A 51,645-nucleotide genomic window follows, 5' to 3' on the forward strand; every position below is an offset into this window, starting at 1 on the left:
GGCCCCTTGAACCTGAGAACCCTTAAACCTATAATAGTCCCTTTTCAAGAATACAAATGATCGAAGCGATTCAACTAACGAAGTTTTACGACAACACACCTGCATTGACGGATGTCAGTTTTCAGGTGGAGAAAGGTGAAATCCTGGGGTTTCTTGGACCGAACGGCGCCGGCAAGACAACCACGATGCGAATCTTGACCGGCTTCATTCCGCCAACATCAGGAACAGCCAAAGTCGCCGGTTTTGACGTCCTTTCGCAATCGATGGAAGTCAGAAAAAGGATCGGTTACATGCCGGAGAATCCACCTTTATATAATGAAATGACCGTAACCTCTTTTCTCAAATTCCTCGCCAGATTGAAACGGGTGCCAAAAGCTAAAGAGAAACAACGAATCGATTCGGTGGTTCAAAAGTGCAGTCTGGAATCGGTGACCGGACGGTTGATTGGTCACCTATCGCGTGGTTTCAGACAGCGAGTGGGATTGGCGCAGGCGCTCATTCAGGATCCCGAAGTGCTGATTCTGGATGAACCGACGATTGGTCTGGATCCTTCTCAAATCATTGAGATTCGTCAATTGATTCGCGGTCTGGCCGGTGAACATACCGTGATTCTCAGCAGTCACATTCTGCCGGAAGTTGAACAAACTTGCGGGAAAGTCGTCATCATCAACAAAGGCAAAATCATCGCGGTGGACACACCGGAAAAATTGTCGGTCTCTTTGAGAGGCGCAAACGTTTACCATTTGATTGTTCGAAAGCCTTCGGAAGAGCTGAAAAGCAAAATCACTTCGATCGCCGGCGTAAACAATGTACGGGAAGAATCGAATGGTACTTATGTCATAGAAGGTGAGAAAGAGAAGGATATCCGCGAAGAGGTTGCGGAGCTTGTAGTAAACGAGAAGGCCGGTTTACTAGAATTCAAATCGATAGCGTTTACGCTTGAAGATGTATTTGTCCAATTAACCACTGCAGAACAAGTGCCTGCAACCCAACCGGTCTCATAGTATGCGCACAGTACTGGCAATTACAAAGAAAGAACTGGAATCTTATTTCGCTTCACCCATTGCTTATGTGGTGGGCACTCTCTTCCTTGTCCTTTCCGGTGTTTTCTTTTACATTTATTTGATTTTTTATTTACAAAACGCGCAGATGTCGGGGGCATACGGCGGGGGAGAAGGAATGGACGTCACGCAAACAATCATGCGTCCGCTCTTTTCGAACGTAGGTTTTTTTGGATTGATTATCTTTCCGCTGATCACAATGAAGCTACTCGCTGAAGAAAAGAAGCTGGGAACGTATGAACTGTTGATGACAAGTCCTGTAAGCATTCTACAGCTGGTGCTTGGAAAATTTCTGGGCGCTGCCTCTCTCGTGCTGTTGATTCTGTTGCTGACCGGAATCTACCCGCTTGTCCTTTCGATTTACGGCAATCCGGATCTGGGACCGATTTTGACCGGGTACCTCGGCTTATTTTTACTCGCCTGTTCTTTTCTGGCAGTGGGACTTCTTTGTTCGTCATTGACTGAGAATCAGATTGTCGCGGCAGTGCTCGGGTTTGTGTTTCTTGTAATTTTCTGGATCTTAAATTTTGTGACACGCAGCGAAGCATGGTATGGCAAGCTTGCTCAATATGCGTCGATTTATCAGCGATTCGATGATTTCACTCAGGGCGTGATTAATGCAAACGATGTCTTCTATTACGTTAGCTTTGCTTTTTTCGCGCTTTTCGTTACGGGAGTCATCCTTCAATCTCAGCGGTGGAAGTAGTTCGGCCAATGGAAAAATTGAAAAAAATAAGCTTTTTGCTAGCGAGCATTTTCATTCTGGGAGCGCTTGCCACAAAAATGGCAAAACCGGAATGGCAGCTGTATTCCAACATTGCGACCGGAATCGGCGTTTTTTTCTTCCTGCTATCCCTTTACAATGAACGCGCTTCACTGAAGAATTTCTTCTCTGCCCGCTCAACGAAATATGGATTCAATTCCGTGGTCATGGTGATTCTCACACTGGCCCTTGTCGGCCTGGCCAACTGGGTCGTCTCAAGACATTCGTGGAAATACGATGCAACGAAGAATAAATCGTTCAGTCTTTCCTCGTTAACGGTCAACGCGGTCAAGAATTTGAAGCAGCCGGTAAAGATTACCGCGTTTTATACGTATGGTGACGATGATGCCGGGCGCAACAAAATGAAGACGTTGTTCGAAGATTACAAAAAGCATTCGGGCAAGCTGGATGCAAAGATAGTCGATCCCATGCGGAATCTGCCCATGGTCCGCCAGTACGGCGTGGAAAGAAATGGAACAACAATCGTTGAATCGGGCGGTCAAAAAGTTACCGTAACCACAACCAACGAAGAAGACATCACCAACGCAATTTTAAAGGTCAGCAGCGCAAAACAGGTTACGATCTATTTTCTTCAGGGACACAAAGAGCCTTCCATCAGCGATATGGAGGGTGGTGGATTCTCAGCGGTCGTCGAACAGTTGAAAAAAAGCAATTATGAGGTAAAGGAGCTCGGAGATCTGGCGGCGAAAAACAAAATTCCCGACGATTGCGGGGTTCTGATCATCGGCGGCCCTTCGGTAGCTCTTCTCGATCATGAAATAACAGCGATTCTGAATTACCTGGCCGCCGGCGGGCGGGCTTTGATTCTGGATGATCCCAGAACGGATGCTTCGCTTTCCAAAGTCCTGGGCGCTTATCACGTGCAAACCGGCAACGACATCATCGTGGATAACGATTGCAATTTCCCGCTGGCCGGGCCTGTTGTGCCCTGCGTTGTGCCGAAACAGGGAACTGCTGTAGCGCGCGAATTTGACAACCGCGCAGTCTTATTCTTTCCGGAAGTAAAGAGCCTGACCTACTCCAGTGATAAGGATGCGAAAGCTACGTATACTGTAGTAGCAGAGAGTTCCGGGAATAGCTGGGGTGAAACGGACAAAGAACGGGCGGCTTTCGATGAAGGCAAAGACAAAAAGGGTCCGCTCACTGTCGGTTTGCTGATCACGAAGCCGGTCGAAGGAACTAATCAAAAGGATAACGAGACCCGCGTTGCAATCTTCAGCGATCTGAGTTTTTCACAAAATCAGTTTGTTAACTGGTCTCCCTGGAACTACCGGTTATTTTCAAATTCCATCGCCTGGCTTACAGAACAGGAAAATTTGATTCATCTTCCACCCAAAAGCACACAAAGTGACGTGATGATGCTCAGCAGTACTCAGATGAACTACATTCTGCTTCTCATCGTCATCGGCTTGCCGCTGGCCGTGCTCGCCTCCGGGATCTTCGTGTGGGCTCGACGCAAAAAACTATGAACAAATTCCGGAGGGCGGGCCTCCGTGCCGGCCGTTTTTGGATTCAATGTTCCGGCGGGCAGGGACGCCCGCCCTCCAAATCGTTGATATGAGTTATAAAACAACAATCATCATCGCGGTCCTGCTCCTGCTGCTGGGGGGTTATGCCTACTGGTTTGAATACAAAGGCGGCCAGAAAAAGGAAGAGCAAAAAGAAAAAGAGAAAACTCTTTTTGAAGTAAAGAAGGAAGACGTCACTCAAATCCAAATAGAAGGAATCGAACCAAAACCGGTGATCCTGGCTCCTTCCGGGAAAGATGCGTGGACGCTGGCCCAACCGCTTCAAGCCAGAGCAGACCAGGGTACGGTCGATCGTATAATAGCCGCCTTCGAAAAACTCAAGTACAAGGAAATCATCGAAGAACAGCCCAAAGATCTCAGCTCTTACGAATTGGACAAGCCAAAGATGACGATAAAGTTGAATCTGAAAGGCAACGTTCAGAGAGCGGTTTCGATTGGAGCGAAAAATCCGATCGACAACGTTTACTACATAAAGGTTAACAACGATCCGCGTGTGTACCTTGCCGAAGGAACGGTGGGAGACCTCTCCAGCACGACCTTGCTTGATCTCCGGGACAAAAAACTTACCGATTTTTTGCCGGAAAAAGTCGAATCTGTTTCAACGAAAACGGAGCAACAGGATCTGCAGTTCAAGAAAGAGAACGGTGTATGGAAAATAGTGAAGCCGGTTCAATCTCCAGCTTCCGATTCTGAAGTCACTTCCTTGCTCTCCTCCCTGGAAAGCTTGCGCGCAACGCGTTTTGTGGATGAACCGTCCAGCAACCTTGCCGAATACGGTCTCGATAAACCGTTTGCATCGGTAGAACTGGCTCTGGAAAAAGGATTGCGACAAAAATTGGATTTCGGAAAAGCCGCAGAAGAGACGTATTGCCGGATTGAAGGAAACACCAGTATCGCTGCCGTAGGAGACACGTTGAATGCCACGTTTGATAAGAAATTGGAAGATTGGAGAGAAAAGAAAGTTCTAGCCTTCAATCGATTCGATGTCGAAGAGTTTCGCGTCAAAACCGGAGGAAAAGAATACTCCTTTAAGAAGGGGGAAAGCGACAAATGGAATCAGCTGAACCCTACTAAACAAGAAGTCGCATACGATCAAATTCAGGGCGTGCTGGAAAAGATTGAATCGGCCGAGATCTCGAAATACGGAGATCAAACCGGACTCACCGCCGCTCCTTCAGCAGAGATCTTTCTCACGATGAAAGACTGGCAGGAAAAAATGACCAAAAAGCATCTGTCTTTTGGGCTGGTTGAACAGAATCTTCAACAAATCAAAAACGATGATTATGGCACAGTCGTTTATGCGCCCGACTCCTTCCTGAAAGACCTCGAAAAAGCGCTCAAGGAACTGAAGCCACAACCGCCCGCCCCCGTCGAAAAGAAGAAGTAACGCCCCAGGCTCCGTTTCGCCTACACATTCTCCCTTTGATAAGTCGTGGTAGGATAATTTTAGGATACAGTCATGTTTCTTAACTGTATCTTCATGACATGCATGAGGAGGAGAAACGAAATGTTAAGAATAAAAGGTTCTAACGGCGGAACCAGTTTCATATGGATGTTCTGCATGATTTTTTTTGCAGCAGCGATTCTGTGTCTGCCCCTCAGTTTTGCAGCGGCACAGAGTGGCGATACACAATCCGGTGAAACTGAGCAGGAAGAAGAACAGGCAGAAGGTCAGGAAGAAGCACAGGAAGAGGCTGAAGAAGAGGAAGAAGAAGCGATCGGATTAACAGAGGAACAGGAAATCACGGTTACTGGAACGCGCGTGCAAGGACGCACGGTCACGGACACGCCGGCCCCTGTGGATTTCATCAATAACGAAATGCTGAAGAGCACTGGCGCAACAGAAACGGGGAAGATTCTTCAGATGCTTGCTCCATCCTTTAACTTTTCAACCACGTACATCAGTGACGGCACGGATATCATTCGCCCGGCAACTTTACGTTCGCTCGGAGCGGATCAAGTCCTGGTGTTGGTCAACGGAAAACGTCGTCACCAGCAATCTCTTTTGAACGTCCAGCAAACCATAGCAAGAGGTCAAGCTGGAACCGACATCAATGCGATTCCCGTGTCAGCGATCGACCACATTGAAGTGCTTCGGGATGGGGCTGCAGCGCAATACGGTTCGGATGCGATCGCTGGTGTAATCAACATCATCCTGAAAGATGGTTACGAAGGAGAAGTGCTTTTTCAGGCGGGCCAAACTTATGAAGGGGATGGCGGAAACGGAACCATCAGTATTAACAAAGGATTTAAGGTCGGCGAAAAAGGTGTGATCAACGTAACCGGAGAATATCGTGATCGCAACGAAACGAATCGCGCCGGCGCGGATTCTCTCCGCGTTAGTCCTCCGCGCGTAGTGCAACGCATCGGTGATCCGGACGCCAAAGATGGATTGATATGGGCAAATGTAGCGATTCCGGCCGGCGATGGAAACTTTTATGCATTCGGTGGTTGGTCCCAGCGACAGGGCAATTCATCGGGATTCTTCCGAAGCGCCGGTGATGGCCGCACAATCCCGGCTATTTATCCGAATGGATTTCTGCCCACGATTATCACTGAACCGACAGACACCTCCATAGTTGCCGGCTACAGACATGCTTTGAGTACATCGTGGAACTACGATGTCAGCTTCAACTTCGGTCAAAGCGAATTCCAGTTCCGCGAAGAGAACACAGCAAATGTCAGCTGGTTCTTCGAACCGCTGGATCGTAACAATCCAACAGGTCCACGCTTCGAAGATACACCCACGGAGGCGGATACTGGAAATCTCCGGTCGCGAATGACGAGTCTCACTTTCGATGTGACCGGAACCTACGACTGGGGAGTTGGATCGAGCCCACTCTTTATCGCTGTGGGAGCTGAGTGGAGGCGCGATGGCTACAAAATCACTGCGGGCGACCTGGCTTCGTTTTCCTACGGACGCACAAATGATCGCACTATTGAGATTTTCGATCAAACTGGCGCCATCGCGCAGCCGGGTGCGCAAGGATTTCCAGGATGGTCACCAACTGAAGAAGTAGATGATAGCCGGAGTAATACTGCGATTTATGTGGACACGGAAGCACAATTTACTGAAAAATTTCTTATGGGAGCTGCAGCGCGTTTCGAACACTACTCCGATTTCGGCAACACCGTAACCGGCAAACTTTCAGCCCGTTATGAATTCGTTCCGGAATTCTCATTGCGCGGAACAGTTTCCAACGGCTTCCGCGCTCCCGGAATCCAGCAAGCTCTTTACAGCCAGCGTTCCACAAACCTGAATGCTGCAGGTGTATTGACTGATACCCTTACGGCAAAGCAGGACAGCGCCGTTACACGCCAGTTTGGGATTCCTGCGCTAAAAGAGGAAACGTCCACGAATCTGTCAATCGGCATCATTGCAAAGCAGCACGGAAATTTCAGAGTCACGGTAGACTATTTCTACATCGACATCGATGACAGGATCATTTTTTCGAGCAACATTCAACCAGAAGATCCGGCCGCCTGTGGAACACCTGCCGGATGCCCGATTCGGAACATCCTGGATCCGCTAGCAGTAGGGCAGATCCTCTTCTTTACAAATGCAATTGACACAACGACCAAGGGGGTGGATATCGTGGCGATCTACGATATTCATTTCGCAAACAAATCGATGCTGTCCCTGGAAGGAGCTTTCAACTTCAACAAAACTGAAGTAACGAACCGACGTTCTTCTTCCGCAATTCTTCCAGTACCAGTGCTTTTCGATCAAGCACAAATCACGCTGATCGAAGAAGGGCAACCACGTCAACACCATACTCTGTCGGGAACGTATTATCGCGGTCCCTGGACCGGAAATGTACGCTTCAACTATTTTGGTGAAGTTGCAGGGGAAGGATTTACGCCCGGCTTTAAACAGGTCTGGAGCGGCAAGTGGCTGACCGATGCGTTTGTCAGTTACTCAATGAAGAATGGCGTCACTGTCGCATTTGGAGGAACCAACATCTTCGATGTGTATCCAGATGAATGGGATCCAGACAGAGCATTCCCCTTCCCGCAACTGGGATTCGTCTACGGTTGGGAAACCCTTCCGTTCGGAATCAATGGCGCATCCTATTACGTGCGCGCCAGCTATCAGTTTTAATCTGATCCACGGAGCGCGAGCAAAAGCTCGCGCTCCTTCTTGCCATCCACACGCTTTGTAAGAAGGTCGCACCTTGCGCGACGAACCATTGAAGGACAGAAACCAAAATGTCGCAACATCCTGCGCGTTATTATGTGGATGGCTTTCTGCTGAAGATCCTCGATTCCGCTTACCTTGTTCAAGTCGAACCCACAAACGGAAACACCGGACGCTACGTCACACCCGCCCATCTTCCCGAGTGGATCTTTCGTTCGTCGCACGCAATTTGGCTTGTGCAAGATGAGGGATCGCTGGCAGATCGCGCCACGAAAGGCGATGAAATAAAACAACGGATCATGAGCAAAGGAGCAGAAAAATGAAAAGAACCAAGCGTGCACTCACTTTAGGCAATCTGATCAGGGCTCTTTACGAAGAGGTCGCTAAGCTGACAACAAACAGAAAACTTCAGACGAAGCTTGTTTACCTGACTCTTATGGACATGCAAAATTCTCGACAGAGGAAAACATTGTAAGAAGGGAGTTTGTTCACTTTAGCTAGAAGTGGGGTACAGAAGACCCGAATGAACTTGTAGCTCCCACGAAATCTACTGCACACGCGCATTCGGTCTTGCAATCCCCAACTTTTTCATGCGCGCAATTAGAGTAGTTCGGTTGAGGCCAAGCATCCGCGCTGCTCCGAAAGCGCCACCAACGACCCATCTGGTTTTCTCCAGAGCCCTTAGAATATGTGAACGTTCGGTCTCTTCCAATGTTGAAAGCGACACGGCCTGCACGGAATGGGACGCAGCAATGGCGAGATGCTCCTGATCGAGCACTCCTCCCTCGCAAAGGATAACCGCCCGTTCGAGAACGTTTGCTAGTTCTCTCACGTTCCCCGGCCAGGAATAGGAGAGAAGGATATCATTTGCTTTCGGCGAAACGCGATCGATCTTCTTCCTCATTCTTCGTGAAAATTTGTTCACAAAATGACTCGTAAGCAGTCTGATATCTTCCTGGCGATCGCGCAATGCTGGAAGCTGAATCGGAAAAATATTCAACCGGTAAAAAAGGTCTGCGCGAAAAGCGCCGTTTTTTACCGTTTCCTGCAGGTCCTTGTTTGTTGCCGCAATGACCCTAACATCCACTTTCAATGGCTGAATTCCGCCCACTCGTTCAAATTCTTGTTCCTGTAGCACCCGAAGTAATTTCGTTTGCGTTTCGAACGGAAGCTCCCCTACTTCATCTAGAAATATCGATCCACCATCCGCCAGCTCGAACCTTCCCTTTTTCCGGGCTGAAGCCCCTGTAAATGCTCCCTTTTCATGACCAAACAATTCACTCTCAATCAACCCGGACGGTAGCGCAGCGCAATTTACGGTAATCAACGGACTATCCTTTCTTTTGCTTCGAGTATGAATGGCGCGGGCCACGAGCTCCTTTCCAGTCCCCGTTTCACCAATGACCAACACCGTTGCATCGGTGCGAGACACTTTTTCAATGTTTTGAAACAGTTTGCGCATTGGTTGGGATGTCCCCACAATCTGCTCAAAGTTATGTTCGCTCTTGATCTCTTCCTGCAAATAGATATTTTCTGCTTCCAGCTTGTTCTTAAGCTTTTCAACTTCCGATAGCGCTTTACGGAGCGCCTCTTCAGCCTGCTTTCTTTGTTCGATTTCTTGCTGCATCTCTTTATACAATCGAGCGATTTCAAGAGAAATGGCCGACTGAGAGGAAAGCGTTTGGACCAGCTGTATCCTGTCGAATGTAAAGGCCTCCGTCATTAAATTATTTTCTAAGTAAAGAATTCCAATGAAATTATTCTGATGAAGAATCGGCAAACACATGATCGACTTTGCGCTGTGCTCCTGGATGTACGGATCCTGCGCAAATGTGGGATCAGCCTCCGCGCTTGCAATGACAACACTTTGCCTCGTTCGTTTCACATAATTCACAACCGCATGAGAGAATTGTGTTGACGACTTGACGGGACTGAAAGGAGATACTTGAACACCTTCCAAGGATCCTTCCGCCTGTATCCAGAACTCTTCTTCTTTATTACGGATTAGCAAAGCCTTTTGCGCTCCGGCGTTTTCCAGGATGATGCGGATGAGCTTTTCCAATAATCTTTCCAGCACGATTTCGCTGGAGATGGCTTGCGCGGCTTTTGCAATCGCAAATGCATCCAGTGTGCCGGGCTGCACGTGACTTGTGAGCAACGGGCCGCTTAACCCGCTTGTTTTTTCATCGCGATCGATCCATTCGGGATATTTGCTCTGCAGACTTTTCGCTTTGGCAATGGCGCCCCATTGAGTGTAGGCTTGATAAGCATCGTTCATGTATGCCCTGGCTATTTTTTGATTGTTCCGCAACAACCAGAATTTTGCATACAATTCGCTAGCCAGAGCTCCTTCTCTCGGACAATCATGACCGCCAGACAGCTCAATGGCTGATTCAAACAAGTTCATTGCCTCTGTAAAATCGCCGCGTATCCTCGCAATCTCAGCAGAAACGATGAAGTATTGCAGACGGAAAGTATAAGGAGCATTCTCGGCCCACAATCGGAGGCGTGCATTTAGTTGCTCCAACTCATTTTCGATTGCAACCGGATCTACTGCTGTCGTGTGGAGAGCAGCAAGGGTAACTGCTTTGTAAAACACTGTCAGCTCATCCCAGATCGTTCCGTTGAAATCCTGTATCACTCTTTCGGCTTCTTCGGCAATCTGTAGAGCAGCTACAAATTCATCAAATGTATACAGAACTGCGAGCTTGCTGACAAAGTAAAACATTTCAAAAAGGCTGTGCCCTTCATAACTCTGCCGGAAAAGCGCTTCATCGAAATTTTGATCGCTAAAGGACGTTGGATTTTTCGTTAAACCTTCCAGCGCGCTTCCCCATTGAAGAATCACCTGTTGGCCATCGGCAAAGCGGTGCATCTTGACGCGCTTGTTGTAATCGACATTGGTTCGGTATGTCTCGCGAAACGTTGACAAATCGCGACCAGCAAGAAGATAGAACCAGCTCTCGTTGAACAATGCATAGGACGCTTCCACAAACAACCCGTTCTCGTGCGCCAGACGGAAGGCTTCCCGAGTAATCGGGAATGAATTCTCAATCGGCATTCGCCAGAGGCTGATTGCCCATGCAAAATTCATCAGAACTCTGGCTCGAATCGTTGGATTATGAAAGCGGTCATTTACCTGTTGCGCGAGCAAGCCAAATTCATATGCTGACTTGTAATCTTTTCGTTTAGGACCTAGAAGCATCGCCGCATAGAGCACATATCCATAAGCCGACTCCTCCCTATTTCCGTACAGCAGGGACAGCCGCACCATGGCTGTAGTGTTTAAAAGAGTCAGCGGTTCATCACCTGAAAGGTAACAGGATGTATGAAGATTGCTTAGAAGTTCCATGACCGTGCGAATTTGAGGATCAGTCATCTCCGGAAGATCGATCAGCGATTGGATGGCGCGATCTCCCACCAGAGCATCGATGGCAGAAATTTCTTTCTGCAATGCCGCGCGTTTTTCTAATCGATCCTTTGGAAACGAAAGCCCGAATAACTGGAGTGCTTCATGACCCACTCGAATGGCATCCTGGTAACGTGAGACGTTTTCGTATTGCAAAATGCGCAGAGTTTGCACCTTCGCTTTGCCGAGCGGCGACTCCACCTCTTTTAAAAGAAGATCAAAAGACTGTTCTGCCCGGTCGAATTGTCCGCACAAATATTCACACTCTGCCGACTGCAAATACAAATCGAAGGTGAGGTCATAGTGCAAACTCCAACTATCCTGATTCAGAAGGTTGATTCCCGCGCGAAAATATCCGAGCGCGGCTTCATATGCCGTTGAGGATTTCGCTTTCCGGCCCGCTTGTAGATTCAACCCTGCAAGATGGAATCGTTTTTGATCGGACTCAATCAGTGCGCTTCCGAGATTCATATGATTGACAATCTCGAAAATCTTTTCATCAAGCTCGGCCTCCTGATTCCCGGCCAGCATGAGCTCTCCCACTTTCAGATGCACCTCAGCTTTTTTGTCATGGGGAATCAGGTCGTAAGCTGCCTGCTGGATCCGATCATGCAAGAACTTGTATAGCCTGCTGAAGGATTCATTCTGATCCAGCGGAACGAGAAAACCGTTCAAAATTGCCTCCCACAATTGATTTCTTGTCTGTTCGATCGATTGTTCACTGACCACTGAAAGAGTATCAATATCGAAACGGTTTCCCATACAAGCGGCCAGGATCAGAGCATGCCGCGTTTCAGACGAGAATGTTTGTAGCTTGCGGGCCATTAAGTCCACTACATTATCCGTCATGTCAATGTTTCGAATCTGATCCAGCAGAAATTTCCATTGCCCGCTTGCATAATCAAAGTAAATGAGATCCTCTTGATGCAACGCCTTCAAGAACTGCGTTACAAAGAACGGATTCCCCAGTGTCTTGGACATTACAAGATGCGCCAAAGGCGCTGAAGCCCTCTTCTTGCACTTGATTGTATCCGCGATCAACTGGTTCAAATCAGGCATCGCAAGAGCTCTCATCAGGATTTGGTTCAGCTCTGCCCCGCCGTTTTGCATTTCAGCTAAAGTCCGGATTAATGGATGACTCGGACTCACTTCGTTGTCCCTGTAAGCTCCGATAACAAAAAGATGACTGATATCGGGATTGTTCACGAGAGATTGCAGAAGTTTTAGCGTGGCAGAATCGGCCCATTGAAGGTCATCGAGAAAAATCACCAGAGGATGTTCCGGTTTCGCGAAATTGCGGATGAAGTTCTGAAATACAAGATTGAACCTGTTTTGCGACTCCACCGGCCCAAGCTCTGCCACCGGAGGTTGTTTCCCCAGAATCAATTCCACTTCGGGAATCACATCGATGATGATCTGAGCGTTTGATCGCAAACTATTCAGCAGCCTGTTTTTCCAGATTTCAATCTGGTCGACGTTTTCTGTTAACAACTGCCGCACCAATTCTCGAAAAGCCTGTATGAGACCGCTATACGGCACCACACGGTTCAATTGATCAAACTTTCCACCCGTAAAATAAGCCTTGCGGGCAACGACAGGCTTATAAATTTCATGAATCAATGAGGTTTTACCGATTCCGGAATAACCGGAGACCATCAGCAATTCAACTGCCCCGTTGCTTACACGATCGAAGGATCTCAAAAGAGTTTCTAATTCCTTATCGCGTCCATAAAGCCTCTGAGGAATGTTGAACCGGTCGGACGCCTCCTGTTCACCGAGCGCAAACGGTTGAATCGTTCCCGTTTTTTGAAACTCTTCCCAAGAACGTTCCAGATCCTTTTTCAAACTAAAACCACTTAAATATCGTTCTTCTGCCGTTTTGGAAAGCAACTTCAATATGATGTTTGAAAGTGGCTGAGGGACGGCAGGGTTTAATTCGATGGGAGGCTTAGGCGGTTTTGCGATATGCCAGTGAACTAACTCGAGTGGGTCGCGTGATTCAAACGGCAAATGTCCGGTGAGCATCTCATAAAAAGTCACACCCAAGGAATAGAAATCGCTGAGATAGTCAATCAAGCGATTCATACGGCCAGTCTGCTCTGGCGATATGTAAGCGAGAGTCCCCTCCAGCAAGTCTGGATGTGTCAGTTTCTGGTCCAGACGAGGTAGTCGAGAGGCAATACTGAAGTCGATCAGCTCAGTTTTTCTGGTATTCGGGTTCACAATGATGTTTTTTGGATTTATATCCTTGTGGATGATCATGTTCTGATGAAGTTCGCCCAGGATTCTGCCTAATGGAATTGCTATTTCGAAAAAAAGCGGAAGATCCATCGGCCCATCCATCAGCTTTCTCAATGGAGTTCCTCCGGCGTCCTGTAGAATTAACGCCAGAGTTTTCTGGTCTTTTTTCAGATCCAGGGCTTTCGCAACGCCGTCAATTTGTAAACTCTTCAGAATTTCATATTCACGCCTTAAATCAGCGAGATCGGAAGCCGTCGGGAATTCTCCGGAAAGGATTTTAATGATGACAGGCAGCGAGTCCTCATTTCGAAACGCGCGGTAAACGACTCGCTTCTTACCGCGAAAGAGTTCTCCAACAATGCTGTAACCGGAAATCATGGTTCAGGGATACAACGATTGTAGCATTTGCTCCGTTACAAGCCTGTAAGTCCCCATAAAGCTATTGGCGCGTATCGAGTCCAATAAATCTCTACCAGAGTTTGCCTTGCCGGATTTCCCGCACAAGAAAATAGATGAGAAGAATCAGAAAGAACATGGATAGGCTCATCGAACCGAGTATCAAAACTCTTAAGAAGTCTTCTGATATTGTATAAACAGGAATCGCTTCTGACATTGCTAGACTTCTGCTGTTAGACGGAATTCTTCGTTCAGCCGGTTGTAGTCAAATTTTTCCGGGTTAAGACGCGCAAAAACAACAACGATGATCGCAGAAACTGCCGCACCGATCAGAGCAGCAGCGTATGGAGCGATTGCAAAATACGTCCATAAACCCGCAGCCGAACCGATCAACATGCCCCAGAAAGCTCCGTGCCGACTTGCGCTTTTCCAGTATAAGCCGGTGGCGATGGGCCAGATTGTTGAACCCACCATTGCGCCTGTAAAAAGAAGCAAAAGCGCCATAGTCGTGACATAATTCCACGCAAGAGCAATTGTTAAAAGTCCAAGGCCTACCACAATCCACCGTGACGCTTTTCGCATTTCTTCATCATTTGCGTTGCGATTGATCATTACGCGATAAACATCCTGCACCAGCAGATCAGCAGTCGCGCCAAGAAGTGAATCAATGGTAGATGCCAGCGCGCAAAAAATAATAATGAGCACCAATACTCCTCCAGCGACACCCAGAATCTTTCCCGCCACGATGGGGAAAATCATGTTGACGTGAGGAACTTCATAACCCTGCGCTAGGGCCACAAATCCAAGCGATCCCGTAACGAACGGAATGGTCATCCACGAAAGGCCACCAAGAACAAAAGCCTTTTTATTCACATCAGGCCGAAATGAATATGCCCGCGCCCACCATACGTTGGAATGGAAGATTTCGCCAATCGAGAATAGGCAGGTGTTCCAGGCATACAAGAGTCCGACCGGTAAAAGCAAGTTGAGCCTGTCAGGTGTGGAGGTTAGAAGCCCTTCATAAATCGATTCAAATCCAATCTTCGAATATACAAGAACAGCAAGCGTAAGGAGCAATGCGAGAATCAGAATTGCCTGAATGAAGTCCGTGCCGATAATCGCCTTCATTCCGCCGAATAGCACGTAGATGGTGCAGACAGAAACAATCACAATCATACCTGCTCTGTAATGGATTCCCGAGACTGCCTGCAAGACGAGACCTGCTCCCATGCCCTGAGTGATAAGCCAGCCGATGAAGTATACAGTCGAAATGACAAGAAAAAGTGCCCAGGTCTTGCGATCATAGCGCAGGCGGACAAAATCCCCACTCGTAAATCCACGCGGCATCAGCGTGCGGATTCTTTTTGATAGAGGGGCAAAAAAGAGCAGCCCAAACGAACCAAGCGCAAAGCCGAACATGCCCCATATTCCCACGTTATAGACCAGTTCCGGAGCGGCCATTGTGGTCTGCCCCGTACACCAGGTTGCTATGACGGTCGCTGTTCCAAATGCAAGTCCAACATTGCGTCCCGCGAATAGATAATCTTCAGTCGTCCGAATGCGTCGACTCCACCAGAGGCCAAGACCGATCCAGAGTGCCGAAAAAAATATGATGATCAGGTAGGACAGTTGGGGCGAGACGAAAGTCTCTTTCACGCTCCTCCTCTTTTTTTCCAGTAACGATCACCGCCCAGAATCATAAGGAGCGTTGCAAGGACAGTGATAAACCCCACAATGAATACAATGGCCGCTATTTGAAATTCGCTCACACCAAACATTCTATCTGGATGCAAGCTTATTTTATTTCGGTGTTGTGGAGTCCTGCAACCAAAGACGGCTCTAGCTGCGATATTCATTGTCTCGCGCGCATCTCAGGTGATTACACTACTTCCTACAGATGCTTCGGCCAATTGTTCTTCGTCTTTGTCATGCGACATAGAAGGGGAGCGCAAAGTCAGGAATTGAACAAGGTCTTTTGTGAATAGGAGATCGAGCGTCCAATCTAAAGCCACGCGAATCTTCTTTTCAAATCCAGGGAGCTTGCTCAGATAAATCGTTCGCCAGAGCCACCACGCAATGAATCCTGAAAAATTCATCCCCAGGATATTTGCCACACCTGTGCGTCTCCCGATTGATGCGAGTAAACCGATGGTAGAGAATACGAATGGTTTTTTCCTGTCATTTCGAATCGCTGCAAGAATATTCTCTGCCAGAACTTTTCCTTGCCGTAGCGCATGTTGGGCTGTGGGAGGATACGGTTTTCCCGTTTTCGGATCCGGAACTATGGCGCAGTCACCAAGAGCCCAAACTCCGGGCCACCCTTCAACTTCCATGAATTGGTTGACTCTTAGTTTTCCCCGATCCTTTTCACACGGGAGATGAGCCAGCAAAGGATTGGGTGAAACCCCCGCGGTCCAGACCAAAGTTCCACTGTCGATCAAAGTCCCGTCATTCAATTGCACGCCCGCTTCCGAGATTCCTGAGACTCTCGTATTCACGCGAATTTCAACACTTCTTTCAATCAGTTTGTTTTGAGTATAGGCTCCGAGTTTTTCTCCCAGCTCCGGTAAGATTACAGGACCGGGATGAACGAGGACTATGCGAAGCATGTCTTCTGTTAAATGGGGATAGAATCGGATTGCGCTGCGCAGGAAGTCATTCATGGATGCAATCGTTTCAACTCCTGCAAATCCGCCGCCCGCGACGACAAATGTCAGAAGGTTTTGACGTCTTTCCAGAAAGCATTCGAAATCAGCTTCTTCCAGATTGGCTACCATCCGGTTTCGTAGATAAATTGCATCGCCCAGGGATTTCATCGATAGCGCATGGTCTTCCAGTCCCGGTATGTTGAAGAAATTGGTAACTCCACCTAACGAAAGAACCAGGTGGTCATATTCCAGTTCATGATGATGCAGCTCGTCGCCATGGAAAACAATCACGCGTTTTGAATTCAGATCGATCCGCTCGACCTGGCCGTTAAAAAAATTTACGCGACGCAACATCTTTCGAAAAGGATTGACAATGTGGGCAAGATCCAGATCGGCCGCCGCCACCTCGTGCAGCATGGGAGTAAATAGAAAGAAGTTCTCGCGATTGACGAGTGTCACTTCAATATCACTCTGCTTCCCGAGGTCTTTTTCCAGTTGCAGTGCCGTGTACAAACCGCCGAATCCGCCGCCCAGAATCAGAATTTTTGTGGTCATACATTGATTTCGTCGCGATTCGATCGAGGGTTCTTACAGTTATTTGCCATGAACAAGCTCATGGGCTCGTTCGGCGGCCTTCACGACTGCTTTGATAAGAGTCACACGCAACTTTCCTTCTTCGAGCTCAAGAAGTCCGTCAATCGTGCAACCGGCGGGGGTTGTAACCATATCTTTCAACAGGGCGGGATGCGCTTTCGATTCCAGGACCATCTTTGCTGCGCCGAGCATCGTTTGTGCAGCAAGCAGAGTAGAAACTTCGCGCGGAATTCCCAATTTTACACCGGCCTCTGCAAGAGATTCGATCACAACGTAGAGATAAGCGGGACCGCTGGCGGATAGACCGGTCACGCCATCCATCAAGGATTCATCCAGAAATACGGTTTCTCCCACACATTTAAAAATGAGTTCTGCAGTGTGCAAACTTTCCTGCGTTGCGTGAGTGCCACCGGATAAAGCCGTCATACCCACGCCAAGAACACACGGCGTATTCGGCATTGCCCGAACAACCGGGATTTTTCCGGTCAGTCGCTCTTCAATGAACGAAGTTGTGATGGATGCGGCAACCGTGATGATCACTTGATTCGGGCGAACAACGGAAGAGATTTCACGCACCACTTTGTCCATGTTTTGAGGTTTAACGGCGAGTAAGATGATGTCGCTTCCTTGAACCACTGAAACATTTTCTGTCGTCGCTTTGATGCCAAGTTTTTCCCGCACACGCCGGATCGAATCTTCGTGACCTACAGTTGCGGCAATCGAATCCCGCTCCAGGTCCCCTTGTTTGAGAAGACCGGTAACGAGCGCCTCGCCCAGTTTTCCTGCTCCAATTAAAGCCAGCTTTTTCCCTTTTAACATGTTTTTTTCCTTGTGTTAATATCCTCTTATGTATTGCCCCCAATGTAAATCGGAATACAGAGAAGGATTTACAACGTGCGCAGAATGCCAGATTCCTCTTATAGAAGGCTTGCCCCCGGACGAAGAAGAAATTGAGGAAGAAGATTCCGGAGTAAAAATCCTATTGGAAACCACTCATCCGACTTCCTTGGATCCGCTTATTATTCAGCTGGAAGAGCGTGGAATACCCTACATAGTGCAGTCCGGAACCGCATTGTCGATGCTGGAAGGCCGCATGGTTGCGCCGCTCCCTGAAGATTGGAGAGCAGTCGTGCTTGTCCCTTCCGAGAACTTCGCCACAGCCCAATCCATTATGGCGGAGATCAAGACAGAGCCCACCGAAGAGAACGAGCCAGGGTAAGGTTACCAATATTGCAATATCCGCAACGGTGTGTGTATATTAAAATAGTATGAGTAAACTCATAGTTGAAATAGCCGAAAAGACGCATCAGGAACTTCGCGAAACAGCCGCAAGGAAAAGGCGAACCGTTCGGGAGGTAGTAACAGAATTGCTGGAAGAATACTTGACCAGGGAAAAGAACCCAAAAAGGATCAGGAGCACAGGATTGTGCGGAAAATGGGATGATTCTCGACCGACTGAGGAGATCATCGCAAGCATTAAATCAGGAAGAAATTGGTTTCGAAGATCAAGCAACTCAGATGTCTAAATACATTCTGGACACTGATACTTGCATTTACTGGTTGAATGGGAACCAGAGGATCGAGAACAAGATTCTCAAAGCAGGTCTCGAAAACGTTTTCATTACAATCATAACGGAGTGTGAACTCTATTACGGCGCTTATAAGTCGAAGAAGGTAAAGAAAAATCTTGCTGTGATTGACGAACTTCGCAGCAAAGTTAAAACTTTGCACAGTTCGGCAGAGGTTGCACCACATTATGGCAGCATCAAGGTCATGCTCGAACGCAAAGGAATGCCTCTTGATGACGCTGATCTACTCATCGCCTGCATTACTCTTTCAACCGAAGGAACGCTTGTGAGCAATAACAATTCTCATTTCACCAGAATTCCCGGCCTCGAATTGGAAAACTGGCTGACGACAATGTGATAGACATTCAGTCAATGGAACTTATTTGGATTTTGGGATTTTGGGATTTTGGAATTTCTGGAAAGAGGAGGGCGGCGGGATCAGCCGCCCGGATTAGACATTATTCTTCTTCATGCTTGCCGAAAATCATTTTCCCCACGGTTGTTTGCAATACACTCGTTACAGTAACATCGATATTGCGCCCGATCAGTTTGCGCGCGTTATCCACAACAACCATGGTTCCATCATCTAAGTAGGCAACACCTTGATTGTATTCTTTTCCTTCTTTGAGGATAAAGACCTTCATGGTCTCTCCCGGTAAAACGACCGGGCGAAGTGAACTGGCGAGCTCATTAATGTTCAGCACTTTCACCCCTCGCAGCTGAGCGATTTTATTGAGGTTATAGTCGTTCGTTACAATTTTCGCATCCAGCTGTTTGGCCAGCTCGATCAGCTTCATATCAACTTCAGGAACTTCAGGGAAATCAATTTCCGTAATCGTCACATTCAATTCCGGTTTCTTTTGCATCCTTTGCAGGATTTCAATTCCCCTTCGTCCGCGATTCCTTTTTAATGAATCGGGTGAGTCAGCAATATGCTGCAATTCCCTCAATACAAACTGAGGAACAACAATGGTGCCTTCGATAAACCCAGTTTCCGTCAAATCAGCAATACGACCATCGATGATCACACTTGTATCAAGGATTTTGTAACTCTTCTTCTCACCTTTTTCGCCGAATAAAGCCATCAAATTGGCCGGGTCGAACCAGTCCGCCTTCTTACTCCCCAAAAGCAAACCAATGTAAATGAAGAAGCAAAATGAAAATATTTGAAGTATCGAAGTGGTTTCTTTACTTCTATTGAAGTTACCTATCAAGAAACTTACCAGTATCGCCAGGATGATCCCCACAACTAAACCGATAACAGATCCGATCAGGGTTTTTGGCCCTACGCCCCTGATTCTGCTTTCTAGAAAAATGATGAGTATGCCTAGAATGCCACCAAGAGCCATTCCGTAAATCTCTGCGAATGGATTCGGAGCCTGAAACGGTTTCGTAATATATCCTGTGATGACCAGTAGCATCACAAGCACAAGTCTGCTTAAGAGCAAACTCAATGTATTTACCTCCTCGTGTCAGCAATGAGTCATGAGTCATGAGTAATGAGAATTTCAATGCATGTCTCATGCCTCGTTGCTCATTGCTTTGCACTGATTTCAAAAATCGTATTATTCTAATACAAAATCGCCGGAAACCATTGAATTATTTAAGGAAACGAGGATCAAGAGGTTCAGCTCTTGGAGCCCAGGAAAGAAAGCGCATCGCGGACCGTTTCGCAGCCTATGATTTCGATGTTTGCGCCATCGGCTTTACTGCTTAAGGGAGCTACGATTTTTTGAAAACCCAGATTCTGCGCTTCCGAAGCCCGCAGGGCAAAATGGTTGATGGAGCGGATCTCGCCGGTTAGGCCAACCTCGCCGCACAATACAGTATGTGGATCAACCGTTTTGTTCCTTAGACTGGAAACAATCGCGGCGCAAATCGCGAGATCGGCTGCCGGATCTTCAACCGAAAGGCCTCCCACTACGTTCAGGAAAATGTCCTGGCCGCCAAGGTAGTAGCCGATCCGCTTTTCCAAAACGGCAACGAGCATCGTGACGCGTGTATTATCCAAACCAATGGATGTGCGGCGGGCCACTCCGTATGTGCTATCCGTTACGAGGGCTTGCAGCTCCACAAGAAAAGGTCGCGTTCCCTCCATGCAGGACATCACGACGGACCCAGGGGAAGAAGCGGGCCGTTCGGAAAGAAACATCTGCGAAGGGTTTTTGACAGGAAGGAGTCCCTGGGCGCTCATTTCAAAAACGCCGATTTCGTTGATGGAACCGAAACGATTCTTCACAGCGCGCACGATGCGGAAAAACTGTTTGTTATCCCCTTCGAAATAGAGAACCGTATCAACGAGATGTTCCAGCATGCGAGGTCCGGCAATGAGTCCTTCCTTCGTTACATGTCCGGTCAAGAAAACAGGAACATTGTTTTGTTTTGCATAAGAGAGAAATTGCATCGCCGTTTCACGGATCTGCCCAACGCTTCCGGGAATTGCCGGGAGTTTCAGCGTGTAAGCGGTTTGAATGGAATCCACAATAATGGCGAAGGGAGAAATCTTTTCTGCTTCACTGAGGATTCGTTCCATGCATGTCTCGGTGTAGAGAAATATGTTTTCGCCATTCACGTTCAGTCTGTTTGCGCGGAGACGGATCTGGTTTTCCGACTCTTCACCCGATACGTAGAGGACTTTTTTCCCTTGCTCCGAAAGTTTGTGGGCCAGCTGAAGCATGATAGTAGATTTACCGATTCCAGGATCGCCTCCAATCAAAATGAGACTGCCATCAACGATCCCTCCACCCAAAACACGATCCAGCTCTGGAATACCGGTGGGTGTGCGTGGTTGCTCCGGAACCTCCTGATCGCTTGTTAACACAACTGCCTGATTTTGTGACAATCCGGTCCAGGTTGAAGTTTCGCGGGCTACAACTGATTCTTCCACCAGCGAATTCCAGTTTCCACAATCCGGACATTTCCCTAGCCATTTAGCGCTGACTCCACCGCATTCCTGGCAAACAAACTGAGTGCTCTTCTTACCTTTCATTTTCTTTTTTTAACAATGTAGCGCGGACGTCTCGTCTGCGCAGATCTCGCAAGCGGAACGCCCGCGCTACTTTGCTATCAAGGATAGTAGACATCACAAACCTGGCCGTTCTTAACATAAACTCTGGGAACCCGTGCTCCAATCAAACAAGTAATTTCATACGGAATCGTATCCAGAAGGCGCGCCCAGTCCCAACAAGTCGTACGCGTTCCGATGAAGGTCACTTCTTCTTGTAATTTAACCTGATTCGCAACATCGGTCACATCCAGCATACAAAGATCCATAGAAATTGTTCCGGCAATCCTGCACAGCTTTCCGCACACTTCAACTTCGAGCCGGTTCGAAAGATTGCGCCTCAAACCATCCGCATAACCAAAGGGAACAGTCGCGATGACTGAATCGCGCGCGGCTCGAAACGTCCTTCCATATCCAATCGTTTCCCCTTTCGCGATGTGACGCAATGCTATGATCCGGCTTTTCAACGAAAGGATGGGGCGTTGCGGAATTGCCAGCCCGCTGGCCGGGGAAAGACCGTAAAGAACCAGTCCCGGCCTCACAAGATCCAGATGCGATTCTGGAAAATTGATAATGCCTGCGCTGTTCGCTGCGTGACGATAACGAACTGGAAGATCTTCCTTGCCGCAAAAATCCAGAAAGCGCTGCAACTGCAAACGCGTGTAATTATCTTCGGGCACATCAGCGTTCGCAAAATGCGTGTAAACACCCTCCACGCGGACGTAAGAGTATTTTTTCTTGAATGCAATCGCTGCTTCGTCCGGCTGAAAACCGAGCCTCCCCATACCGGTATCGACCTTCAAATGGACCGCCACTTCCCGGCGGTGCTTTTCCGTAAATTCATCCAGCGCCTTCAAGAATTCGAAATCATAAACGGCAGGAATTAAATCGTATTGAAGAAGCAGCGGTAACTGCGAAACGGTCATGCCGCTCAGTACCACGACAGGCGTCCGAATGCCTGCCTTGCGAAGCTCAATTGCTTCCAGAGCTGTCGCCGTCCCCAATCGTTCGATTCCGAGTTGATGGAGCTCGCGGGCAAGAACAATCGCGCCGTGACCGTACGCATCCGCTTTAACGACGGCAAGCACACGCGCAGGCTGAACAGCTTCCCGAATTGCTAAATAATTAGAACTAAAAATGTCGAGGTCGATCTCAGCCCAGGTGGGACGTTGAAAGGAGAGATCACTGATATTTATCAACAAAGCGGGTCCATTCCTTCAAGAAGACCAGCGGAATATCGCCGATCGGGCCGTTTCGTTGTTTCCGCACAAGGATTTCTGCGAGCCCGCGGTTCTCTTCGGTAGCGTCATAGACTTCTTCGCGATAAATGAAACACACCAGATCGGCGTCCTGTTCAATCGCGCCCGATTCACGCAAGTCGGAAAGCATCGGCTTATGGTCTTTGCCGCGCGTTTCCGGACCGCGATGAAGCTGTGACAATGCAACAACAGGAAGATTCAATTCTTTTGCCAGCTCTTTCAAAGAGCGCGAAATCGCCGTGATTTCCTGCTGCCTGTTATCGTACCGGCCTTTCATTCTCATCATCTGCATATAATCAACGATCAGCAAATCACAACCATGTTCCGCTTTTAAACGGCGGGACTTTGCGCCCATATCCAGCGGAGTCAGGCCGCTGGAATCATCCACATAAATGCTTGCTTCTGTCAGCACCGCCATCGCTTTCATCAGGCGGGACCATTCTTCACGCGTGCACTCGCCGCTTCGGAGCCGGTGTGCATTGACTTGCGCTTCAGAGCAAATGAAACGGAGCATAAGCTGCTCTTTGGACATCTCCAAGCTAAAAATGCCGACGGTTTTACGGACTCTCGCAACGTGTTGAGCAATATTCAGGGCAAAAGCTGTCTTCCCCATGGAGGGTCGGCCTGCAATCACAATAAGGTCGCCAGGCTGCAAGCCGGAGGTCATATTATCGAAATCCACAAAGCCGGTGGGAAGACCTGTAAGTACCCCTGGATTTTCATGGAGATAGTTGATCCGGGTCCACGCAGAATCAGCAAGATCTTTTAACGCAGAAAAACCGGTTGTCAGCCTGTTTTCTGCGATGGCAAAGATTTTTTGTTCCGCTTTGTTGAGGATCTCTTCGGTCTCTTCTTCCTGCTTATAGCACGAATCGATGATTTCGTATCCCGCCAGAATCAAGCGGCGCAAAGCAGCCCTTTCCTTGATGATCTGAGCGTAATGACTGATGTTACGCGCGGTTGGTACTGCATCGATCAAGGAAGCAACATATGTAATGCCGCCAACTTGCTCGAGTTCACCCAGGCGGCTGAGCTCCTCTTTCAGAATGATGAGATCGACTCCACGCGACTTGGTTACGAGCTCAACAAAACGGTCGTATAGAATTCTGTGGGTCTCTGCGTAAAAATCTTCACCGGAAAGAAGATCAAGCACCTGATAGATGGAATCATTTTCCAGAATGATGGAACCAAGCACACAACGTTCCGCATCCAGACTGTGTGGCAGCCCCCGTTCCGTGATGAGATCAACAGACATATCCTAGCAAGTAGAACTATTATAACGCAGAGGCGCGGAGACGCAGAGAAAAATAATTATTTTCTTCTCTCTGCGTCTTTGCGTCTCTGCGTTAAATTTCTTATTCTTTTACGACGGAGACTTTCACGTCCGCTGCAACTTTACGGTGCAGCTTCACACTTACGTGATATTCTCCCAGTCTCTTGATCGGTTCTTCCAGCTCGATTCTTCTTTTGTCGATGGTGTAGCCTTCTTTTTCCAGAGCGTCCGCGATATTCGTTGACGTCACTGATCCGAAAAGTACCTCACCTTCCCCTGCTTTCATGGGAATCGTGATCGACACCTTCTCCAATTCGGACTTTAGCTCGGAAGCGCTTTTCTCTTCTTTTGCTTCCTGAACCTGAACCTTTTTGTTTTGGACTTCGGCAAACTTCATGTTTGCATCGGTAGCGGGGACCGCAAGCTTCCGCGGAATCAAGAAATTACGGCCATATCCGTTGGCAACGTTCAAGATCGATCCACGTCTTCCCAGGCGTTCTACATCTTCCAGCAGTATTACCTTCATCGTCCCTATTCTCCTACGTAGGAAATTAACGCCGCGATCCGGGCTTTTTTCAGCGCGATGCCAAGCTTCCTTTGATGCCATGCGCAAGTCCCTGTAATCCGTCTCGGGAGGATCCGTCCCCTTTCCGGAACATAGCTTTGCAGAAGCGATACATCTTTAAAATCGATGTAATCCATTTTTTCGCTGCAAAAGCGGCAAACGCGTTTCCGGCGATAAAAGTAACGCCGGCCTCCCATGTCCTGCTGCTGCTGTTGTTGTTGCTGTTGATGTTGGTGTTGGTGTCTACCTGGCGCTGCCATTTTCTTCCTCCTTAATCTCAGTAATCTCGGTTCCCGATTCGTCTGCGGATTCCGGTGGTGTTTCGAACAATTCTGTTACTTCCTCTTCTTCATTCACGGGTTCCACTGTGGCGACTGGTTCGGGTGGAGCGGGTGGCGCCGCGGCTGCCTCCCGGCGCGCAAGCTCCCGGTGCAGATTCTGTATCTGAATCTTTTCCATCTTGAAAATCAGAAACCGCAAAATGGTTTCCGACATCTTGAGTTTTCTATCGATTTCTGCAATCCGTCTGGGGTCGAGTTCAAAATAAAACCATTCGTAGTAACCCTGGCGTTGTTTCTTGATCGTGTATGCTAGCTTCCGCTTACCCCAATGTTCCGCCAGATGAATGGTTCCCTTTTCATGTGTGATCAGGTCTTCAGTTTGAGATGCCTGGGTCTTTTCTTCATCTTCCGAAAGATTTGTCGAAAAGATCACCAGTAATTCGTAGTAACTCACGAAATCCTCCTTTTGGTTTTTCCCGAATTCGGGTTTAAGCCGTTCTTCAGACAGAACAGCAAGGCAAAAAGCGTCTTGCGTAGCGCGTCTATGCGTCTGCGCGTCGCGTCTGTTTGCGATTATAACGATTCATTGCTGTCGTGATTCCTTCATTCAGGATCAATTCGACAGCATCCGCACAAGAATCGATCATTTCTGAAACAACCGGCAACTCCTTTTTCTTGAAGTTGTTCAACACGAAATCGACCCAGCTATCCATTTCTTCCGTCTCGATTCCAAGTCTGATTCGTGGAAACTGCGTGCTTCCAAAATAATCAATGATGGACTGCACTCCATTATGACCACCCGAGCTTCCGGATGCGCGGACCCGGATCATCCCGAGAGCCAGTGCAAAGTCATCGTAAATGACAAGCACTTCCTGGGGCTGCAGATCCCTCTCACGTGACAAAGCCAGCAGAGCCTTGCCACAGAGATTCATGTACGTTAACGGTTTGCAAAGCAAACCAAACTTTTCCGTTTCAAAGAGCATTGCGGTCTCAGTGGACCACTTTTGCACAGCAGGAGAAATTTCCAACAGCTTCTCGATCGCCATAAACCCGACATTGTGCCGGGTCCGTTCATACTTGCTGCCTGGATTTCCAAGTCCTGCAATTAGCTTGATCAGATTACTTCTCTTCTTCCTCTTCCGTCGGTTCGGCGGCCTTGCCTTTCTTGATTACTTCCGGTTCTGCTTCCGTTTCTCCTTCTACAGGAACTGCCGCTACAACCTCTTCTGCGCGCGGATGTTCAATCGCCACAACGACGGTTTCCGGATCATCTAGAATCTTGATTTTCTCGCTTACAACAAGATCACGAACTCGTATCATATCTCCGATTTTCAGTTCTGTAACGTTTACAACGATCGATTCCGGTATATCTGCCGGTAAACATTCCACGTGAAGTTCGCGGTGCACAATGTCCATCAGACCGCCTTCCGATTTGACACCATAGGACTCCCCTTCCGTTTCCAAAGGCACTTTTACTTCCAGGGTTTCATCCATGGCGACTTCATAGAAGTCTGCGTGTAAAAGAATATGAGATACGGGTTCCAGCTGGTATTCCTTAATCAGGCAATTCAGCCGCTCGCGACCGGGCACATTCAAACCGAAAATGGTGTTTTCTCCCGAATCGGAATGAAGAATTTTAAAGATATCTTTGGGATCCACTTCCAGCGATACACTCTCATTTTTATGACCGTAAAGAATCGCCGGTATTTTTCCAGAACGTCGCAGTTTTCGATTCGACCCTTTTCCTCTGGTCTCCCGTACGCTGCTCTCTATCACAATCTGATCCATGACAAATTCTCCTTATTTTTTACCGCAGAGTACGCTGAGATCGCAGAGAAAAAATTTTCTTTTTCTTTGCTCCGCGCTCTCTTAGTTCTCTGCGGTGAATCTAGACAAATAATTCCGAAACGGAAGTCTCTTTATGAATATTGATGATCGCTCTTGCCAGCAATTCGGCAACAGACAATCTCACGAATTTTTCTGAACGCTGCGCTTCTGGGCGCAACGGAATCGTGTTCGTCACCAGTACTTTTTCGATCGAAGAATTCTCAATCCGTTCAATGGCCGGACCGCTAAGAACACCGTGAGAACACGTAGCAAGAATTCTTTCGGCGCCCTGATCCTTCAGCGATTTCGAGGTGCTTGTAAGGGTACCTGCCGTATCAATCATGTCATCAACAATCACGCAGGTGCGTCCTTTCACATCTCCAATCACATTCATTGTTTCAGCAACATTTGGTCCGACGCGGCGCTTGTCAACGATCGCAAGTTGCGCATCGAGGCGCACAGCAAAGGCCCGGGCCCGTTCCACGCCACCGGCATCCGGAGAAACAATCGTCAGATTTGGCAATTTTTGATCGCTGATGTATTTCAACAGAACGGGAGCCGCGTAGAGATGGTCAACCGGTATTGCAAAAAAACCGACAATTTGATTCGCGTGCAGATCCATGGTCAGCACACGATCGGCGCCGGCGCGCGCAATCAAATCGGCCGCCAGGCGGGCTGTAATGGGCACCCGCGGCTTATCCTTCCGATCCTGCCTCGCATATCCGTAGTATGGAATCACTGCCGTGATTCGTCCCGCTGAGGAGCGGCGGAATGCATCAATCATAATCAACAGCTCCATCAAGTTTGTATTCACGGGCGAACAGGTGGGTTGAATGATAAACACATCCACACCACGCACATTTTCCAGTATCTGAAAATAGGATTCCCCATCACTAAAACGAGTCAGATGAGATTTGCCAAGCAAAAGGCTCATGTTCTCGCAAACTTCTTCTGCCAATTCCGGATTAGCGTTTCCGCTAAATATTTTGCATCGATCCATCTTCTTTAAGTTCCAAAGTAATGAGTAATGAGCAATGAGTCCGGTTAGCGGGTCTCATTGCTCAGCACTCATTGCTCAGCACTATTTGAGCTGGGGAGGGAGGATTCGAACCTCCGAATGCGGGTTCCAAAGACCCGTGCCTTGCCGCTTGGCGACTCCCCAAAAAGTGACTAGTGACTGGTAGGGGCGACCCTTGTGGTCGCCCTTCACGGGCAGGCACAAGGCCTGCCCCTACCTCAGTGACTAGTCACTTTCTGGTCGTACTCCGCTCTTGTAACGAAACGAGTGGGAGTGCAATTTGGAAACCTGGCAATCGCTTTCTCCCGATCTTCGGCCGAATCATACAGCGCAAACAGTGTCGACCCGCTTCCCGTTACGGAAACAGTCACGGCGCCTGTTTCAGCTAACTGTTTCTTGATGGAATCTGTTTCTGGATTAAGTGCGAAAACAACCTGTCCCAGATCGTTTTCGATGAGAGAGACAAGTTCCCTCAGGGATTCCGGCCGTTGATCAAAATGTATCTTAATGGAATCACGGGATTGTGTCAACAAATTGGCGTCGTCAAATGCCCTGTAAACCGTTGGGGTTGAACAAGGATAATTCGAATGAACCAAAAGGACCGGAAAGGCTGGCCAATCAGGCAGTTGCCGGATCTTTTCTCCTCGTCCCGTACCGAGGGCAGTACCTCCATACAAGAAGAAAGGGACATCGGATCCCAGTTTTCGGGCTAGTGTGAGGAGTTTGGCGCGGGATAACGGCCAGCCGAAATGGCGCGAAAGAGCAATCAGCATCGTCGCCGCATTACTCGAACCACCACCGAGTCCAGCCTGCAGTGGAATTCTCTTTACAATATCCACCTCAACGCGCTCTGAAAACGGATAAGTATCGTGATACAAATGGCACGCCCGGTAGATCAAATTGCTGCTATCGGGCGGTATGTCGCTGTCACCGACGTTCAAAACTAGATGAAAATGATCGCTGGGGAAAAATCGCAATGTCAGTTCGTCGTGCAAATCGACGGTCTGAAAGACAGTTTCCAGGTTGTGATAACCGTCTCGACGTTTCCCGAGAACACGCAGAATCAGATTGATTTTTGCGTAAGAAGGTAGTAATAGCTGATCCATAACGAGCTACATATTATATGCGGATTTATCTGACCGGTTTTATGGGATCGGGCAAAAGCACGGTCGGAAGACTTCTGTCCGAACAAACAGGGCTTCCCTTCATCGATCTGGACCAGGAGATTGAATACAAATTATCCCTTTCGCCTGCCGAAGTTTTCGAGCGCTACGGGGAACCATTTTTCCGCAACCAAGAAACCGAACTGCTTCAAAAATTTCAAATGGATCCATTGATCATGGCAACAGGCGGTGGATGTTTCATTCACAACCGCGAATGGATGCTGCAACAGGGTGCGGTTTTGTTTCTGGACGTGCCTTATGCGCAGCTCGTTTCACGCCTGGGAGCAGATCCCACGCGGCCTCTGTGGAAGAATGCGGAAAAGCTTTACACAGACCGGTATGAGGAGTACAAGAAAGCGCATCACACGATTGATGCTTCCGGCACACCCGAACAAGTCGTGGAACTTATCAGAGCTCTGCCTCTTCCAGGATTGAAAAAAACTCCGGAAAGCTGATCTTTACACAATCGGGATCATCCAGTTCCATTCCCGCAGCGGCGAAAGTCATCGCTATTCTGTGATCGCCAAACGTTCTGGCGACAGTCTCACGAAAGTTTCCGGGCCATACGCGGTAACCATCTTCTTTTTCCTCAACCCGAACGTTCATTGTTTGGAGATTCGAAACCATTGCTTCAATGCGATCACATTCTTTTAATCTAAGTTCCTGGGCGCCGGAGACATCAAAACCACACACAGTTCCTATTAAGGAAAGAACGGGAATTTCATCGATCAGCGATGGAACTTCCTCAGGCAGAATTTGAATGGGAGACATAAGCACACCGCTCCGCACTCTAACATCGGCAACCAGTTCATTTTGAACCAGGCGCCGGTTCTTGATTTCGATCGGCGCGCCGGCCTGATGCAATTTTCGCATATATGCAACGCGGTAAGGATTCATCAACAGGTTCTTAAACGTGATATCCGAATTCCTTCTTAGCAAAGCGGCCACGATAAAAAATGCGGCTGAAGAGGGATCTGCCGGCACATCGTATTCGAAGGACGGAATGGAAGTTCTACCCGGTTGAAATTTGAAATGCTCAAACAAACGTTCGGTGTGATCGCGGGTAGGAACCGGTTCAGAAACCCGAGTTCCAGGAAAGCGCATTCCTGCAAACAAGATCGCGGTTTTCACCTGCGCGCTATTTATAGGCATTCGGTAAATGATCGCCCGTTTGATCCCCTCATCCAGAACGATCGGCGGAAATTCTTCATCACGCAATCGCAACACGGCGCCCATTTGCCGCAAAGGTTCCGCCAATCTTCGCATCGGACGTCGGATCAGGGACAGATCTCCGATCAGAGTCGCTGGAATATCCTGACCTGCGAGCAGGCCGGTTAGCATGCGAATCGTCGAGCCGGAGTTTCCGCAATCGAGCGGCTGATCGGGAATCTGAAAAGGAGCGGGATGAATCACGATCTCGCCTTCAACACCAATTCCAAGCTGTCGCAAACACTGAACCGTGGAGGCGCAGTCGTCGCCGCTATTCAGATTACGAATCTTGCAGGCACCACTCGCGAGCGCAGCCAGCATCAAAATGCGGTGCGATATCGATTTGTCACCAGGTAATTCAAATACTCCTTTCATCTCAGATCTCGCACGGCCGGCCATTCATGCCACAGATCGGTAAATACTTTCTGTCCATGGGAAGCGTGATATACATGTCTTAACCGGTAAAAAACTGCATAACGAATATAAGGCGAAACGTTCACTACCACAGTATGCGCGGTTAAATAGTGACAAAGAATCATGTCCCCGGCTTTTCCCTTGATCTGTTCCGGTTCGGGAAGCTTCACAGGGGGCAAGCCGGTTTTCAAAATATCCGTGCCGTGTTGCCTGAAGTAATCAGCAAACAAACGGTGCGTCCCGGGCCATCCTGTAAAATTTCCCCAAAATTCGTTCGGCACGTCGCTCAGTAGAATTCCAACAAGCGCTGTAAAACTGAAGATGCTCCCTTTGCGCAGTTTGTTGTTGGAGTTGTACATCCCATCGATATGAGGATGAAGAGCTCCAGGTGTTTGCATCACCGGAAACCGCAACGCGATCTGAGCGCCACCCTCCAGCTTGAATTTACGCGGCGCTATCGCGGACTCCACAATTTCCCATGCGGGAGTCTCATAAAGCAAATCCAGAACGGGTTCCTTATGAACCAACTCCGGGCAATATGTAGTCGAACGGTAAACAGGAATTTTTTCAGGGTCCATCCCCTTTCCCAGCGAATGATTGATCGCCCGCAAAGCTACGTTGATGAATTTTTGCCCGACGACCCCCGGGATTTTCGTATAACCCTTTCCGAACAACTCTTCTTTCTGCGCAGTTGATAACTTCATTTTTTAAACAGAAGATAACGAAGGAAACAAAGATTTAAATTCTATAATATAATCTACCGTTTTAACCGGACGACTGAAAATTGAAAAGGGACACGATACTGGTTCTTGATTTTGGTGGGCAATATACTCAGCTCATAGCGCGCAGAATCCGCGAACTGAACGTCTACTCCGAAATAGTGCCTCACGATGTCACTCCCGAAGAAATTCGCAGCCGTAACGCAAAAGGGATTGTGCTTTCAGGAGGTCCTGCATCAGTCTACGAAAAGAATGCATTTCACAGCGATCCCAAATTGCTGCAAATGGGCCTGCCTATTCTAGGAATTTGCTACGGGATGCAACTCATCACGTATCAATTGGGTGGAGAAGTGACGGGCTCTGAACGCCGCGAGTATGGTCCAGCAACGATCGAGGTACAGGACGATCCACTATTTCGCGATCTCGGTCCGCGATTGGATGTCTGGATGAACCACGGCGATCGGATCACGCGAACCCCGCCCGGGTTTCAGTCGATTGCGTGCAGTTCCAATTCTCCGATTGCTGTCATGCGCAACAGGAGTGGATCAATCTATGGCCTCCAATTTCATCCGGAAGTCATCCACACCCCGAAAGGGAAAGAAATCCTCCGGAACTTTGTTTTTGAAGTATGCGGATGCAGCCCGAATTGGACGCCCGCGTCGTTCATCGAAGAAACGGAGAATTGGATTCGCGAAACAGTCAAAAAAGGCAAAATACTTTGCGCTCTGAGTGGCGGTGTCGACAGCACCGTGATGGCATTTCTTCTAAAACGTGGAGCGGGCGACGCCCTGCTGCCGGTGTTTATCGACAATGGCCTGCTGCGCTGGAATGAAGGGGAACAGGTTTGCACGCGGTTGCGTTCCGCCGGACTCGATGTCCGCTACTACGATGCTGCCGATTATTTTCTGACCCGGCTCGAGGGCGTGGAGCATCCCGAAGAGAAACGGAAGATCATCGGGCGCGCTTTTGTGGAAATTTTCGAAAGGATTGCATCCGAAACGGAAGGACTCCACTATCTCGCTCAGGGCACTCTGTATCCCGATGTGATTGAAAGTGGCGGTTATAGAGGAACTGCGCAGGTAATCAAGACCCATCACAATCTCATCGATTTGATTAGAACTATGAAATTAGAATTAATAGAGCCGTTTCGTGAGATTTTCAAAGACGAAGTGCGCAGAATTGGCGCCACGCTGGGTCTGCCCGAAGAGATTCTTTACCGGCAGCCTTTCCCGGGACCCGGTCTGGCGGTTCGATGCCTGGGCCCGGTGAGCCGCGAAAGACTGGATCTGTTGCGAAAAGCGGATGCAATTGTCAAAGAAGAGATTGTGAAGGCAGGATTGTACCGGCAACTATGGCAATCCTTTGCCGTCCTTTTGCCTGTGCGAAGCGTCGGAGTCATGGGTGACAATCGCACGTACAGCCACGTTATTGCTTTGCGCGCCGTGCACAGCCAGGATGGAATGACCGCGGACTGGGCGCGCCTTCCTTACGAGGTGCTTGCCGCAATTTCGAGCCGCATTGTCAATGAAATTTCAGGAATCAATCGAGTCGTCTACGATATAACTTCAAAACCACCGGGCACCATAGAGTGGGAATAGAAATGAGCGCCGGCATTCTGCCGGCATTGAAGACCGCCGGCTTTTAGCCGGCGATACAAATATGGATTTTACGCATTTACATTTACATTCTGATTACAGCTTGCTGGATGGCGCCTGCAAGATTGAAAAATTAATCGACAAGGTTCAACTGCTGGGGATGAACTCGGTCGCTCTGACCGATCACGGAAACCTTTTTGGCGCAGTTGAGTTTCATGATATTGCGCGCAAGAAAGGGATTAAACCGATCATCGGATGCGAAATGTACGTTGCGCCGGCGAGCCGCCTGGATAAAACGGGCAAGCCAAGCGACACGGAAGAAAACAATTTTCATCTCGTTGTGCTTGCCGAAAACAATGAAGGTTATCAGAATCTTGTTCGTCTTGTTTCGCGCGCTAATCTTGAGGGTTACTACTACAAACCCCGCGTGGATAAAGAACTTCTTGCGGAATACCACAAAGGACTGATTGTCCTAAGCGGTTGTCTGAGCGGCGAGGTTGCGGTCAATCTCTTGAACGGCAATTTTGATGGAGCGATGAAAGTTGCCGGCGAATACAGGGAAATTTTCGGCGCGGGGAATTACTTCCTTGAAATCCAGGATCATGGACTTGGAGATCAATTGCGCATCAATCCGCAGCTTGTGCAAATGGCTTCGCGCTTGGAAATTCCGCTCGTGGCCACAAACGATAGTCACTACATCCACAAGGAAGATGCTCATGCGCATGATGTTCTACTCTGCATTCAGACAAACAGGACTCTCAGCGAACAGAACCGGATGCGTTTCGGAACAAATGGCTTCTACATCAAATCACCGGAAGAAATGATGCATGTCTTTCGCGAGTTGCCGCAATCCATTCATACCGCGGGTGAAATTGGAAAAAGATGCGATGTGGACCTGAGAACAAAAGGATATCTCCTTCCATTGTTTCCGGTGCCGGAAGGATACACTCCCGCCGCTTACTTTGAACGAATCGTAAGAGAAGGTTACAAGGCCCGCTTGCCAAAACTGGAAAAAATGCAGGAAGAAAAGCAGCTGCGGCATCAGTTGTGGGAATACGAGCAACGCCTCGCGATGGAAATCAGCGTGATCCAGCAAATGGGTTTTGAAGGTTACTTTCTGATCACCTGGGATTTCATCAAACATTCAAAAGAACAAAATATTCCTGTGGGGCCGGGCCGTGGATCAGCGGCAGGATCCCTGGTTGCCTATTGCCTGCAGATCACGGACATCGATCCGCTTCAATATGATTTGTTGTTCGAGCGTTTCTTAAATCCGGAACGGATCAGCATGCCGGATATCGATATTGACTTTTGCGGACGCCGCCGCGGTGAAGTCATCGATTATGTAACACAGCGATACGGCCGGGAGAATGTTGCGCAAATCATTACTTACAATACGCTCGCTGCGCGGGTGGTGACCCGCGATGTGGGACGCGCAATGGAATTTCCCTATTCCCAGTGTGACAAACTCGCGAAAATGATTCCCAATGAACTGCACATCAGCCTGGATTCCGCTATTCAAAATACTCCTGCCTTACAGGAAGCGATCAAAGATCAAAAAGTTCAGGAATGGATTGATATCGCAAAAAAGTTAGAAGGGCTTGTGCGCAATGCATCCATTCATGCGGGCGGCGTTGTGATTGCGCCGAAACCGCTCATGGAACTCGTACCTTTATTCCGAAGCAAGGAAGACGTCATCACGACTCAGTACGACATGAAAGTTCTCGAGCGGCTGGGACTCCTGAAAATGGATTTTCTTGGAGTCGCTACATTTACGATTCTTGATGACACGTTGCAATACATTCGCGAATATCTGGGAAAAGAAATCCGCCTGCTCGATATTCCCCTCAATGATCCGAAGGTCTATCAGTTATTCACCGAAGGAAAAACAAATGGCGTGTTCCAGTTTGAAAGTTCGGGGATGAAAGCTCTGCTCCGGAAATTCAAACCGGAGCGTTTTGAAGATCTGATAATGCTGAACGCGTTGTTCCGGCCTGGGCCGATGCAAATGCTGGAGGACTGCATCGCGCGCAAACATGGAAAAGTAAAAATCCAGTATCTCCTGCCTCAGCTGGAACCTTTTTTGAAAGAGACGTACGGCATCATCGTGTATCAGGAACAGGTAATGCAAATTGCAAGCAAGATTGGCGGTTTTAGTCTGGGAGAAGCCGATCTGCTACGGCGCGCGATGGGCAAGAAAAAGATGGATGTAATGCAGGCCCAACGCGAACGCTTCGTTCACGGAGCCAAAGAACGTAGCATTGATGCAAGTAAAGCGGCTGAACTTTTCGATTTAATGGAGAAATTCGCGCAATACGGATTCAATAAATCGCATTCCACTGCTTATGCTCTGGTTGCTTATCAAACGGCGTATTTAAAAACCTACTACCCCGAACCTTTTCTCGCCGCTCTACTCTCCAGTCAAATCGACAGACGGGGAGAAGTCGTCAGATATTTCCACGAATGTCGCGACATGGGCATCCGGATTTTACCACCGAATATCAATGACAGCGGAGAACGATTCAGTGTAGAAGGGGATACGATTCGATTCGGTCTTGCTGCAATAAAAAATGTTGGCGCAGCGGCAATTCAATCGATAGCAAAAGCCCGCGAACAGGGTAAGTTCGAATCTCTAGAGCAGTTTTATGAGCGTGTCGATACACGCGCCGTAAACAAGCGGGTTGTGGAGAGTCTCATTAAATCGGGGGCCATGGACAGCTTCCAAGTCCCGCGCAAACAATTGATCCAGCAACTCGATCACATCCTGGAAGATGTTGCTCGCAAAGAGAGACACGCCGGTCAGGCTACTCTGTTCGATTTGAGCGAGGTCAGGCCCGTCATTTCGAAAGTTGCAAGCTCGGAAGATTTTCTGGAACAGGAAAAGCTAGCTCACGAAAAGGAAACGCTCGGGTTTTACATTTCCGGCCATCCTTTGCACAAACACAAAGAGTTGCTCGAAACGTATACAACTTCGCTGGAGAATATCGACAGCACATGGGACGGCAAAGAGGTTTTGGTTGGTGGCATCATCGGCGCTATCAAGCAAGTCAAAACCCGCAAAGGGGATTTCATGGCATATCTGGAGCTTGAAGATTTAACAGGAATGATTGAAATCACTGTTTTTCCCGAACTTTTCCGCAATAACATGCTGGAAATCATGCCGGAGGCGGAGTTGATCGTTCGTGGCCGTCTTGAAGTTGAAGAAGAGACACGAAAACTAATTGCCTCCGATGTGATTCCGATGAAAAATGCGCGCGAGCTTCTTTCGCAACAGTTGAAAGTCCACATTTACCTTCCCGGAATGGAAAATGAAAAGATTGACCGATTGAAATCGATCGTGGAGCAATATCGCGGCGATTGCAATCTGGTTTTCGTTTTGAAAAGACCGGAACAGTTTGTCGCGTCTCTTTCCCCTTCGCCTGTTTTTCGTGTGAGACCCTCCCGTGATTTCGTCTTTGCCTTGGAGCAGCTGCTCGGCCCGAACTGCGTGGAATGGCAAACCGGCAAAGCTGATGTAAAATAATAGTTTTCGGAGGGCGGGCCTCCGCGCCCGCCAGAATCATCGTCTATGGCGGGCAGGGACGCCCGCCCTCCAGAGTGAGCCTATGGGTAATTACAACTTTGAAGCGCCTATTGTCGATTTGCTACGGGAAATCGAGGATCTTTCGATTTACTCGGACCGTCCTGAAACGGCGGAACGGATCGAAAGATTGCGGGACAAACTGACCCGCTTCCGGAAAGAGATTTACTCCAGACTGAATCCCTGGCAGATTACGATGGTCGCGCGCCATCCTCAACGTCCCTATACTCTGGACTACATCCAGCGGCTATTCACCGATTTCATGGAGATGCATGGAGACCGGAAATTCTCGGATGATCCCGCGATTGTCGGAGGCATGGCAAATTTTGAAGGCCGGCCCGTGATGGTGATCGGACATCAAAAAGGGCGTGATTCCAAACAGAGAATTTACCGGAACTTCGGAATGCCCAATCCGGAAGGGTATCGTAAAGCTCTCAGACTCATGAAATTCGCGGAAAAATTTCATCATCCGATCATCACTCTCATCGATACTCCGGGCGCTTACCCCGGAATTGGAGCGGAAGAACGTGGACAATCCGAAGCGATTGCACTCAACTTGCGTGAAATGGCGCGATTGAAAGTTCCTACGATCGCAGCGGTTATCGGAGAAGGTGGAAGCGGAGGTGCGCTAGCGCTGGGGGTCGCCGATCGAGTTCTCATGCTGCAATACTCTATTTACTCAGTAATTTCGCCGGAAGGATGCGCTTCGATACTTTACCGCGATACCGGAAAAGCAGAAGATGCGGCACAGAACTTGCACTTGACCTCAGCTGATCTTATGAATTTGGGGATGATTGATGAAGTCATTCCTGAACCACTGGGAGGCGCACATGCAGATTGGGAAGCCGCAGCCGGATTGCTCAAGCAGGCGATTCAACGACATCTTGTTGAAGTCAGTAAATTACACTGGAATGACCGCACTCACTCTCGATACGATAAGTTCCGCAAAATGGGTTTCTTCCAAGAATAGTGCCAAAGCAATGAGTAATGAGTCATGAGTTCCCTGCGTGTAGCCTTGTTATATGGTGGCCGATCGGGAGAGCACGAAATCTCAATTCGATCCGCACGTTCGATCTACAATACGTTGAAGAACAAACACAATGTGTATCCAATCTTCATCGACAAGAACGGGTTCTGGTGGCGGGTCGATATTGGAATTGACCAGCTTCCCGCTAACGCGAAAAACTTAAAAGAGCGTGTTTTTCTATATCCAGGCTTTAGCAAGCCGCAGTTGAATACCGCACAAGCTCAGCTCATCATCGACATCGCTTTTCCTGTGTTGCATGGGACACACGGTGAAGATGGAATCATTCAAGGAGCTTTGGAATCTGCAGGAATTCCTTATGTTGGGGCTGGAGTTGCTGGATCTGCTGTTGGGATGGACAAAGCACTGATGAAGGCTATGTTCGTTCAGTCCGGTTTGCCTGTTGCGCCGTATTTATGGTTCTACAGGTCGAGATGGAAAACGAACCAGCAAGAAATCATCGTTCAGATCGAATCCAGTTTCCCTTATCCCATTTTTGTTAAACCTGTGAATCTCGGTTCCAGTGTCGGCATTCACAAGGTTCATGACGGCAGTGAGCTTCCTGATGCTTTTGAAGATGCTGCGCGATACGATTCAAAAGTGATCGTAGAAAAAGGAATGAATGTCCGGGAATTCGAACTGTCTGTATTGGGGAACGAGCAGCCGCAAGCGTCGTTGCCCGGTGAGCTGGTTCCGAAACGTGAATTCTACGACTACACTGCCAAATACATCGAAGACAGCACAGAGTTACATATTCCTGCCAGGCTGGAATCAAAACAGATTGATGCCGTGCAGAACCTGGCTATCCGCGCTTTTCAATCGATCGGCTGTTCGGGAATGGCGCGCGTGGATCTGTTTTTGGATAGAGATAGTGGAGTTTTTTATGTGAATGAAATCAACACGATTCCCGGGTTTACCAACATCAGCATGTATCCGAAACTTTGGGAAGTTAGTGGCGTTTCTTTTCATAATTTGCTCGATCGTCTGTTAGAGCTTGGCCTCGAACGTTTCAACGATCTATCGCAAAACGTCACCTCTTACGACGCCATCCAAAACCCATAGTCCGTTAACAGTAAACTTGCCAGGTAGAATAGGATCATATTCCGTCTTTTGACTCCCCCTCTGTATTTTGTTATTCTGCATTCGGTTAGTAACGTATTGACATCCGCTAAAACTCCTGTCACAAAGATTCCTCCCAACATCGGCGTCGCCGGGTGCGGACAATGGGGTCGGAACCTTGTTCGTGTATTTCACTCTCTTGGCGCGCTGAAGATGATTTGTGAGCCTTCGCCTGACGGAAAGGAAACAGCGCGTTCGATAGCCCCCGACGCAGTTCTGACCGAAGACTTCCAGGAGATGCTTCAGCATCCCGCCGTCGATGCAGTTGCGATTGCGACTCCGGCGGTTACTCATGCCCGGCTGGCATGCGCAGCGTTGTCCGCAGGAAAACATGTGTTCGTTGAAAAACCTCTGGCTTTCGCACTAAGTGAAGGAGAAGATGTACTGCGACTGGCACAGCAGCTGAAGAAAATAGTGATGGTGGGACACATTCTGAATTACCATCCGGCCGTACTAAAATTGAAGGAACTCCTACAGCACGGTGAATTTGGGAAAATTCTGTACATCAATTCGCATCGTTTGAATTTTGGAAAAGTGCGAAGAGAAGAAAATATCCTTTGGAGTTTCGCGCCCCATGACATCTCCACAATCTTGATGCTGTTGGAAGAATTTCCAGAAGAGGTGAGATGTACTGGCGGGCAATACATACAGAAAGGAATCTACGATCTAACACTGACGACACTTGACTTTGCAAGCGGGGTGAAAGCACACATTTTCGTATCTTGGATGCATCCACTAAAAGAACAAAAACTGGTCGTGGTAGGCGACAGGAAAATGGCTGTCTTTGATGATACAGCCGCGGAAAAACTGGTCCTGTATCCACACACAATAGAGTGGCAAAACAGAACGGTGGTCACACATAAAAAGGAGAGTGAATCGATCCCCTTGGATTCCACCGAACCTCTCCTGGCGGAATGCTTGCATTTCCTGGAATGCATCCAAAAAGGAAAAACGCCCAAAACCGATGCAGCAGAAGGACTGAGAGTCTTACAAGTTTTGTCTGCCAGTGAAGAATCGCTAAAGGAAAACGGTAGAGCAATTATGCCCGGGGAACAAAAGCGAAGTTCCTATTTTGTCCATCCCTCCTCCTATATCGATCCGGATGTACAGGTAGGAGAAGGAACGAAGATCTGGCATTTTTCGCACATTCTTTCCAATTCGAAGATCGGAAAAAATTGCGTAATCTCTCAGAATGTCATGATCGGTCCTGAGGTAACAATCGGTGACAACGTGAAGATTCAGAATAATGTCTCTATTTACAAAGGAGTTACACTCGAATCAGATGTTTTTTGCGGACCTTCAATGGTGTTTACGAATGTGATTAATCCCAGAAGCGCCGTCCCGCGTAAATTTGAATTTCAGGAAACACAAGTAGGCCGGGGCGCAAGTCTCGGAGCAAACTGCACAATTCTGGCAGGTACTCGCATCGGACGTTACGCATTCGTTGGCGCAGGCGCCGTAGTTACAAAAAATGTTCCTGATTATGCGCTCGTCACAGGTATTCCCGCGAAAATCTCCGGCTGGATGTGCGAATGTGGAGAGAAGCTGTCGTTTGCAAATAATCCGGATAAATGCTACGGCTGCGGAAAGTCTTACCGGCTCTCCGGTAATAGTAGCGTGGAAGAAATATGCTGACAGGCAAGAACATCTTTATCACCGGCGGAGCAGGCTTTATCGGTTCCACGCTTGCTGAAAAGCTTCTTCCGGATAATTCAGTCACAATCTTCGATAACTTTAGAAGGAATTCGCTGAAGGATAAGGAAATCGCTGATAGTTCCAGGCTGACCGTGGTACAGGGAGATGTTCTGGACCAGGATTCGCTGATGCAAGCCATCAGTGGCGCCGATGTTGTGATTCACTGCGCGGCAATTGCCGGAATCGACACAGTGATTCTCAGCCCGGTCACCACGATGCGGGTGAACATGGTCGGATCCGCAAATGTTCTGGAAGCTGCTTCCCGGTTAGAGCATTGCGATCGTGTTCTTTGCTTTTCCACCAGTGAAGTTTTCGGACAACAGGCATTCCGTTCCAGAGAAAAAGATAAAGCCATAATGGGAACAGTAGGAGAAGCGCGGTGGACATATGCAGTCAGCAAACTGGCGGAGGAGCATCTTGCGATTGCGTACTATCAGGAAAGGAACCTGCCCGCGACCGTCGTGCGTCCTTTCAATGTTTACGGGCCCGGTCAGGTTGGAGAAGGCGCCCTGCGAACCTTTGTTTTGCGCGCGATCCGCAACGAACCGATCGAAATCCATGGAGATGGCACACAAATCCGCGCCTGGTGCTATGTGGAGGACATGGTGGATGCTGTGTTACTGGCTCTGGAGCATCCGAGGGCAATAGGACAATCCTTCAATGTCGGAAACTCGCGTGCGGTTACGACCATTTATGGGTTGGCCAACACAGTGATTCGTGTTTTGAATTCCAAATCACAGATCAGTTTTGTCAGAAAAGATTACGTGGATGTGGAGCTGCGCATTCCGAGTGTCGAGAAAGCCCGCGATCTAATTGGGTTCGAAGCAAAGGTTGATCTGGAAGAAGGAATTCGAAGAACGGCCGCATTCTACGCCACAAGGGTCGAAGCGTGAGATCGTTTCACAGTCACGGCTCGGGAAAAATTGATCGGTCCAAATTTAAAAGCATCGGCGAGAATGTCATTTTTGAAGAGGGTGTACTCGTGTTTCATCCGGAGAACATTGCGATTGGAAGCAATGTGTATGTTGGACACTATTCCATCCTGAAAGGTTACTACCAGAATGATATGGTAATCCAGGATGATGTGTGGATCGGTCAATTCTGTTTTTTTCATAGCGCGGGCGGACTGATCATTGGGGCTCGTGTTGGAATCGGACCTTCTGTAAGAATCATCACTTCCTATCATCAGGATGAAGGCAGATACAAATCTTTGCTGGAAGGAGAAATCATTTTTGCCGAAGTCCAGATTGGTGAGGACAGCGATATCGGAACAAACGCAACAATTTTGCCGGGTGTGACAGTCGGAAAGGGAGTGCAAATCGGAGCCGGCGCTGTTGTTCATACCAGCATCCCTGATTACACGATAGCCGCAGGAGTTCCAGCAAGAGTTCTCCGGGAACGGCTTCAGTGAAGATTCCTATAACCCGTCCGTTTTTTGATTCGGCAGAAGAAAACGCCGTCATTGAAGTGCTCAGAAGCGGCTGGGTCTCGCAGGGAAAAAAGGTCGCTGACTTTGAAAAGCGGGTAGCGAATTTCGTCGGCCGAAAGTATGCAGTCGCCGTCTCTTCCTGCACAGCCGCGTTGCATGTCGCCGCCCTGGCAGCCGGTTTTGGTCCGGGTGTAGAAGTGGTCGTCCCCGCATTTACTTGGATCTCCACGGTCAATGCAGTGGAAAGCACAGGCGCAACTCCTGTTTTCTGCGACATAGATCCCTTCACGTTTAACATAGACCCCGCATCCGCACGTGCTCGAATTACGTCAAAGACTCGTGGAATTATTCCGGTACACCTTTTTGGGCTCGCCGCTGAAATGTCGGCTCTTATGGATTTATCCGAAGAAGTGCTGGTGATCGAAGATGCCGCTTGCGCATTGGGAAGCTATTACAAGAATGAACATGTTGGGAGATTCGGTCAAATTGGTTGCTTTAGCTTTCATCCGCGTAAATCGATTACAACAGGAGAAGGAGGAATGTTGGTAACCGATAACGAGAATTATTACCGGTCCTTTCTTCAGTTCCGAAATATCGGGTCCGATGGCGCATCAGTTTCTCCCGATTTCACCGTGCTAGGATACAACTATCGCATGACCGATCTTCAAGCGGCAATTGGACTAACTCAATTTCAGAAACTTCCATCCGTATTGCAAATGCGCAAGGCATGCGCAAAAAATTATGATGATCTCATCGGCAACTCGTCCTTGCATGATTGGCTGGAATCGCCTTCCGCGTCGCAATCTTCTGTACACTCTTATCAGTCGTATGTTTGTAAAATCAAAACGGACACCCATCATATCGAAAGCCTCCGGTCGCTTTCTGACCGGCGTAATAAGTTGATCCACGCGCTGGCTTCAGATGGAATTGAAACACGGCCGGGAGCACATGCCCCGTATTTGTTGAGTTATTACAAGAAGTACGGATTCAAAGTCCAGGATTATCCCAACGCGCTGGAAGCGGACTGGTTGACCATAGCGTTACCAATTTTTCCGCAGCTCCTGCGAGAGGATCAGGAGTGGATCTGTTCCCGCCTGCAAGCCGCGTGGCAGCAGATTTGATATCAGTGAATCCATCGGATCCTGCGCAATACGGAGTTTCCGTTGTCGTTATGGCTTATGATGAAGCTGCCAGTCTCCGGCGTGTAGTTGAAGAAATCGACAGCGAGCTAACAACGCTAGGCACGCAATCGGAAATTCTCATTATTGACGATGGAAGCTTGGATGGTACTGGCACGCTTGCGGATCAACTGGCGGAAGAACTTCCGAAGGTACGCGTGATCCATCATCCGGAAAATCGCGGATTGGGTGGTGTTTACCGTACCGGTTTTGCAGAAGCAAACTTTGAATATCTAACATTCTTTCCCGCCGATGGGCAGTTTCCTGCATCGATCCTGTCGCAATTTGCAGCACAGATGAAACAAAATGATCTGGTGCTTGGTTACTTGCCGGAGCGCTCCGATTCTCTATACGGCAAATTTCTTTCCGCGGGCGAACGTGTACTATACAAAATGCTTTTCCGTGGATTTCCACGTTTTCAGGGCATCTTTATGATTCGCGTCGCGGTTCTGAGACAAATCAAGCTTACTTCAACAGGCCGTGGATGGAGTGTTGTAATGGAGCTTATCCTGCGAGCCAGGGAGATCGGATGCCGCATGATCAACGTTCCTACCGCCATACGACCGCGGCAAAGTGGCACATCTAAGGTGAGAAACCCGCGAACCGTATGGTCGAATCTGATCCAGTTGATGGAGCTACGCGGGAAACTTCCTGTAGGAAAAAGTATCACATCGAAGCTTGCGCTTGTTCTGTTTTTAGCACTTGTTCACATTGCCACGCTTCAACGCTACCCGGCTCTTTTTGTTGATGAAGGATGGTTTGGAAGCAGAGCCTGGGCTTTTCGGACAACGCAGCAGGCGTTCGGACCTCTCGATCGTGGCGTGTTCGATAGATTCCCCGGCTATTGGACTTATTTTCCATGGATTCCAAATTATCTCCAACATCTAACTTTTCTAACATCCTCCGCGCCCGGCGTAGAACCGCTCCGATTTTTGTCTTTACTTGGAGGTTTTCTCCTCCTGGCAAGCGTGTTTTCGATTGGGCGCCGATTGGAGAATTCGAATTCTGCGTGGTTGACGCTTTGTCTGGTCGCGTTGTCACGATCATTTCTGTATTCGTCGCACCTGGCTCGGTACGATATTCTTGTAGCCGCTTTTGGCTTCTGCGCGATCGCCCTGTCGTTGAGGAATGAATCAAAAACATGGCCTCATTTTGCAGCGGGACTGTTGCTGGGCGCGGCTTTCGAAACGCACCCGGCAGGAGCAATGTATGCCCCGGTTATTTTGATTCTATATTTTGTTCAGGCACGTTGGGCTGCATTGAAAAGCCGTCCTTTCTGGTGCTTCATTTCTGGTGGAGTGATTGGAATTGCCTTTTATGTTTCACTACACATCCTCCGTTATCCAGAAACATGGTTAACCATCAACCGCATTGCGGGATCTTATACTCATAAACCACCAATTTTCCCCTTGTCACTTTTTCTCAGCTCTATTCAAGGAACGTGGCAACTTGCTTTCTATGTCGCGCCCTATCTGCTCCCACTCGCAGTAATTGCCATTCCCTTTTTGTTGTTGCAGCGGAAGAAGAAAAACCAAATTTTGCTTACGCTGCTGCTCGGCTTGCCCTTTGCACACAGCATTTTGCTGCAGCACAAACTTTCCTATTATGCGATCCTTTTCAGCCCTGTTCTGGAACTTTCGGTTGCTGTTTTTCTGGTTCAGATCACCCGCCATCCCTGGCGTGTAAATTTGTTGAAAGATGTTGGAAAAGTCGGCGTCTATTTTCTAGTCCTGTGCGGTATCATTTATAGTCTGTTGCCGCTCCGTTATGACTGGAGCCAGGATTACAGTGCCGTTGCGGCACAGCTCAAACAAAGGATTCGCCCTAATGAAACCGTCATGGGTACTCAAACATGGTGGTTCGCTTTGCCCAAGAATGACTGGTATTCCTGGGAAACGTTGCATTACTTCCAGCGCTACCAAACCGCTATGAGTCTAGAAGATGCTTTTCTCGAATTTCAACCGGATATTTTTATAGTGGATGGGCACCTTGCTTCATTCGTCAAACAGGGACGGCCTGGTTCTTACGCCGAACAGCTTGGACTGCCTCCTGCGGAGCTGAATGCAATTTTGAAAAAATACGGACGCCTGCGAGCGGAATTTGACGGCGGCTACTATGGCCCTATCCGCATCTTCGAACTGCACTGGTTCTCTAAAAGCACGTAACATTCGGTTAGCGAAGTGACATTTGACGAATCGTTAGTGCCAGCGGGAGGAGATTGCTTCGGCGCGGTCTTGCAGCGTTGCAAGCAGTTTGACATCACCGAAATCATCAAAGCGTCCATGACGCATCAAATGCAGAGAGCGTTGCGTGATGTAATCAAAATTCAAGCGGAAATCCTTGCGGTCCTGATTCTCAAACATTGCTTTGAGCAATCGCAGCTGCTGATCGAGCGGGTCCGTTGAGGCTGCAAGTTTTGGTGCAATAGGAGCTGGCGCCGCCACCACAGCGGGAGCGGCTGCCATTCTTAATGGTTTAGGCAATGGCGCAAATTCTTTTTTCAATTCAGTCATCCACTGATTCAGCAGATCAGTTTCCATTTTTCGGGAAGGCTGTTTTTGTTCCGGCGCCTGCAACAAGAGTGGAATCTTTTGCGTTGCTGACCTCATAAACCGGTCATCTTCCACAATCCAGCCTAGATTGATCATCTTCAAATAAGGAGAGATTGCCCGGTGAATGGATTCGGTAAAAGGCCGTATGATCTTTTCTACGCTGTCGGTGATGCTGTTGAAACGATTCAACACATAATAGATTTTGAAATCGCGGATCACGTTCCCAAGCATCGCCAGCACCAACTCGTTGTCCACCTCGCTTTGCATCAGGACAAGAAACTCTTCCAGATTCTTTTCTTTCGCTTCGTAAACGTCCTCCATCGCTTCGATATGGACCATGTAATTTACGACCTGCATCTGGGAGAGCCCGCTCCGTAACAGGAACGAATCGAACGTAAAAAGCGCTTTCAATTTTCGTAAAATGAGCGCTTTCACCATTTCAGAAGCGGCAAAGACGGCCGAAGGTACCAGCGGTGTAAAAACGATTACGCCGGTATTCGCGTGAGGTAAAAAGTCCAGAACGTTGGGATCGACTCCCGCTTTCAGATCGATCACAATGTAATCAGCTTGCAGTGTGTTAATTGCACGGATTAGAGCGATCTTGTGCCTTTCATCAAAGTTAAGAAGATCTTCAATCAATCCACGCGGAGAGGCAATAAAACCAAAATTGCGATAGCGTCCGCTTGGATCCAGCTTGGCATCGATCTGAGCGACACAGGAACCAAGAGGAACGCCACGTCGAAAGAAGTGATACAAATCATAGGGCACTGCCACATCAATGCTATTCCGGACACTGGAAGTTCCCATGTCCAGATCGATCAGGACCGTTCGTCCATAGCGTGACAACATCAAGGCATAATGAATAGCAAATGTCGTTTTCCCGACGCCACCTTTGCCTGAGGAGACCGGAATGATGCGGGCCATTGTTTGCCGCTATTCTAACATACGCAACATTCGCTCGAAATGAGTTCCCTGCCAGTAAATCCGCATGCAAGAAGGGCACGAAAAGAACTGATTGTATTTCTTGTAAACAAACGGCGGGACCAGATGTTCCACTTTCTCTTTGCGAATCGATCGCAGTTTGGAGTTACATTCGACGCACCGGGAGGAAGTATTCCTGACGGGAAACTGCTTTTGAATTTCCTGGAGTTGATCCTTACCACCTGTGTTTTGGACCAGGTAACTGCGGCCTTTGCGAATTCGTTTTGAGAGAGCGCGGTCCTTTGTTAGCAGAATTCGGTGCACAGAACGTTTCCGGAGGGTTTCATCATCCGCTGTGTTACTGTACTCCACATCATAACCGTGAAATCGCATAAGCCGTGCAAGACTTCCAAGCATCACATCCGCGACGAATTTCATAGCAACAAAGTAGCGCGGGCGTCCCGCCTGCGAGTCGCCGGCCAGAGGCCCGCGCTACTTTGTTAACGCTTAATTCGCGCGATACGGATAGTAGTTGGATCTGATGTATAAGTCCACGCGATAAAAAGGTCTTTGCCGGAACGGACCATGCGTGGAAAACCACTTGATCGTGCTTTCGTCGTATCCGCAACCGTTAATGCTTTACCGGCGCGCCCATCCGAAAAAACCTGGCGGACCCGAATGATTGCGCCTTTGTCACCTTGATTCTCTAACCAGCTGACCACTGCGCTTGCATCTTCCAACAAGACAACATCCACGCGACCGGAAGGATTCCCATCATCTACATTAACCGGCTTCTGAAAAGATTCGCCACCATTCTGAGAAAACGCAACGCGAACACGCCCTTTATCATCCGCTCCCGTGTACCACGCAACGACAACCGTATCTCCCTCAGATTCAACAGCCGGACCATTTACGGGACATCCATCGATTTGCCACCCATCACTGTGCAATGTTTTCGGCTCAGTCCAACTACCGGATCTATGCCTTACGTACGAAATGTCACGAATCTCTTTTTCTGAACGATCCCTGTACGCAACAAAAACTCCATCACGCGTGCGAACCGCCGCAGTCTGACAACAATCACAAACCCGCGAATCAAGCGTGAATTCCTTTCGAAACTGATCCGGCACGATCCTTGTAGACATCAAGGCCATTTCACTGGAAGGATCATGTTCCGCTTTAAAATTTCGGCCGTCTAACCAGACTATCAAAGGATTTCCCTTCCCGTCATCCACAAGAGATGCAAATCCATGCTCATTTGCCGACAGATCTGTGTGAGCGGCTACCGGTTGACTCCAGGTTTTTTCCTGATCTTCGGAAATCGACAACATCACATGATACGCATAAGCGCTCTCCCCTTTTTTCTGCAACCAGTGCGCAACGACTCTGTTCTCTGATAACGGCAGAATCGATGGAAAATCGGCCCAGTTCACAAAAAATGGAATTCCCGAAACAATCACATTCGGCTTGGACCAATCACCCTTCCAGCGCGCAAACTTCAATGCATGTCCCGTAGTTGTCTTCTCCAACCAGCTCAGCCATACTTCGTCGTAGGCCGCAGCAAGAAAGGGCTCACCACTATCCGGACCCGCAGGCGACTCCAATTCCACAATTTTCCAGGAAGATTTCTCGCAGCCAAAGAGGCATACAAGGGCAAGGAGCATCAACATCAGCTTCATGCGAAACTACGACAATCCGATGCGTTTCAACAAAGCATCAAAGCGCGCATCGGACCGCAGTGAATCGAATCGTGGATTTACTTTCAAGCTTACCAGGGCGTCTTCACGTCTTTCAAACGCTTTCTCCAAACATTCGAAAGCGTGATCTCGATCATCAAGGCCGATGTAGATCAGCACAAAACTGTAGGGTGAGACATACTGGCGCCTTGATTGTTCCTGCAGATCGTCAAGAATCTTCTCGGCCTCCTCTTTTTGTCCTAATATGCCATAAGCGTAACCAAGAGTTGCGAGAAGACTCGGACTCGGATCCAGAAGAGAGATTCCGCGCTGAATCTCGTAAATCCCTTCCTGATTTTTGGATTGCTGAATGTAACACAAACCAATATCGATGTACACGCGGGCAAAAGCTGGATCGAGCTCAAGCGCTCTCCAGCACGCCTTTAACGCCCTGTCATAGTCGCGCGAATAGAAATAGATGTAGCCAAGAGTCCACTGAATCACAACGGAAAGCGGATCCAACACCGCAGCTTTTTCTACTTCTGCCAGACCTTGTTTGAATCTTCCCGTCAGCACAAGAAACACGCCAAACCAGTGATGTGCGGTGATGTACCCGGGATTCAGTTCGAGCGCCTTTCGAAATGATTCCTCGGCCCCTTTCCAGTTCCAATCGTAGCGATACTTCACAGTTGCCAGCGAGGTGTGAGCTTCAGCAAGACTCGGATCGAGTTCCAAAGCTTTCACTGCTTCCTCTTTCGCTTTTGTGTACGCTTCGCGAGATGGAAAATAACCGTAGCCACCCATGAAAGAGTAAGCGTCCGCGAGTCCTGCGTACGCAAGCGCAAATTTCGGATCCAGATGAATTGCATCGTCGAAAGAATCGATGGATTTGCGAAATCCATCCAGAGTCCGCTTATTCCAAAAATATCGACCCTTCAAGTAAAGTTGATATGCTTCAGTATTTTCAGTTGGTTTTTGAGTTTTCCGCTTTCGTTTAACGACTTTCAGCCGCAATTTGTCCATTATTTCTCGCGCAATCTCCTGTTCCAGGCTATGCAAATGCTCGAGATCACTCGTGTATTCCTTTCCCCAGAGACTCGCGCCCGAAAGGACATCGACCAGCTCGGTTTGAATAATGAGTTGGCCTCCGCGGTGCACGAGACGCCCGGTCAATACCGCGCGCACATTCAACATTCGCCCAACCTGCACAGCGTCCACCATCTGGTCCTTATAACGGAAAACAGTGCTTCGAGCCATCACTTGAAGTTTTGGAAACTGAGAGAGCGTATGGATGATATTATCGGTGATTCCATCGACCAGATATTCCGATTCAGGATCGGGATTCATATCCAGAAATGGGAGAACCGCAAGTGAATCGATTCTTTTTCTGCTGGATGCGGTGGAAAGAGCTGCACCCGGTTGAATCTCTTTCAGTGCTTGCAGCAATTCTTCCACAGTTTGAAAACGGTCCCGTGGATCTTTTTCAAGACAGCGCCGGATCAAGAAATCCAGCTGCGGCGGGACTGTTGCATTCGAATCGAGAAGACCCGGAGCCGGATCCTTCAGAATCGATGCAATCGTTTCCACGGCGCTGGTGCTCCCAAACGGACGGCAACCTGCAAGAGTTTCATACAACACGCAACCGAAAGAGAAAATGTCACTACGAATATCCAGAGCAAGTCCGCGGACCTGTTCGGGTGACATGTAAGGAATGGTTCCGATCAACATACCAGGAGTGGTTTCTTGAAAAAGCGTGGCCGCTCTGCTGATATTCTCGTTTTCCGAAGTTGGCTCGGCATGCGCAAGCCCAAAATCCAGAATTTTTACTACACTATTAGTAGCTAGAAAGATGTTATCGGGTTTTAAGTCGCGATGGATGATTCCTTTTGAGTGCGCCGCGAAGAGTCCCTGCGCGACAGACACGCCGATTTCAAGCGCTTTTTTCCACTCCAGTACAGATTTACGGATGACCTCTGACAAAGTCTCTCCTTCGAGCAGTTCGGTAACAACATAAAAAAGCCCATGATCCGCGCCAACGTCGAACACAGTCAGTATGTTCGGATGCGACAGCGTTGCAAGCAGTTTGGCTTCGCGATCAAAGCGGGCAAGCAGGGCCGCATCTTTCGTCAGCTTTTCGGGCAGCACCTTTACCGCAACATCTCTCTCCAAACGCGTGTCCCGCGCGCGGTAAACTTCTCCCATTCCGCCCGCTCCCAGCGGCTCCAGAATCTCGTACGGACCAAGCCGTTTGCCCTTCTCTAACGACATAGATTAGATCTTAAAGTATAAATGAATCTTGGCGTGTTGGCGTCTTGGAGGTTAAAGATCTAATGGAGGAGCGATTGAATTTTCTCCAGAAACATCTTCATCGAAACCGGTTTTTGCAAAAAAGCTGAAGAATGATCCGACAAAGCTTCGCGAAGCACCGTATCCTCGGCGTAACCGGACATATATAACGTTTTTAGATGCGGGTAACGCTCACTCAACTTCTCGGAAAGCTCATGTCCACCGATGAATGGCATCACCATGTCGGTGATGAGCAGATCGATTTGCATGTTTTGATCGGTGCAGAGTTGTATCGCTTCAAAACCGTTTGAGGCCTGAAAAACGTTATAGCCTTGAAGATCCAACAGGGCACTGAGCGCGGATCGCACCGGCGCGTTATCATCCACCAGCAGGATGGTCTGGGATGCTGCAGGTCGAGTCTGAACGGTTCCAGCCGGATGTTCTTCCGCAAGATTGTGTTTTGAATGCAGCGGGACCTCAGGAAGATAAATTGTAAATGTGCTCCCTGAATTCGGTTGGCTCGTTACAAAAATATATCCACCGCTTTGCTTCACGATTCCGTAAACGCTCGAGAGCCCTAGGCCGGTGCCTTTGCCCACTTCTTTTGTCGTAAAAAAGGGTTCAAAGATTTTCAGTGGCGTCAGATCATCCATGCCTAAACCCGTATCGGTAACTGCCAGCGTTACATAGCTTCCCTCCACAATCCGGACATCCTCTAACTGCGATTCGGAACGGAATTCTTTCACAGTGGTCTGGAAAGTTAAACGGCCCCCCCTGGGCATTGCGTCTTTCGCATTCACGACAAGATTCATCACGACTTGTTCGATTTGATACGGATCAGCCTGGATCGTGCCAATGGACGGATCTAGATTCAAAACAATGGCAATGTCTTCACGAAGAAGACGCCGGATCATCGGTTCCATTTCGGTTAGTACTTGATTCAGATCAATGACTTTTGGAACCAGAACTTGTTTTCGACTGAAGGCCAGCAGTTGTCTGGTCAGGGCGGCTCCGGTTTCAGCCTGCTTCTTCACTTCAACAAGATTTCTTGCAATAGAGTCTTCCAATCCTGCGGTGGTAAGACTCAAATCACAATAACTCATAATGGCCATCAGAATGTTATTGAAGTCGTGCGCCACGCCACCGGCAAGACGTCCGATCGTTTCCATCTTCTGAAATTGAACCAGTTGAAGTTGCAGATCTTTTACGTGGGTTACGTCTCGCATAATTCCACGATAGCTTACGGCATTACCTTGCTCATCCAGTTCCGCAACGGAAGTCTCCAGGACCACGAGTCGCGTTCCATCTTTGCGTTTCAGTACTAATTCAAAATCCTTCACGTATCCGTCCCTTGCCAGAGTTTGTTCGTAAATAGGTCGCGTTTCAGGATGAACAAACAAATCCTTAACAATATCGATGCTTAAAAGCTCTTTTTTGGAGTCATAGCCAAAAAGAATTAATCCTGCCGTATTGATATCCAGAAAACGCCC

General features: G+C 48.6%; 43 protein-coding genes and 1 tRNA gene. 20 read left to right on the plus strand and 24 right to left on the minus strand.

Annotated features, from left to right (window positions below):
• Window positions 1–56 precede the first annotated feature (56 nt).
• The 7 genes from L0156_16605 to L0156_16635 all read left to right on the plus strand — a co-directional run bounded on the left by L0156_16605 (window position 57) and on the right by L0156_16635 (window position 7,987).
• Window positions 57–1,004, plus strand: coding sequence for an ABC transporter ATP-binding protein (locus L0156_16605; protein MCI0604609.1), 948 nt, complete (start codon window positions 57–59; stop codon window positions 1,002–1,004).
• Window position 1,005: 1 nt separating this feature from the next.
• The gene (locus L0156_16610) at window positions 1,006–1,767 is read left to right on the plus strand and encodes an ABC transporter permease (GenBank protein MCI0604610.1); all 762 of its coding nucleotides are present in this window, start codon (window positions 1,006–1,008) and stop codon (window positions 1,765–1,767) included.
• An 8-nt stretch (window positions 1,768–1,775) separates the two neighbouring features.
• Window positions 1,776–3,314, plus strand: a complete 1,539-nt coding sequence (locus L0156_16615; protein MCI0604611.1) for a GldG family protein — start codon at window positions 1,776–1,778, stop codon at window positions 3,312–3,314.
• Window positions 3,315–3,402: 88 nt separating this feature from the next.
• On the plus strand, window positions 3,403–4,761 hold the full coding sequence (locus tag L0156_16620; protein ID MCI0604612.1) for a DUF4340 domain-containing protein: 1,359 nt from the start codon (window positions 3,403–3,405) through the stop codon (window positions 4,759–4,761).
• Between the two features lie 120 nt (window positions 4,762–4,881).
• On the plus strand, window positions 4,882–7,476 hold the full coding sequence (locus L0156_16625; protein MCI0604613.1) for a TonB-dependent receptor: 2,595 nt from the start codon (window positions 4,882–4,884) through the stop codon (window positions 7,474–7,476).
• A gap of 107 nt (window positions 7,477–7,583) precedes the next feature.
• Window positions 7,584–7,835 (plus strand): hypothetical protein, encoded by a 252-nt coding sequence (locus L0156_16630; protein MCI0604614.1) that lies wholly within the window; start codon window positions 7,584–7,586, stop codon window positions 7,833–7,835.
• The gene (locus L0156_16635; GenBank protein MCI0604615.1) at window positions 7,832–7,987 is read left to right on the plus strand and encodes a hypothetical protein; all 156 of its coding nucleotides are present in this window, start codon (window positions 7,832–7,834) and stop codon (window positions 7,985–7,987) included. Before L0156_16630 ends, L0156_16635 begins: the two co-directional genes overlap by 4 nt.
• Before the next feature lie 72 nt (window positions 7,988–8,059).
• Here the strand turns inward: L0156_16635 and L0156_16640 are convergent, their stop codons facing one another.
• From L0156_16640 to proC, 5 genes are all read right to left on the minus strand, one after another.
• A complete protein-coding gene (locus L0156_16640; GenBank protein MCI0604616.1) occupies window positions 8,060–13,540 on the minus strand; it encodes a sigma 54-interacting transcriptional regulator in 5,481 nt (1,826 codons plus the stop codon).
• Window positions 13,541–13,631: 91 nt separating this feature from the next.
• A complete protein-coding gene (locus tag L0156_16645; protein ID MCI0604617.1) occupies window positions 13,632–13,775 on the minus strand; it encodes a hypothetical protein in 144 nt (47 codons plus the stop codon).
• A gap of 2 nt (window positions 13,776–13,777) precedes the next feature.
• A complete protein-coding gene (locus L0156_16650) occupies window positions 13,778–15,214 on the minus strand; it encodes an urea transporter (GenBank protein ID MCI0604618.1) in 1,437 nt (478 codons plus the stop codon).
• Window positions 15,215–15,429: 215 nt separating this feature from the next.
• Window positions 15,430–16,761 carry an NAD(P)/FAD-dependent oxidoreductase gene (locus L0156_16655; protein ID MCI0604619.1) on the minus strand — a complete coding sequence of 444 codons (1,332 nt, stop codon included), beginning with the start codon at window positions 16,759–16,761 and terminating at the stop codon, window positions 15,430–15,432.
• A gap of 39 nt (window positions 16,762–16,800) precedes the next feature.
• A complete protein-coding gene (gene proC / locus L0156_16660; GenBank protein MCI0604620.1) occupies window positions 16,801–17,619 on the minus strand; it encodes a pyrroline-5-carboxylate reductase in 819 nt (272 codons plus the stop codon).
• Between the two features lie 28 nt (window positions 17,620–17,647).
• Here proC and L0156_16665 point away from each other — a divergent pair, with 28 nt between their 5' ends.
• Genes L0156_16665 through L0156_16675 form a run of 3 tightly spaced genes read left to right on the plus strand, consistent with a single transcriptional unit; the run spans window position 17,648 to window position 18,726 of the window.
• A complete protein-coding gene (locus L0156_16665) occupies window positions 17,648–18,019 on the plus strand; it encodes a hypothetical protein (GenBank protein ID MCI0604621.1) in 372 nt (123 codons plus the stop codon).
• A 49-nt stretch (window positions 18,020–18,068) separates the two neighbouring features.
• Window positions 18,069–18,326: a hypothetical protein gene (locus L0156_16670; GenBank protein MCI0604622.1), complete on the plus strand. Its 258-nt coding sequence runs from the start codon at window positions 18,069–18,071 to the stop codon at window positions 18,324–18,326.
• Window positions 18,319–18,726: a type II toxin-antitoxin system VapC family toxin gene (locus L0156_16675; GenBank protein MCI0604623.1), complete on the plus strand. Its 408-nt coding sequence runs from the start codon at window positions 18,319–18,321 to the stop codon at window positions 18,724–18,726. The genes L0156_16670 and L0156_16675 overlap by 8 nt, the downstream gene beginning before the upstream one ends.
• A gap of 100 nt (window positions 18,727–18,826) precedes the next feature.
• Here the strand turns inward: L0156_16675 and L0156_16680 are convergent, their stop codons facing one another.
• The 12 genes from L0156_16680 to ispE form a co-directional block, all read right to left on the minus strand.
• Window positions 18,827–19,822: a TRAM domain-containing protein gene (locus L0156_16680; GenBank protein MCI0604624.1), complete on the minus strand. Its 996-nt coding sequence runs from the start codon at window positions 19,820–19,822 to the stop codon at window positions 18,827–18,829.
• Window positions 19,823–19,995: 173 nt separating this feature from the next.
• The gene (gene radA / locus L0156_16685; protein ID MCI0604625.1) at window positions 19,996–21,357 is read right to left on the minus strand and encodes a DNA repair protein RadA; all 1,362 of its coding nucleotides are present in this window, start codon (window positions 21,355–21,357) and stop codon (window positions 19,996–19,998) included.
• A 77-nt stretch (window positions 21,358–21,434) separates the two neighbouring features.
• Entirely contained in the window at window positions 21,435–22,574 is a 1,140-nt protein-coding gene (gene alr / locus L0156_16690) for an alanine racemase (GenBank protein MCI0604626.1), read from the minus strand.
• Window positions 22,555–23,886 carry a replicative DNA helicase gene (dnaB, locus tag L0156_16695; protein ID MCI0604627.1) on the minus strand — a complete coding sequence of 444 codons (1,332 nt, stop codon included), beginning with the start codon at window positions 23,884–23,886 and terminating at the stop codon, window positions 22,555–22,557. The genes alr and dnaB overlap by 20 nt, the downstream gene beginning before the upstream one ends.
• 100 nt (window positions 23,887–23,986) lie before the next feature.
• Window positions 23,987–24,430: a 50S ribosomal protein L9 gene (gene rplI / locus L0156_16700; GenBank protein MCI0604628.1), complete on the minus strand. Its 444-nt coding sequence runs from the start codon at window positions 24,428–24,430 to the stop codon at window positions 23,987–23,989.
• Window positions 24,431–24,435: 5 nt separating this feature from the next.
• Window positions 24,436–24,729 carry a 30S ribosomal protein S18 gene (gene rpsR, locus L0156_16705; GenBank protein MCI0604629.1) on the minus strand — a complete coding sequence of 98 codons (294 nt, stop codon included), beginning with the start codon at window positions 24,727–24,729 and terminating at the stop codon, window positions 24,436–24,438.
• On the minus strand, window positions 24,713–25,204 hold the full coding sequence (rpsF, locus tag L0156_16710) for a 30S ribosomal protein S6 (protein ID MCI0604630.1): 492 nt from the start codon (window positions 25,202–25,204) through the stop codon (window positions 24,713–24,715). Before rpsF ends, rpsR begins: the two co-directional genes overlap by 17 nt.
• A gap of 88 nt (window positions 25,205–25,292) precedes the next feature.
• Window positions 25,293–25,856 (minus strand): aminoacyl-tRNA hydrolase, encoded by a 564-nt coding sequence (gene pth / locus L0156_16715; GenBank protein MCI0604631.1) that lies wholly within the window; start codon window positions 25,854–25,856, stop codon window positions 25,293–25,295.
• A gap of 13 nt (window positions 25,857–25,869) precedes the next feature.
• Window positions 25,870–26,538: a 50S ribosomal protein L25/general stress protein Ctc gene (locus tag L0156_16720; GenBank protein MCI0604632.1), complete on the minus strand. Its 669-nt coding sequence runs from the start codon at window positions 26,536–26,538 to the stop codon at window positions 25,870–25,872.
• A 100-nt stretch (window positions 26,539–26,638) separates the two neighbouring features.
• Window positions 26,639–27,577 carry a ribose-phosphate pyrophosphokinase gene (locus L0156_16725; GenBank protein ID MCI0604633.1) on the minus strand — a complete coding sequence of 313 codons (939 nt, stop codon included), beginning with the start codon at window positions 27,575–27,577 and terminating at the stop codon, window positions 26,639–26,641.
• A gap of 90 nt (window positions 27,578–27,667) precedes the next feature.
• A tRNA-Gln gene (locus L0156_16730) sits at window positions 27,668–27,739 on the minus strand.
• A 74-nt stretch (window positions 27,740–27,813) separates the two neighbouring features.
• Complete coding sequence (gene ispE, locus L0156_16735; protein MCI0604634.1) at window positions 27,814–28,701, minus strand: 4-(cytidine 5'-diphospho)-2-C-methyl-D-erythritol kinase; 888 nt, start codon at window positions 28,699–28,701, stop codon at window positions 27,814–27,816.
• A gap of 17 nt (window positions 28,702–28,718) precedes the next feature.
• Here ispE and L0156_16740 point away from each other — a divergent pair, with 17 nt between their 5' ends.
• Window positions 28,719–29,213: a shikimate kinase gene (locus tag L0156_16740; GenBank protein MCI0604635.1), complete on the plus strand. Its 495-nt coding sequence runs from the start codon at window positions 28,719–28,721 to the stop codon at window positions 29,211–29,213.
• Here L0156_16740 and aroA read toward each other — a convergent pair.
• Window positions 29,167–30,342 carry a 3-phosphoshikimate 1-carboxyvinyltransferase gene (gene aroA, locus L0156_16745; GenBank protein MCI0604636.1) on the minus strand — a complete coding sequence of 392 codons (1,176 nt, stop codon included), beginning with the start codon at window positions 30,340–30,342 and terminating at the stop codon, window positions 29,167–29,169. The genes L0156_16740 and aroA overlap by 47 nt on opposite strands.
• Entirely contained in the window at window positions 30,339–31,085 is a 747-nt protein-coding gene (locus tag L0156_16750; protein MCI0604637.1) for a hypothetical protein, read from the minus strand. Before L0156_16750 ends, aroA begins: the two co-directional genes overlap by 4 nt.
• 80 nt (window positions 31,086–31,165) lie before the next feature.
• On the opposite strand from L0156_16750, the gene guaA reads away from it, so the two are divergent.
• From guaA to L0156_16795, 9 genes are all read left to right on the plus strand, one after another.
• Window positions 31,166–32,698: a glutamine-hydrolyzing GMP synthase gene (gene guaA / locus L0156_16755; GenBank protein MCI0604638.1), complete on the plus strand. Its 1,533-nt coding sequence runs from the start codon at window positions 31,166–31,168 to the stop codon at window positions 32,696–32,698.
• A 61-nt stretch (window positions 32,699–32,759) separates the two neighbouring features.
• Window positions 32,760–36,218 (plus strand): DNA polymerase III subunit alpha, encoded by a 3,459-nt coding sequence (locus tag L0156_16760; protein MCI0604639.1) that lies wholly within the window; start codon window positions 32,760–32,762, stop codon window positions 36,216–36,218.
• Window positions 36,219–36,300: 82 nt separating this feature from the next.
• A complete protein-coding gene (locus tag L0156_16765) occupies window positions 36,301–37,245 on the plus strand; it encodes an acetyl-CoA carboxylase carboxyltransferase subunit alpha (GenBank protein MCI0604640.1) in 945 nt (314 codons plus the stop codon).
• Window positions 37,246–37,269: 24 nt separating this feature from the next.
• The gene (locus L0156_16770) at window positions 37,270–38,361 is read left to right on the plus strand and encodes a D-alanine--D-alanine ligase (GenBank protein MCI0604641.1); all 1,092 of its coding nucleotides are present in this window, start codon (window positions 37,270–37,272) and stop codon (window positions 38,359–38,361) included.
• 96 nt (window positions 38,362–38,457) lie between these two features.
• Entirely contained in the window at window positions 38,458–40,053 is a 1,596-nt protein-coding gene (locus L0156_16775) for a Gfo/Idh/MocA family oxidoreductase (protein ID MCI0604642.1), read from the plus strand.
• Window positions 40,047–41,006, plus strand: a complete 960-nt coding sequence (locus L0156_16780; GenBank protein MCI0604643.1) for an NAD-dependent epimerase/dehydratase family protein — start codon at window positions 40,047–40,049, stop codon at window positions 41,004–41,006. Before L0156_16775 ends, L0156_16780 begins: the two co-directional genes overlap by 7 nt.
• A complete protein-coding gene (locus L0156_16785; GenBank protein ID MCI0604644.1) occupies window positions 41,003–41,524 on the plus strand; it encodes an acyltransferase in 522 nt (173 codons plus the stop codon). Before L0156_16780 ends, L0156_16785 begins: the two co-directional genes overlap by 4 nt.
• Complete coding sequence (locus L0156_16790; GenBank protein MCI0604645.1) at window positions 41,521–42,663, plus strand: DegT/DnrJ/EryC1/StrS family aminotransferase; 1,143 nt, start codon at window positions 41,521–41,523, stop codon at window positions 42,661–42,663. Before L0156_16785 ends, L0156_16790 begins: the two co-directional genes overlap by 4 nt.
• On the plus strand, window positions 42,621–44,885 hold the full coding sequence (locus tag L0156_16795) for a glycosyltransferase (GenBank protein ID MCI0604646.1): 2,265 nt from the start codon (window positions 42,621–42,623) through the stop codon (window positions 44,883–44,885). Before L0156_16790 ends, L0156_16795 begins: the two co-directional genes overlap by 43 nt.
• A gap of 33 nt (window positions 44,886–44,918) precedes the next feature.
• Here L0156_16795 and L0156_16800 read toward each other — a convergent pair whose 3' ends face one another.
• The 5 genes from L0156_16800 to L0156_16820 form a co-directional block, all read right to left on the minus strand.
• Window positions 44,919–46,196 carry an AAA family ATPase gene (locus L0156_16800; protein ID MCI0604647.1) on the minus strand — a complete coding sequence of 426 codons (1,278 nt, stop codon included), beginning with the start codon at window positions 46,194–46,196 and terminating at the stop codon, window positions 44,919–44,921.
• A gap of 9 nt (window positions 46,197–46,205) precedes the next feature.
• A complete protein-coding gene (locus L0156_16805) occupies window positions 46,206–46,631 on the minus strand; it encodes a Mut7-C RNAse domain-containing protein (GenBank protein ID MCI0604648.1) in 426 nt (141 codons plus the stop codon).
• A 62-nt stretch (window positions 46,632–46,693) separates the two neighbouring features.
• Complete coding sequence (locus tag L0156_16810; protein ID MCI0604649.1) at window positions 46,694–47,872, minus strand: glycoside hydrolase; 1,179 nt, start codon at window positions 47,870–47,872, stop codon at window positions 46,694–46,696.
• A 6-nt stretch (window positions 47,873–47,878) separates the two neighbouring features.
• Window positions 47,879–50,137, minus strand: a complete 2,259-nt coding sequence (locus L0156_16815; protein MCI0604650.1) for a protein kinase — start codon at window positions 50,135–50,137, stop codon at window positions 47,879–47,881.
• Window positions 50,138–50,196: 59 nt separating this feature from the next.
• Window positions 50,197–51,645, minus strand: a 1,449-nt coding sequence (locus tag L0156_16820; GenBank protein ID MCI0604651.1) for a response regulator, incomplete at its 5' end; no start/stop codon positions are given.

Source organism: bacterium (genome assembly GCA_022616075.1).
Lineage (GTDB): Bacteria > Acidobacteriota > HRBIN11 > JAKEFK01 > JAKEFK01 > JAKEFK01.

Excerpts from the sequence above, each read along its gene's own strand:
- L0156_16630 (MCI0604614.1), top strand. The coding sequence starts at position 7,584 with ATGTCGCAACATCCTGCGCGTTATTATGTGGATGGCTTTCTGCTGAAG.
- L0156_16610 (MCI0604610.1), top strand. The coding sequence starts at position 1,006 with ATGCGCACAGTACTGGCAATTACAAAGAAAGAACTGGAATCTTATTTC.
- L0156_16750 (MCI0604637.1), bottom strand. The coding sequence starts at position 31,085 with ATGAAGTTATCAACTGCGCAGAAAGAAGAGTTGTTCGGAAAGGGTTAT.
- L0156_16640 (MCI0604616.1), bottom strand. The coding sequence starts at position 13,540 with ATGATTTCCGGTTACAGCATTGTTGGAGAACTCTTTCGCGGTAAGAAG.
- L0156_16810 (MCI0604649.1), bottom strand. The coding sequence starts at position 47,872 with ATGAAGCTGATGTTGATGCTCCTTGCCCTTGTATGCCTCTTTGGCTGC.
- radA (MCI0604625.1), bottom strand. The coding sequence starts at position 21,357 with ATGAAAGGTAAGAAGAGCACTCAGTTTGTTTGCCAGGAATGCGGTGGA.
- L0156_16625 (MCI0604613.1), top strand. The coding sequence starts at position 4,882 with ATGTTAAGAATAAAAGGTTCTAACGGCGGAACCAGTTTCATATGGATG.
- L0156_16805 (MCI0604648.1), bottom strand. The coding sequence starts at position 46,631 with ATGAAATTCGTCGCGGATGTGATGCTTGGAAGTCTTGCACGGCTTATG.
- rplI (MCI0604628.1), bottom strand. The coding sequence starts at position 24,430 with ATGAAGGTAATACTGCTGGAAGATGTAGAACGCCTGGGAAGACGTGGA.
- L0156_16770 (MCI0604641.1), top strand. The coding sequence starts at position 37,270 with ATGAGTTCCCTGCGTGTAGCCTTGTTATATGGTGGCCGATCGGGAGAG.
- L0156_16780 (MCI0604643.1), top strand. The coding sequence starts at position 40,047 with ATGCTGACAGGCAAGAACATCTTTATCACCGGCGGAGCAGGCTTTATC.
- L0156_16670 (MCI0604622.1), top strand. The coding sequence starts at position 18,069 with ATGAGTAAACTCATAGTTGAAATAGCCGAAAAGACGCATCAGGAACTT.
- L0156_16645 (MCI0604617.1), bottom strand. The coding sequence starts at position 13,775 with ATGTCAGAAGCGATTCCTGTTTATACAATATCAGAAGACTTCTTAAGA.
- ispE (MCI0604634.1), bottom strand. The coding sequence starts at position 28,701 with ATGGATCAGCTATTACTACCTTCTTACGCAAAAATCAATCTGATTCTG.
- proC (MCI0604620.1), bottom strand. The coding sequence starts at position 17,619 with ATGTTAAAAGGGAAAAAGCTGGCTTTAATTGGAGCAGGAAAACTGGGC.
- L0156_16800 (MCI0604647.1), bottom strand. The coding sequence starts at position 46,196 with ATGGCCCGCATCATTCCGGTCTCCTCAGGCAAAGGTGGCGTCGGGAAA.
- dnaB (MCI0604627.1), bottom strand. The coding sequence starts at position 23,886 with ATGTCTGTTGATCTCATCACGGAACGGGGGCTGCCACACAGTCTGGAT.
- L0156_16655 (MCI0604619.1), bottom strand. The coding sequence starts at position 16,761 with ATGACCACAAAAATTCTGATTCTGGGCGGCGGATTCGGCGGTTTGTAC.
- L0156_16615 (MCI0604611.1), top strand. The coding sequence starts at position 1,776 with ATGGAAAAATTGAAAAAAATAAGCTTTTTGCTAGCGAGCATTTTCATT.
- L0156_16635 (MCI0604615.1), top strand. The coding sequence starts at position 7,832 with ATGAAAAGAACCAAGCGTGCACTCACTTTAGGCAATCTGATCAGGGCT.
- aroA (MCI0604636.1), bottom strand. The coding sequence starts at position 30,342 with ATGAAAGGAGTATTTGAATTACCTGGTGACAAATCGATATCGCACCGC.
- L0156_16720 (MCI0604632.1), bottom strand. The coding sequence starts at position 26,538 with ATGGATCAGATTGTGATAGAGAGCAGCGTACGGGAGACCAGAGGAAAA.
- L0156_16675 (MCI0604623.1), top strand. The coding sequence starts at position 18,319 with ATGTCTAAATACATTCTGGACACTGATACTTGCATTTACTGGTTGAAT.
- L0156_16740 (MCI0604635.1), top strand. The coding sequence starts at position 28,719 with ATGCGGATTTATCTGACCGGTTTTATGGGATCGGGCAAAAGCACGGTC.
- L0156_16620 (MCI0604612.1), top strand. The coding sequence starts at position 3,403 with ATGAGTTATAAAACAACAATCATCATCGCGGTCCTGCTCCTGCTGCTG.
- L0156_16665 (MCI0604621.1), top strand. The coding sequence starts at position 17,648 with ATGTATTGCCCCCAATGTAAATCGGAATACAGAGAAGGATTTACAACG.
- L0156_16765 (MCI0604640.1), top strand. The coding sequence starts at position 36,301 with ATGGGTAATTACAACTTTGAAGCGCCTATTGTCGATTTGCTACGGGAA.
- rpsR (MCI0604629.1), bottom strand. The coding sequence starts at position 24,729 with ATGGCAGCGCCAGGTAGACACCAACACCAACATCAACAGCAACAACAA.
- L0156_16815 (MCI0604650.1), bottom strand. The coding sequence starts at position 50,137 with ATGTCGTTAGAGAAGGGCAAACGGCTTGGTCCGTACGAGATTCTGGAG.
- L0156_16725 (MCI0604633.1), bottom strand. The coding sequence starts at position 27,577 with ATGGATCGATGCAAAATATTTAGCGGAAACGCTAATCCGGAATTGGCA.
- L0156_16605 (MCI0604609.1), top strand. The coding sequence starts at position 57 with ATGATCGAAGCGATTCAACTAACGAAGTTTTACGACAACACACCTGCA.
- L0156_16760 (MCI0604639.1), top strand. The coding sequence starts at position 32,760 with ATGGATTTTACGCATTTACATTTACATTCTGATTACAGCTTGCTGGAT.